We start from the raw sequence: 48,223 nt of genomic DNA, 5'->3' as shown, positions 1-48,223 counted from the left end.
CCCGGTTTCGCTCACGCTGGACCCCAAACTTTTCGGAGTCGACAGCATGAACTACATCGCAAAAGCAGACATTTCTACTTTGCCCAAACCGGACATTTCTACTTTGCCCTTACACACCCTACGATTCTCGGCTAATCAAGCGACACTCGCCTGCGCGGCGCTATTGCTTCCGTTTGCCAGTCCTAGAATGCGAAATTGATCCCCAGCGTCCAGGCATCCGCCTTGGCCCCAGTCTTCTTGTCCTTGCCATAGCGTTCGTACTCGGCGCTGATGGCCACGCCCGGCGCGATCGAATACTGCAGGCCAAAAGCGCCATAGATACCGGTGTCGCTGTCCTTGCCGACCACGCCCACATGACTCACCTTGCGCTGGCTGTGCGCCACGCCCAGCTTGCCGTAGGCCGAGAGCTTCTCGGTAAGCGGACGCATCAGCCGGGCAGCGACATACGACCCAAAACCGCCGAGGTCGATGGTGCGCGCTTCCGGTGCGGCAGTCGCCTTGCGCAGGTCGATATAGCCGCCTTCGACCGCCAGGCTGTCGCTGAAGGCGACACCGCCGAACACTTTCGGATTGACCTTGCTGGCTCCCCCGTTGTGGTCGGTTCCCGCCGCGGCAACGCCGGCGTACGCTTGCGGCGCGCCGGCCAGCGGCCCGGCAAGTGCCGAGCCTGCGACGCCAAGCGCCAGCACCAGGGCGGCCAACAATTGCGGCATTCCGTGTTTATCCATCTTCATGTGAAAGCTTTACAATTTTCAATTGCGAGTCGGCAAGTGAAGAAAGGATACACGGCTGCAACGCGGATGTTGTAACGAAATGCTAGAAGATGAGCTTCTAGACACATATGCATCTATCAGTTTAAGTAATACCTAAGGAAAAAGCCCCACGCGGGGGCTTTTCGGGAGGGGGTGCTCGCGGTCAGATCGCTTCGGCCTCGATCCTGCGTGCCAACTCGGGCCTGGTCGGGCGCAATGCCTCGGTCAGTTCCGTGATCGAGGAGCCGCAACCGAACACCAGCACGTCACCCGCTTGGCATAGCGACAGGCCGTGGCGGATCGCGGCGTGCACGTCCAGCTCCACGGTCAGCGCATCCGCGGCGATCGCCGGCTTCGCGCCGAGCACCAGCAGCGCGGCCGTCTCGCCTTCGGAGCGGCCGCGGTTCTCGGATTCGTAGATCACCAGGTCGTCGAAGCCGGCCGCGCAGGTGCGCCCGATGTCGACCAGGTCGGCGTCGCGGCGGTCGCCGGGCGCCGCCACCACGCCCACCAGCCGGCCCGCGCTCATGGCGCGCGCGCTGTCGGCCAGTGCCGCATAGGCGGCGCAGTTGTGGGCGTAATCCACGATCACGGTCACGCCTTCGACGTCGTACAGGTTCGAGCGCAGCGGGTTGCTCTTGCTGTCGGAGACGAAGCTGCGCAGGCCGTCCGCGATTTCGGCGTTGCCGAAGCCGTGCGCCGTCAAGGCAGCGGCAGCCGCCAGGGCGTTGGCGATGTTGTAGCGCGCGGCGCACCCCAGCGAGACCGGCATCTGGCGCGCGTCGAGCAGCGCTTCGTGGCGTGCGCCGTTGGCCAGCACCAGGGTGGAATCCTGCAGGTAGACGCCGCGGCCGCCGTTTTCCAGGTGGCGCAGCAGGGTCGGGTTGTCGGCGTCGAGCGAGAAGTACAGCACTTCGACGCCGTCGCGCAGGCCCTTGGCCATCGCCACGCAGTAGTCGTCTTCGGCATTGAGCACCACCGCACGCGAGGCGCGCTGCGCCACCACCGCCTTGACCCTGGCCAGGTCGTCGAGCGTCTCGACGCCGTCCAGGCCCAGGTGGTCGGCGGAGACGTTCAGCACCACCGACACGTCGCAGCGGTCGTAGGCCAGGCCGCGTTTCAGGATGCCGCCGCGGGCCGTTTCCAGGACCGCGAACTCGACACCCGGGTCCGACAGGATGCTGCGCGCCGAGCGGTAGCCGGTGCAGTCGCCCTTCATGGTGGGCTGGCCGTCGACGTACACGCCTTCGGTCGTGGTGACCCCCGTATGAAGGCCCGCCATGCGGGTGGTGTGCGCGATCAGCAGCGAAGTCGTGGTCTTGCCATTGGTGCCGGTGACGGCGACCGTCGGGATGCGGCCGTCGCAGTCGCCGAACAGTGCGTCGACGATCGCATCGCCCGCGTCGCGCGGGGTGCCGCGGCTCGGGTACTGGTGCATGCGGATGCCGGGCGCGGCGTTGACTTCGATGATGCCGCCTTTCTGCGCGCGCAGCGGCTGCGAGATGTCCTGGCAGACGATGTCGATCCCGGCCACGTCCAGGCCGATGGTGCGCGCCGCGCGGATGCAGATCTCGCGGGTTTCTTCAGGCAGCAGGTCGGTCACGTCTTCGGCGGTGCCGCCGGTGGACAGGTTGGCATTGCCGCGCAGGTCGGCGCTCACGCCAACGTCCAGCACGGTGTCGAAGCCGTAGCCCTGTTTGGCCAGGGTTTCCTCGGCCAGCGCGTCCATCGGGATCTTCGTCAAGATATTGGTATGGCCTTCGCCGCGTGCCGGGTTGCGGTTCTCGACTTCGACCAGCTCGCGGATGGTCGAATAGCCGTCGCCTGTGACGCCCGGCGGACGGCGCCACGAGGCGGCGGCGACCTTGCGGCCGGTGACCAGCACGCGGTAGTCGCGGCCCGCCAGGTGTTCTTCGACGATGATGCGGCGTCCATAGCGGCGCGCATGCTCGAACGCGCGCGCCACTTCTTCCGGCGTGGCGCAGTTGGTGGTCACTCCCTTGCCCTGGTTGCCGTCGAGCGGCTTGATGGTGACGGCGCAGCCGAGGCGGCGCGCGATACGCTGCGCTTCGACGATCGTGCTCACCGTCGCTCCGCCCGGCACCGGCACGCCGGCTGCTTCGAGCAGGGCCTTGGTCAGCTGCTTGTCGCTGGCGATGCCGACTGCAATCGAATTGGTGGCGCCGGTGATGGTGGCCTGCAGGCGCTTCTGGCGGCTGCCCCAGCCCAGCTGGAACAGGTTGGCTTCGTCGGTCAGGCGCAGCGCCGGGATGCCGCGGCGGATCGCGGCCTGCACCACGGCGCCGGTGCTGGTGCCGATGGCATAGTCCTGGGCGGTCGCGCGCAGGTGCTCGAGCGAAGGGCCGAGGTCGAATTCGCGCCCGGCGGCGACTGCGTCGATCAGGGCGAGCCCGGTGCGTAGAGCCTCTTCGGCGACTTGCTCGGTGGTGTAGCCGCACACCACGCGGCGCGCGCGCGCGGCGCCGGCAACGGCCAGGGTGGCGCCGAAACTGCCCGGCGCGCCGGCCAGGCGCTGGAGTTCCATCACGACCAGCTCGAGTGCTTCGACCAGCAGCGCATCGTCGGCCAGGCGCACGGCGGCATCCGGCGGTAGCGCCGGCAGCAGGGCGAACAGGCGGGCGGCAAAGCCGGGGGCTTTGGTGGCACCGTCGTCGATCACGGCCATCAGGCAAGGGCTGTCGGCGTACAGGTTGGGGCCGCGCAGCAGGCGTTTATTCTTGATTTTCATTGGAGAGGCGTCCGTTTGGTTACGATTTCTAAAATATCAATCAGGGGCAAAGGCAGGCGTTTTTCCGTCGCTATATCGCTGGTGGGCAGCTGGTACTTGCTGCCCGCAGGGAGCAGGTGCAGGCGTACGTCGATCAGCTCCGGCGTGTCGCGGTCCTTGATGTCGGCCACATTGGTGATCATGGTGCGGCCGTCCACCATCGTGACGGCGCCCTGGCCCAGTACTTCGATCCCGACCCCGCGCTCGATGACCAGCGCGGTGTCTTCATCGATGCCAATGCCCTGCAGGTAGGGGTTTTGCGCCACGACGGACAACAGGCGCGACAGGCGCTGGCGTTCGGAGAAATGCTGGTCGATCACCACACGGTGCAGGAAGCCCAGGCCCGCGCCCAGGCTGACCGAACCTTTTTCCGGGTGCAGCTCGACCCGGCCCTGGGCCAGCATATGCCCCGACATCGCCGAGGCCCCGGCACTGGTGCCGCCGATGGTGGCGCCGCGCGTCTTGAGCGCGATATGCATCTCGGCATCCAGTGCGGTGCCGCCGATCAGGGCCAGCAGGCGCTTCTGGTCGCCGCCGGTCATGAAAATCCCGTCGGCCTCGGCCACCTGGCGCACGAATTCGGCGCTGTTGGCATCCTGCCGGCTGGTTACCTCGAGGTGGCTGTGGCGGGTCACGCCAAGGGCGCCGAAGGCGTTGTCGTAGACCTGCCACATTTCGTCGGCGACCGTGCTGGCCGCGGTGATCACGACGATCCGGGCATCGGTGCCGCCGCACAATTCGACGAAGCGCGACAGGATGGCCATGTCGTGCTTGCGGTCTTCATGGCCGCCGATGATCACCAGGTGGCCGTTTTTTTGCTGCTGCTCGTTCATTGGCTCGCTCATCGTTGGGTCATCTTCGAATAAGGCATGCCCTGGTTGGAATGGGCATGGGCTTCGGTGCGGGTCAAGGCGATCAGGCCGACGCTGACTTCCTTGTCGAACAAAGCAATCCCGCGCGCCAGGGCTTGTTCGAGCGGGATGCCGTCTTCGATCCAGCCGTAGACAGTGCGCGCCAGCAGGTGGCGGATGATGTGTTCGCCGATGCCGGTGGCGGCGATGGCGCCATGCGGGCCGGCGTAGAAGCCGCTGCCGATGATCGGGCTGTCGCCTACGCGTCCCAGCAGGGACGGGGCCGAGCCGCCGGTGGAGCAGGCCACGGCGAAGTGGCCGTCCGCGCCGCGCACCACCGCGCCGACGGTGTCGCAGGCGGTCGATTTCGGCAGCTGCAGCGGGGTCTTGTAGTTCCAGAAGCGGTCGAACAGGCGGTTGTCGATGCCCGGCATCAGCGGCACCGAGCCGGCCAGCTCGGACATCAGCTTGCGGTGGTCGGCGCGCTGGCGCTCGGAAATCGGCGCGCTCTCGCGCATGCCTATGCTGCGCGCGAAGCGCTGGGCGCCTTCGCCGGCCAGCATTACGTGCGGGGTATCTGCAATGGCGCGCGCCAGCTTCACGGGATTCTTCACATCGCGCACGCAGGCGACGGCGCCGAGGCGCCCGCGCGTGTCCATGATCGAGGCATCCATCTCGATGGTGGCGCCGTCCAGGCACAGGGTCGCGCCGTTGCCCGCATTGAAGCGGCCGTCATCTTCCAGGGTGGTCACGGCTTCGATGGCGGCTTCCAGGGCGTCGCCCCTGGCTTCGAGCTGGGCCAGGGCGCGGCGCGCGGCCAGGACGCAGCCGTCTTCGTTGTCGAGGGATGCACCTGCGCCGCCATGCACCACGACGGCCCCGGCCTGTTGCTTGTTGCTCATCTAATTGCCAATCCTTGTCATTGTTCTTTACGCAAAAAATGTTGTCACGCAGTCAAGTCAGCATTATGGGCATTAGCATGCGCGCGCCCTATCGGTAGTGTTGCCGTGCTTATGTAAGAAGTTGCTTACAGGGAGCGAAGCGGACCGGACTAGGGGAGGGCGCCGCCGCGCAGGGCCAGCTGCAGGGCGCGTACCAGTTCCAGCCGCGCGGAAGGCGTCAGATAACGCCCAATCTCGACGCGCAGGCCGCGCGCCTCGATCACGACCAGGGTGCGCATGCGGGTGTCAACCAGGCTGACGCGGGCATGATGTGGGTCGAGGCGAACGACGCGACGGTGGCGGCCCTCGGCATGTTCGACCAGCAGCGCACCCCCTGCCAGCCGGACGCGCTCGTGGTCCAGCGCGTGGCGGCAGTAGTGGAGCAGGGCCGCGCCCACCGCCGCGCTCTCGATCAGGGCAAAGGCCAGCACCATCCAGGCCCCGCGCAGCGTAAAGATCAGTGCGATGCCCAGCGTGGCGCAGCACAGCAGGGCGTACACCAGCAGCGCCTGGCGGGGCGTCATCGAACAGTTGCGCTTCATGAGCCACTCCAGTGGCACGGCAGAAGCGCCGGGGTCGTGGTCCATGGTGGTCCCCGAGGGATGTCAATACGGATGTTTGTGAGTTTGCCACAGCCCCGAAAATTGGCTCGCCCGGACAGTCGATGCCGCTGGTTATCTGTTACCATACCGCCCCTTTAAAGACAAAGGTTCTTATGGCGCTCGCTTGCGGCCTTGACTTCGGCACCTCGAATTCCACAGTCGGCTGGCTGCCCGGCAGCAGCCTCCAGCCCGGGGCCCGATCCCTGCTGGTCCTGGAAGACGGCAAGGCCACGCTGCCCTCGGTCGTCTTCTTCAATGCCGATGACGAGCAGGTCAGCTATGGCCGCGCGGCGCTGGCCGACTACCTGGAAGGCTACGAAGGCCGCCTGATGCGCTCGCTCAAAAGCCTGCTGGGCACCAGCCTGATCGACGGCCAGACCGAAGTCGCCGGCCGCGCGCTGCCGTTCAAGGCGCTGCTGGGCCAGTTCATCGGCGAGGTGAAGCGCCGCGCGGAGCAGCAGGCGGGGCGCGAATTCACCAGCGCCGTGTTCGGCCGCCCGGTGTTCTTCATCGACGACGACCTCGAGGCCGACCGCCGCGCCCAGGACACGCTCGAGGAGGTCGCGAGATCAAGCGGCTTCCGCGAGATCTCGTTCCAGTACGAGCCGATCGCCGCGGCCTTCGACTACGAGTCGCAGATCGATCGCGAGGAACTGGTCCTGATCGCCGACATCGGCGGCGGCACCTCGGACTTTTCGCTGGTGCGCCTCGGCCCCCAGCGCGCCGGGCGCGTCGAGCGGCGCGACGACATCCTCGCCAATGGCGGCGTGCACATCGGCGGCACCGACTTCGACAAATACCTGAGCCTGGCGAGCGTGATGCCGCTGCTCGGCTATGGCAGCAGCATGCTGTCGGGTGCGGCCATCCCGTCCAGCTATTACTTCAACCTGGCCACCTGGCATACGATCAACCAGGCCTATACGCGCAAGAGCATCGCGCAGCTGGCCGACCTGGTGCGCGACGCCAAAGAGCCGGCGAAGTTGACTCGCCTGCAGAACCTCATCGACGAGCGTGCCGGCCACTGGCTGGCAATGCAGGTCGAAGCCGCCAAGATCGGCCTGTCCGCCAGCCCGTCCGTGACCCTGGAGCTGGAGCGCCTGACGCCGGCCGAATCGCTGCTGGTGGAGCGGGCTGGCTTCGAGGCCGCCATCGCGCAACTGGTGGACAGCGTCGGCGCCACCGTGCTGCGCTTGTTTTCCGAAGCGGGAGTGCAACCGGAAGACGTCGATACGGTATTCTTCACGGGTGGCTCGAGCGGCGTTTCGCTGCTGCGCGAGCGCATCGCGGCAACCGTGCCGGGCGCGCGCAAGGTCGAGGGCGATTTGTTCGGCAGCATCGGCGCCGGCCTGGCGCTCGACGCGCTGCGCAAATTCGGTTAAATAGTATTTATCTGTAGTACTCGCAAGCGACAAGGAATAAGCATGAGTGTGTTTGACCGCCCGATCGTGATGCTCGACTTCGAGACCACCGGCCTTTCGCCCGACATGGGTGACCGCATCACCGAAGTCGCCGCGCTGCGCATCGTCGGCGGCGAAATCCGCGAGCGCTATGTCTCGTTGGTGAACTGCGGCGTGCGCATCCCTTCGTTCATCACCCAGCTGACCGGCATCACCCAGTCGATGGTCGATTCGGCGCCGTCCGCCGGCCGCGTGGTGCCCGAGCTGCTGGACTTTATCGGCGGCGACATCCTGTCGGCCCACAATGCCAGCTTCGACGAAAAATTCCTGAAGGCCGAAGGCTGGCGTATCGGCCGGCCGACCGCGCATGCGGGCCTGGTGTGCTCGCTCAAACTGTCGCGCCGCCTGTTCCCGGGCCTGCCGAGCTACAAGCTGGGGAATCTCTCGAGCCAGCTCGGCATCGCCTTCCGCGGCACCGCCCACCGGGCCGAGGCCGATGCCGAAGTCGCTGCCGAAGTGCTGCTGCACGCGGCGCGCCACCTGGGCCGTACCCATGGCCTGGAACGGGTGGCGCCCGGCCTGCTGGTCTCGGTCAACAAGGTGGCCGCCGCCAAGGTGCCGGTCTTCCTCGATAAATACATCAAGCTCGAGCGGCAGCGGATGGAGGAGGCGCGCGCCGCCGCCTGAGGCGAAAAGTCTTACAAAGCTGACTTAATCGCATTAGAATGCGGGCATCATGATCCGCCGTTCCGTGTTCCGCGTGCTGTTGTCGCTTGTTCTGCTGCTGTCGCAGCAGATGGCGATGTCGCACGCGCTGAGCCACTGGACCAGCCAGATCGGCGGCCCCGTCGCCCAGCAAACGGCGGAAGACTCCGAGCTGTCCAGCGCCTTTGCGCATGACCGCAGCTGCGCCCAGTGCCTCGGCCTGGCGCAACTCGATGTTCCCCTCGTTAATTCCCCGCACCAGTTTGTCGCAACTGGCCTGGCCTCGAGCCACGCGCCGGATGCCGCCGCGCTTGCCTGGCGCGCCCAACAAGTCCGCGCCTACGATAGCCGCGCGCCCCCTGTTCTCGGATAGACCTGCCTTGCCCTGAGCCCGTCCCGGCAGCCTTGCCTCCGGACGCGTCTCGCCTATCCCGATCGAACAGGAATCCATCATGTTGAAGAAAACCGTATTGACCGCGGCGCTGGCCGCCGCATTTGCCGTCTCCATTTCCGCCCACGCTGCCGACGACAAGGACCTGGCCGCGATCCGCGCCGAGATCCAGGCCATGAAGGCGAGCTACGAAGCAAGGCTGGAAGCGCTCGAACAGCGCCTGCAGGACGCCCAAGCGGCTGTCGCCCAGGCGCAGAATGCGGCGGCTGCGGCGCCGCCACCGGCGGCCACCGCAGCCCCTGTCGTTGCCGCCGCTCCTACAGCCGCCGCCACTGGCGCCAACGCCTTCAACCCGGCGATCTCGATGGTCCTCGGCGGCACGTTGTCGAACCTCTCGAAAGACCCGGGCGAATTCCGCTTCCAGGGCTTCGTGCCGCCGGACGGCGAAATCGGCCCCGGTGCGCGCAGTTTCAACCTGGGCGAGTCAGAGCTGACCATCTCCAGCAACATCGACCCGAACTTCGCCGGCCAGGCGACCTTCGCCATTACCGGCGAGAACGAAATCGAGGTCGAAGAAGCCTATGTCCGCACCCGGGCGCTCGGCAATGGCCTGAACGTCAAGGCCGGCCGCTTCATGTCCGGCATCGGCTACCTGAACAGCCAGCACGCCCACACCTGGGACTTCGTGGACGCTCCCTTCGCCTACCAGGCCTTCTTCGGCGGCCAGTACAAGCCGGACGGCATCCAGGCGCGCTGGCTGGCCCCGCTGGACACCTTCCTGGAGTTCGGTCTTGAAGCAGCGAGCGGCCGCAATTTCCCCGGCAACGACCGCAACAAGAACGGCGTCGGGGCGTCGACCGTGTTCGCGCACATGGGTGGCGACATCGGCAACTCGTCGAGCTGGCGTGCCGGCCTGTCTTACCTGCGCACCCGCGCGGCGGAGCGCGAGTTCGATGAAGCCGGCATGCCGGCGGCCTTCAGCGGCCGCTCGCAAGTGCTGGTGGCGGATGCAGTCTGGAAGTGGGCGCCGAACGGCAACCCGACCCAACAGAACCTGAAACTGCAGGGCGAATGGCTGCAGCGCCGCGAGTCCGGCAGCTTGTCTGCGATGGACGAATCCGGCGGCTACCGCAGCCGCCAGTCCGGCTGGTACCTGCAAGGCGTCTACCAGTTCGCACCGAACTGGCGCACGGGCTTGCGCCACGACCGTTTGTCGGCCGGTAGCACCCGCATCGGGCTGGTGGACGAGGGCGTGCTGGGTGTCGAGGCGTTCCCGTCGCTGGCGGCCTACAACCCGCGCCGTTCCAGCGTGATGGTCGACTACAGCCCGACCGAGTTCTCGCGCCTGCGCCTGCAGTTCGCACGCGACCAGTCGCGTCCTGAAGCCACGGACAACCAGCTGTCCCTGCAGTACATCATGAGCCTCGGCGCCCACGCCGCGCACAACTTCTAAAGGAGCGCAGCATGAACCGACTTCACACCGCACTGGTCTCCGGCGCCATCGCCGGCCTGCTGGCCTGCAGCGGCGCGAACGCCGCCGTCAACATCCTGGCCTGCGAACCGGAATGGCAGGCCCTGGCCCAGGAACTCGGCGGCGACAAAGTCAGCGCCACCAGCGCGACTTCCGCGCTGCAGGACCCGCACCGCGTCGAAGCCCGGCCCGGCCTGATCGCGCGCACCCGCAAGGCCGACCTGCTGGTCTGCACCGGGCTCGACCTGGAGGCGGGCTGGCTGCCGCTGCTGGTCCAGCAGTCGGGCAACGACAAGATCGAACGTGGCCGGCCCGGTTATTTCGAGGCCGGCAGCGTCGTGCCGCGCCTGGACGTGCCGACCCGCCTGGACCGCGCCGAGGGCGACGTCCACGCCTACGGCAACCCGCACGTGCACCTCAACCCCCACAATATCGCGCTGGTGAGCGTGGCGCTGGCCAAGCGCCTGGGCGAAATCGATCCGGCCAACGCCGCCTTCTACGGGGCGCGCCAGGCTGACTTCGCGGCGCGCTGGAAAACCGCGATCCGCAAATGGGAGCAGCAGGCGGCGCCGCTCAGGGGCACGCCAGTGGTCGAACACCACAAGAACATGTCCTACCTGCTGAACTGGCTGGGCATGACATCCGTGGGCACCCTGGAAGCCAAGCCCGGCGTCGAGCCGAGTGCGGCCCACCTCGGCGGCCTGCTGGCGCAGCTGCAGGGTCGTCCGGCCAAGCTGGTGCTGCGCGCGGCCTACCAGGACCCGCGCGCCTCGCTCTGGCTCTCGCAGCGAGCAAAGATCCCGGCGGTCGTGGTGCCCTATACCGTCGGCGCCGACGAGGCATCAAGCAACCTGTTCGCGCTGTTCGATACCACCGTCAAGCGCCTCACCTCAGCTGCCGGGGCGGCCAAGTGAGCATGGCGGATTTCGACTTCATGATCGTGCTGCCGGCCTTCCTGGCCGGCCTGCTGGTGCTCGCCACCCACATCCCGCTCGGCGCCGAGGTGCTGCGCCGCGGCATCGTCTTCATCGACCTCGCCATTGCCCAGATCGCGGCCCTGGGCGTGATCGTTGCCGGCACGGCCGGGCTCGATCCGGCCGGCTGGACGGTGCAGCTGGCGGCCGGCGTCGCCGCCGTTCTCGGCGCCTTGCTGCTGACCTGGACCGAGAGGCGCTGGCCCGACGTGCAGGAAGCGCAGATCGGCGTGCTGTTCGTGCTGGCGGCCAGCGCCGGCCTGCTGCTGGTGGCGCACAATCCCCACGGCGGCGAGCATTTGCAGGACTTGCTGGCCGGACAGATCCTCTGGGTCAGCTATGCCCAGCTCGCCATGCCGGCGCTGGGTGCGCTGGTGATCCTGGCCCTGCTGGCAAGCTTCAAGGAAAGGCTCGGCCGGCTCGGCTTCTACCTGCTGTTTGCGCTGGCCGTGACCGCCTCGGTGCAGCTGGTCGGCGTCTACCTGGTGTTTGCCAGCCTGATCGTGCCGAGCCTGGCTGTGCGCCATTATCCGGACTCCCGCAAGCTCCCGTTTGCCTACCTGGTGGGGATCGGCGGCTACGGTATCGGGCTGGTGCTGTCGGTGGTGCTCGACCTGCCGTCCGGGGCGCTGATCGTCTGGTGCCTGGCCGCGCTCGCCATCCTTGCGTATTCGCTCGGTCCACGTCCCCAAACCATGCCTGTGTAAAGTCGATCCGTCGGCACGATTGTTCCTACGCAAACCCTGCGCGCGCAAGCCTCTTAAAATTTTAGCAACGACGGGAGCTTCTTTTCTTGCCATTTTTCCCGCGTTGCCGGAGCGCCGGCTCGCCGGCCGCCGAGTTGCCGAGCGTGCAGGAAGGGTGGAGGGGAAGGGATGAATCGCCAGAACGCGGCCCGCGAAGGGTACGAAGTCTTCCTGTGGTTCCATCCCGCTGCCGTGCGCGGCAATCCCTACGCGCAGTACAACCTCGGCCTGCTGTACAAGCAGGGCGAGGGCGTCGAACGTAACGAAACCCTGGCGCTCAAGTGGATGAAGCGTGCGGCCAGCCAGGGACTGGCGGCGGCGCAAAACCACCTCGGCGCCATGTACTGCAACGCGCGCGGCCCCCAGCGCAGCGACGAGCTGGCGGCCTGGTGGTTCGGGCGCGCTGCGGCGCAGGGCGATCCCTCCGCCCAGCAGAACCTGGGCCTGCTCTACCGTAAAGGCCGCGGCGTGACGCAATCGCACGACATGGCCTTCGGCTGGTTCTACCGCGCCGCCGAGCAGGGGCTGGCCAGTGCCCAGAACGTGCTGGGCGAATGCTACCTGCGCGGGCTCGGGGCGCCGGTCAGCCATCCGCTGGCCATGGCCTGGTTCCGCAAGGCCGCGCGCCAGGGCCATGCACCTGCCCAGCTCAACCTCGCACTCATGTACCGGCGCGGCGACGGCGTCGAAGCCGACGACGCCCAGGCGCTGTGCTGGTTCCGCCAGGCTGCTGCGCTGGGCGACCCGGTGGCCCAGCGCTATCTCGGCGTCGCCTACGCGCAAGGCCTGGGAGCGCAGCCCGATCCCGAACGCGCGGTCGCCTGGCTCGAACGCGCGGCGCTGAAGAACGATACCGAGGCCCAGTACGTGCTGGCCACCCTGCTGGCGGCAGGCCATGGCTCGGGCGACGACGAGCGCGCGCTGTGCTGGTTCGTGCGCGCGGCCGACCGCGGCCACGCCCAGGCCCAATACTGCGCCGGCGCCATGCTCGCAACCGGCCGCGGCGCCGCATGCGACCCGGCGCGCGCACTCGAATGGTATCTGCGCGCCGCCGAGCAGGGCGCAGCCAACGCCCAGTTCAGCCTCGGCGTCATGTACGCCAAGGGCGACGGCGTGCCGCGCGACGAGGCGCGCGCCGCCGAATGGTACCGGCGCGCCGCCCAGCAGGGCGATGCCAGCGCCCAGAACAACCTGGGCGTGCTGTACGCCAATGGCCAGGGCGTGCCGCACGACGACACCCTGGCCGCCTACTGGTACCGCCAGGCTGCCGAGCAGGGCCATGCGCTGGCCCAGTACAACCTGGGCGGCATGGTCAACAGCGGGCGCGGGGTCGAGCGCGACCCGCTGCGTGCCTATATGTGGATGCTGCTCGCCGCCGGGGCCGAACACGGCGCGCGCCGGCCGCGCGGCACCGGCCTGGGCAAGCCGGGGACCGGCGGCAGCGCCTGGGGCAGGGCGCTGGCAAGCCGGGTGCAGTCGGCCCGGCGCCAGCGGCGTCCCGGGGCCAGCCACTGAGGCCCAGGCGCATTCCCTCCTGCCTGCTGGGTAGTCGCCCGGCGCGCCCGTATTGACGGGCTTTCCCATGCATAGGCGAGCGTTGAATTTCGCGTTATGATGGCCTGCGGCACCAAGAGCGCCTGGCAAACATTGTCAGCTGCTCCAGGCCGACCCCATGAATAACTCGAACGAGAACCACATGACCTTGAGACACGCAACGCTCGTCACCCTGCTGGCTGCGGCCTTCGGCGCCAACGCGGCGCTGGCACAAAGCTGCCCGGCTAACGGAACTTCCCTGACCTATCCGGTTACGAAAAAGACCGCCCAGATTGATGACTACCACGGCACCACGGTGGCGGACCCTTACCGCTGGCTCGAGGACGCGAACAGCGCCGAGACCAAGGAATGGGTCACGGCCCAGAATCAGGTGACCCAGGCTTACCTGGCCCAGATCCCGCAGCGTGCGGCGATCCGCGAGCGCCTGACCAAGCTGTGGAACTACGAGCGCTTCAGCGTGCCGGGCAAGGAGGGCGGCCGCTATTTCTACACCCGCAATGACGGCCTGCAGAACCAGTCGGTCCTGTTCACCCAGAAGAGCCTGGGCGACTCCCCGCGCGTACTGCTCGACCCGAACAGCCTGGCTGCGGACGGCACCATCGCGCTGGCCGGCATCGAGGTCAGCCCGGACGGCAAGCTGCTGGCCTACAGCACCGCAGCCTCGGGCTCGGACTGGAACGAGATCAAGGTGCGCGACATCGAGACCGGCAAGGATCTCGAGGACCACGTCAAGTTCGTCAAGTTCTCGAACACCGCCTGGACCAAGGATGGCAAGGGCTTCTTCTACAGCCGCTACGACGAGCCGAAGGAAGCCACCAAGCTGGCCGACGTCAACTACTTCCAGAAGCTGTACTTCCACCGCATCGGCACGCCGCAAAGCGCCGATACTTTGGTCTACGACCGCGCGGACCAGAAGGAATGGGGCTTCGGTGGCCAGACCACCGACGACGGCCGCTACCTCATCATCACGACCACCAAGGGCACCGCGCCGAAATACCGCGTGTCGTACAAAGACCTGAGCAAACCCGATTCGAAAGTCATCGACCTGGTCGACAACTTCGACGCCGGCTACACCTTCATCGACAATGTCGGTTCGGTGTTCTATTTCAGCACCGACCGCAATGCGCCGAAGAAGCGCATTGTCGCGATCGACGTCAGCAAGCCTGCCGAATCGAACTGGAAGGAAGTCGTCGCAGAAAACGCCGACACCCTGGCCGGCGCCGACATCATCAACAACCAGCTCGTGCTGGAATACCTGAAGGATGCGCGCAGCGTCGTGCGCGTGCACGACCTCAAGGGCAAGGCTGTGCGCGAAATCGCATTGCCGGGCATCGGCTCGGTGGGCGGCCTGTCGGGCAAGCGCGGCGAATCGGAGACCTTCTATTCGTTCACCGGCTTCACCACCCCGACCACGATCTACCGCCTGAACCTCAAGACCGGCCAGAGCACCGTATTCCGCCAGCCGAAGGTCGATTTCAACCCGCTTGATTACGAGACCCGCCAGCAGTTCTATACGAGCCGCGACGGCACCAGGGTGCCGATGTTCATCGTGTCGAAGAAGGGCCTGAAGATGGACGGCTCGAACCCGACCTACCTGTACGGCTACGGCGGCTTCAACATCTCGATGACACCTAGCTTCTCGCCGGCCAACCTGGCCTGGATGGAAATGGGCGGCGTCTACGTGGTGGCCAACCTGCGCGGCGGCGGCGAATACGGCGAAGCCTGGCACCAGGCCGGCACCAAGCTGCAGAAGCAGAACGTGTTCGACGACTTCATCGGCGCGGCCGAATGGCTGGTCGCCAACAAGGTGACTTCGCCGAAGAAGCTGGCGATCGGCGGCGGCTCCAACGGCGGCCTGCTGGTGGGTGCGGCCATGACCCAGCGTCCGGAACTGTTCGGCGCGGCGATTCCGGCCGTCGGCGTGATGGACATGCTGCGCTTCCACAAGTTCACCATCGGCTGGGCCTGGACCTCGGACTACGGCTCGTCGGAGAACCCGGACGAGTTCAAGGCCCTGGTCAAGTACTCGCCGCTGCATAACCTAAAAGCCGGCACCTGCTACCCGGCGACCATGGTCACCACGGCCGACCACGACGACCGCGTGGTCCCGGCGCACAGCTTCAAGTACGCTGCTGCAGCCCAGGCAGCGCAAGGCGGCGCTGCACCGATCCTGATCCGTATCGATACCAAGGCGGGCCACGGCGCGGGCAAGCCGACCACCAAGCAGATCGAGGAAGTGGCCGATCGCTGGGGTTTCCTGGCGCGTGAGCTGAAGGTGGGTGAGGGCGAGAAGGCGGTGGGCGGTAGTAACTAATCTTCAAATGCTGTAAAGCTGACGTAAAAACGGCCGCGTAAGCAATTACGCGGCCGTTCGGTGTTGTAGGGTGGGCAGGTTTCCTGCCCACGCGGTCAAATTACGGTGATGCTGCCCGTACGGCTGTTCAAACCTTAACTATCACCGCGTGGGCGTTCGTAATTCCGGGCATTGCCCGAAATTACCCCGCCCACCCTACGAAATCTCGTCACCTCTGTACGACAACGAGAAGCGCCTTCGCCTCCGTCTTCCCCGCATTCCTGATCACATGGTCATGGTCCGCCGGATACCGCGCCGTTCCGCCATGCTTGATCTTGCGCTTCTCCGCGCCCACTTCCAGTTCGACCGCCCCGCTCAGCACCGTGAGGTGCTCGCTGGTCCCCGGATCGTGCGCCTGCGATTTCAGCTCACCCCCGGGCGCCAGGGTCAGCTCGTACCATTCGTACTTGCCCGCCAGGTCCATCGGGCCCAGAATGCGCAGTGAATAGCCGGCATGGGCGCCGGGCAAGGTAGGGGTCTCGTGGGCGTCGACCACCCGGATCAGGTCCACCGAACGTACCTCGGACGACAGCAGCTCGCCGATCTCCACGCCCAGGGCATTGGCCAGGCGCCAGGTGATGGCGATGGTCGGATTGGCCTTTTCGCGCTCGATCTGCGATAGCATCGACTTGGACACCCCCGCGATGCGCGACAGGTCTTCCAGCGTCAAACCACGGGCCAGTCGCATGCGCTGCAGCGTGGCGCCAACCTCCGGCGGGGCGTTATTTGTTATCGTTTTCGTCATTGCTGTAGGTGGTCACTGCGGTTGTCGCTACGGTTGTCACTGCGTCTGTCGCTGCGGCTTGCCAAGTACATTAGCTAGGGGTAATATTCAATATATTGAATTTTCGTTCGACATACAGAACTCGGTTCTTTCAATCGAACGGATCCAACGGTACAACACTGCCATCCGCCGGTCAAGCCGGCCCTGGCCAAACCAGACTATCAGGAGTGGGACACATGAGCGACGGAGCATTCTATAGCGGCCTTCAGCAGAAGCTTGAAACCCTGCGCAACGACGGCCTGTTCAAGCCGGAACGCGTGCTGGCATCGCGCCAGGGCGCCGAAGTGGTCGCCCAGGATGGCCGTACCCTGATCAACATGTGCGCCAATAACTACCTGGGCCTGTCGGGCGACCCGCAAACCCAGAAGGCGGCCGCCGCCGCGCTGGAAAAATACGGCTATGGACTGTCTTCGGTGCGCTTCATCTGCGGCACCCAGACCGTGCACAAGGAACTCGAGGCCAAGCTGTCGGAATTCCTCGGCACCGAAGACACCATCCTGTACGCGGCCGCCTTCGACGCCAACGGCGGCGTGTTCGAGCCGCTGTTCGACGAAAACGACGCGATCATCTCGGACGCCCTGAACCACGCCTCCATTATCGATGGCGTGCGCCTGTGCAAGGCGGCGCGCTACCGCTACGCCAACAACGACATGGCCGACCTGGAGAAGCAGCTGATCGCCGCCACCGAAGCCGGCAAGCGCCACAAGATCATCGTCACCGACGGCGTGTTCTCGATGGACGGCACCATCGCCCAACTGGACAAGATCGTCGCTCTGGCCGAGCAATACGGCGCCCTGACCATGATCGACGAATCGCACGCCTCCGGCTTCATGGGCGCGACCGGCCGCGGCACCCACGAGCATTGCGGAGTGATCGGCAAGATCGACATCATCACCGGCACCCTGGGCAAGGCCCTGGGCGGCGCAATGGGCGGCTTCACTTCCGGCCGCAAAGAGGTCATCGAGACCCTGCGCCAGAAATCGCGTCCCTACCTGTTCTCGAACACGCTGGCGCCGATGATCGCCGGCGCTAGTCTGGCGGTACTCGACCGCATCTCGAAGTCGACCGAACTGCGCGACCGCCTGCACGAGAACACCGCCTACTTCCGCAAGGAGATCGAGCGCATCGGCTTCACCATCAAGCCGGGCACCCACCCGGTGGTGCCGGTGATGCTGTTCGAAGCGCCGATCGCACAAAAGTTCGCCGCCCGCATGTTCGAACTGGGCGTGCTGCTGTCGGGCTTCTTCTATCCGGTGGTGCCGATGGGCCAGGCGCGCGTGCGCGTGCAGCTCTCCGCCGCCCACACCCGCGAGCAGCTCGACACCGTGCTGGCCGCCTTCGAGCAGGCCGGGCGCGAACTCGGCATCCTCAAGAATAATTAATCAATCACGCAGCACGCAACAGGACGGAATCTACATGGAACGCATCCTCATCATCGGCGCAAACGGCCAAATCGGCAGCGAACTGGTCACGGCACTGGCAGAGCAGCACGGCCAGGACAATGTGATCGCCTCGGACATCGGCAGCAACAACGTGTACGGCGCGGCGCGCTACATGCAGCTGGACGTGATGGACAAGGACCGGATGGCCAGCCTGATCGATGCCGAGGGCGTCACCCAGGTCTACCAGCTGGCGGCGCTGCTGTCGGCCACCGGCGAAAAGGCCCCGCTCAAGGCCTGGTCGCTGAACATGGACGGCCTGCTGAACATCCTGGAAGTGGCGCGCGAGCGTGGCGAGGCGGGCAAGCCGCTGAAAGTGTTCTGGCCTTCGTCGATCGCCGCCTTCGGCCCGAACACCCCGGCGGAGAACACCCCGCAATACACGGTGATGGACCCGACCACGATCTACGGCATCAGCAAGCTCGCCGGCGAGCGCCTGTGCGAGTACTACCACAGCAAGTACGGTGTGGATGTGCGCTCGATCCGCTACCCGGGCATCATCAGCTACAAGTCGCCTCCTGGCGGCGGCACTACCGACTACGCGATCGCCATCTTCCACGCGGCGCTCAAGGGCGAGACCTACGACTGCTTCCTGGGACCGGAAACGACCCTGCCGATGATCTACATGCCGGACGCGATCCGCGCTACCATCGAACTGATGGACGCAGCGCCGGAAAAAGTCCTGATCCGCTCCTCGTACAATGTGGCCGGCGTGTCATTCAACCCGCGCGAACTGGCTGCCGCCATCAAGAAGGCACAGCCGGAATTCGAGGTGGCGTACAAGCCGGACAGCCGCCAGGCGATTGCCGATTCCTGGCCGAAGAGCCTGGACGACAGCCGCGCGACGGCAGACTGGGGCTGGAAAGCCAGCATCGGCATCGAAGAGATGGTCGCCAGCATGCTGAAGAATATCGACGTCGGCATCACGGCTTGAGCTTCACCGTTCCGGCATCACCACACAACAATAAAAAACCAAAATAGTCGAGACAACTAGATGGACATGAGTGTATTTGATCTGTTCAAGATCGGGATCGGCCCATCGAGCTCCCATACGGTGGGCCCGATGGTGGCGGCGCGGCGCTTCCTGCTGGAGTGCGGTTCGCTCGAGAACGCGATCGGCGTCGAAGCCCACCTGTATGGTTCGCTCGCACTGACCGGCATCGGCCACGCGACCGACAAGGCGGTGATCCTCGGCCTGATGGGCGAGACGCCGCAGGACATCGATCCGGATTCGGTCGAGGACAGGCTGGCCGAAGCGGAGCTGGACGGCGTGATCAAGCTGCTCGGCACCAAAGAGGTGCCGTTCACCCAGAAGGCGAATTTAGTCTGGCACAAGGCCTCGACCCTGCCCGAGCACCCGAACGGCATGCGCTTCGTGCTGCAGCTGCGTGATGGCAGCCTGATCGAACGGGTCTACTATTCGGTTGGCGGCGGTTTCATTACCGCGGCGGGCGAGAGCCAGGCGCGTGCGGAACAGGCGCCGGCGGTGGACATCCCGTTCCCGTTTGCGACCATGCAGCAGCTGCTGGACCAGGGCCGCCAGCACGGCCTGTCGATCCCGCACATGCTGCGTGCGAACGAGCTGGCGCGCATGACCGAAGCCGAACTCGATGCGGGCCTGGACCGGATCTGGGCCGTGATGCGCGACTGTATCGCCCACGGCCTGGTCACCGATGGCCAGCTGCCCGGCGGCCTGAACGTCAAACGCCGCGCGGCCAAGCTGTGGAAAGCGGCGCACTGCGACCTTGGGAACCGCATCAACGAACTGCCGCACGACTCAACCCACCAGGTCACCTTGTACGCGATGGCGGTGAACGAGGAAAACGCGGCCGGCGGGCGGGTCGTCACGGCGCCGACCAATGGCGCGGCCGGCATCATCCCGGCCGTCGTGCGTTATTACGCGGAAGACTGCCGCCCGAGCGATGCGGTTGCCGGCATCCGCGTCTTCCTGCTGACCGCAGCGGCCATCGGCATGCTGTGCAAGAAGAACGCCTCGATCTCGGGCGCCGAAGTGGGCTGCCAGGGCGAAGTCGGCGTGGCCTGCGCCATGGCGGCGGCCGGCCTGGTGGCGGCGCTTGGTGGTTCCAACGAGCGCGTCGAGAACGCCGCCGAAATCGGCATCGAGCACCACCTGGGCATGACCTGCGACCCGATCGGCGGCCTGGTGCAGATTCCCTGCATCGAGCGCAACGGCATGGGCGCGATCAAGGCGATCACCGCCGCCTCGCTGGCACTCAAAGGCGACGGCACCCACTTCGTCAGTTTAGATAACGTCATCGAGACCATGCGCCAGACCGGGGCCGACATGCAGGTGAAGTACAAGGAAACATCGTTGGGCGGGCTGGCGGTCCACGTCATTACCGTCAACCACGCCGCCTGCTAAGGCTTAGCGCTGCTGCTTGACGAAGGCCGCGATCCGCGCCAGTGCTTCTGGCGCGATCGTTTCCTCGATCTTGTCATACTCGTTCGTATTGCCGGTCTTCGCGGTCTGGAACAGGTGGTTCAGCGAGGGCATGACTTTTGATTCGACCCGGCGATTGCCGCCTGCCTTGAGCGCGCGGGTGATCCCCGCCAGGTTTTCTTCGGCCGGCACCTGGTGATCCAGGCTCCCGTTCAAGGCGAGCACCGGCACCTTCACCTTGCGCCAGTCCATTTGCGGATTTTGCAGCAGCATGGTGCGCAGGTGCGGCTTTTCGGCCTCCGTCCGCGACAGCGATCCCACGTTCATCTCGTATTTTTCCACCAGGGCGCGGTCCTCCGCAGGTAGTCCTGCGTACAGCGCCTTGAGCGCCGCCATGCGCGGCTGCGGCTCGGCATGCGCGAGGATCGTCTCGTACCAGGCACGCACATAGCCCATCAGCCTTTCCACCTCAGCCGGGGCGGCGCCGTTGTCCTTGGCGACGAGGCGGTCCTGCAGCAGGATCAGTTCGTGGCCGGACAGTCCGACTCCCGCCAGCGACACGATGAAGTCGACCGTTCTAGGGGCGCGCGCCGCCACCGCGGCGGCAATGCCGGGCCCTTCGCTCAGGCCGACGATGCCGATCCGCCCGAACTCCTTGCGTCCGTCCATCCCCTTCATGATCGCACCGAGGTCGCCGACCAGCTGGCTCGTGGTCAGCTGCGCGTAGTCGCCGGTCGAGCGGCCATTGCCGCGCTTGTCGTAGCGCAGTACGGCGATCCCCTGGCGCGCCAGGTAGTCGGCCATGACCCGGAATTGCTGGTGCCCGGCCACGTCGCTGTCGCGGGTAGCAGGCCCGGTGCCGGTGACCAGGACCGCCAGGTTCGGACGGACCACGCCGCGGGGCGTCGTCAGGGTCGCGCTGAGCACGATGCCATCCGGGGCGGTGAAGTTCAGTTCCTGCTCCGAGTAGGGGAAGGGACCTTTCGGCGTCTGCGCTCTAGGCTTGCGCGGATATTCCGCGACGCGATGCAGCGGGAAGGAGAAGGAGCGGCCGCCCTGTGAAAACACGCCATCGAAGTGATCCTTCGCCCAGGTCAGTTTCAGGGTCGCGACGTTCAGGTCCAGCAGGACCGTGTCGCCGTCGTCCTCTACCTTCGACACCGGCTGGTCGTAGGCGCCCTGGTCAGGGCTGGCGATGCTTGCCCACAGCGAGCCATCGGCGCGGGTGTAGAACTCGGCGCCGATCTTGAGGATCGGGCCCTTGGGGATGACCATGTCGCCGAGCCAGCGGCCTTGATGGTCCTTGACAGGGCCGGCATTGGCGACGGAGGGGATGGCCAGCAGGAGGGCCAGGCTGACTGCGCTACGGAGTGATGGCATCGTTTTTATTCGGTCCAGTGAGGTTGAGGGTCATGCGACGGGCCCATCTTGCAGGCCGAATGTGGAGGAAAGATGGAGCACCGAAGGGCCTTCGCGGTAGGCGCTATAATAAGTTTCAACTTGTGCCATAACCGGATCGTCCAACGTATGCAATATGTGTCCACCCGCGCAACCAGCGCGTCCGCAGCACGCAATCCCCAGCACTTTTCCGACATCCTGCTTGCGGGCCTGGCCCCGGACGGCGGCCTCTACCTGCCCGAGGACTACCCGCAGGTCAGCAAAGCCGAGCTGGACGCGTGGCGCAGCCTGTCGTATGCCGAGCTGGCCTACGAAATCCTGCGCAAGTTCGCCACCGACATCCCCGACGCCGACCTGCGCGCCCTGACCGCCAAAACTTACACCCCCGAGGTCTACCGCAACGCCCGTCCCGGCGAACCGGCAAGCGAGATCACCCCGCTGCGCGTGTTAGAGGAAGGCCCGCACGGCAAGCTGGTGCTGCAGGCGCTGTCGAACGGCCCGACCCTGGCCTTCAAGGACATGGCCATGCAACTGCTCGGCAACCTGTTCGAATATGCGCTGGCAAAGAATAACGATGAACTGAACATCTTCGGCGCCACCTCGGGCGACACCGGCAGCGCCGCCGAATATGCGATGCGCGGCAAGCGCGGTGTGCGCGTGTTCATGCTGTCGCCGCACGGGAAGATGAGCGCTTTCCAGGCCGCCCAGATGTTCAGCCTGCAGGACCCGAACATCTTCAATATCGCGGTCGAAGGCGTGTTCGACGATTGCCAGGACCTGGTCAAGGCGGTATCCAACGACCTGTCCTTCAAGGCGCGCCAGAAGATCGGCACCGTCAACTCGATCAACTGGGCGCGCGTGGTGGCGCAGGTGGTTTACTACTTCCGCGGCTACCTTGCGGCCACCATCAGCAGCGACCAGAAGGTCTCGTTCACCGTCCCGTCGGGGAATTTCGGGAATATCTGCGCCGGCCACATTGCCCGCATGATGGGCCTGCCGATCGATAAACTCGTCGCCGCCACCAACGAGAACGACGTGCTCGACGAATTCTTCCGCACCGGCCGCTACCGGGTGCGTAAATCGTCCGAGACTTACCACACCAGCAGCCCGTCGATGGACATCTCGAAGGCCTCGAATTTCGAGCGCTTCGTGTACGAACTGGTAGGGCGCGATCCGGAACGAACGCACGCGCTGTTCCGCAAGGTCGACACCCATGGCGGCTTCGACCTGTCGGGTGGGGCCGGCAGCGATGGCGACGAATGGAAGCTGTGCGGCCAGTACGGTTTCGCCTCGGGCAAATCGACCCATGCCGACCGCCTGCAGACGATCCGCGACGCGGCCGACGACTATGGCATCACCATCGACACCCATACCGCCGACGGCATCAAGGTCGCGCGCGAACACATGCAGCCCGGCGTGCCGATGGTCGTCCTGGAAACCGCGCTGGCCGCGAAGTTCAACGAGACCATCCTCGACGCACTGGGCACCGATGCCGAGCGCCCGGCCGGCTTCGAGGACATCGAGTCGCTGCCGCAGCGCTTTGTCGTGATGCCGGCCGACGTGGACCGCATGAAGGCCTATATCGCCGAACATACGGGGCTGTGAGATGAAGCCGCCCATGCTTTCCGTGCGCGACGCACTGGCCCAGTTGCTCGGCGCCGCACGTCCTGTCAAGGGCACCGAGCTCGTGCCGACACTCGAGGCCAACGGCCGCGTCCTGGCCGAAGACCAGCGCTCGCTCCTCAACGTGCCCTCGGCCGACAACACCTCGATGGACGGCTATGCCGTGCGCGCCGCGGACTGCGCCAGCGGCAGCGCGACCCTGCGCGTAGCGCAGCGCATCCCTGCCGGCAGCGTTGGCCAGCCGCTCGAACCCGGCACCGCTGCGCGCATCTTCACCGGCGCCATGATCCCGCCCGGCGCGGACGCGGTGGTGATGCAGGAGCAGTGCGAAGCAATGGGCGACAGCGTCACGGTCCGCCATGCGCCGCGGGCGGGCGAATGGATCCGCCGCACTGGCGAGGATGTCTCGCAGGGAGCGGTCATCCTGCCCGCCGGCACGCGCCTGCGCAGCCAGGAACTGGGCCTGGCCGCCTCGGTCGGGCTGGCGCAGTTGCCGGTGCTGAGGCGGGTGCGTGTCGCCGTGTTCTTCACGGGCGATGAACTGGCCATGCCGGGCGAGGCGCTCAAGCCGGGCGCGATCTACAACTCCAATCGCTTCCTGCTGCGCGGCCTGCTGGAGAATTTCGGCTGCGGGATCAGCGACTTCGGCATCGTTCCGGATTCGCTGGACGCCACGCGCGCCACCTTGCGCAAGGCCGCACAAGAGCATGACCTGATTATCACCTCGGGTGGCGTGTCGGTCGGCGAGGAAGACCACATCAAGCCGGCGGTCGAGGCGGAAGGGCGGCTGGACATGTGGCAGATCGCTGTCAAGCCGGGCAAGCCGCTCGCCTTTGGCGAAGTGCCGCGCGCAGAAGGTTCGGCGTACTTCATGGGCCTGCCGGGTAACCCGGTGTCGAGCTTCATCACCTTCCTGTTGTTCGTGCGGCCCTTCCTGCTGCGCCTGCAGGGTGCGGGCGGGCCGGTGGAGCCGCGCGGCTACATGGTGCGCGCCGATTTCGCGCTGCCCAAGGCCGACCGCCGCAACGAATTCCTGCGCGTGCGCCTGAATGCGGCCGGGGGCCTGGACCTGTTCCACAACCAAAGCTCGGGCGTGCTGACCTCGACGGTCTGGGGCGACGGGCTGGTGGACAATCCGCCGGGCCAGGCGATAGCAAGAGGCGACCTGGTACGTTTCATCCCGTTCGCGGAACTACAGCATTAGGAAGAACATGAGAATCACATTACGGTATTTCGCCTCGGTGCGCGAAGCGGTGGGGATGGGGCAGGAAGCGTTTGAATTGGCTGGCGATGCGGCGACCGTCGGCGAGGTGCGCGAAGCCCTGGTTGCGCGTGGCGGGATTTGGGCCGAAGCGCTGGGCCCCGGGCGCGCGGTGCGCACGGCCCACAAGCAGGTGATGTGCGGACCAAGCCAGGAAGTCGAAGACGGCGCTGAAGTCGCATTTTTTCCGCCCGTCACGGGCGGGTAGGGCGGACGGCGAAGCCGTCCACCCTACGATTCAGATCATGGCAATGGATTGCTCGGCCAGTTCGAGCAGTTTCGCGCAATTCCCATTGCGCTCGCCGAACTCGCGCCAGGCATTGGCGCGGGCGATCGACTGCCACTTGCGCAGCGCTTCCGCATTCAGGTCCACGACGCGGGCGCCGGTCGCCTGGTAGACCGCGGCCACGGCCGCGTCGTCGGCGCGCGCCGCCCTCAAGGCAAAGGTTTCGAGATCCGCCCCCACGGCCATGACGGCCGCCTGCTGCTGCTTGCTGAGGCGGTCGAACACGGTGCGCGACATCATCAGCGGCTCGAACATGAACCAGTAGGCGCCCCCACGTGCGGTAGTGAGAGAACGCGAGGTGTCCTGCAGGCGGAAGGACATCAGCGAGGTCGAGGACGTCAATGCCGCATCGAGCGTCCCGGCGCGCATCGCGGCCTGGATCTCGTTGGACGGCATGTTGACCACGGTGGCGCCGGCATCAAGCAGCAGGCGGTCCATTTCATGCGAGCCGCCGCGTACCTTCAGGCCGGCCACGTCTTCCGGATGCAGGATCGGCTTGCCGCGCGAAGCGACCCCGCCGGCCTGCCAGATCCAGCTGACCACCACCAGCCCCTGTTCGTTGAGGATGCGGGTCAGCTCGCGGCCGACCGGGGCATTCTTCCACGCGTAACCCTGCTCGTACGAGGTCACCAGGCCGGGCATCAGGCCGATGTTCGCTTCCGGGGCGTCGGTGCCGGCATACGACAGCGGCACCAGCGCCATGTCCAGCGCGCCGCTGCGCAGCGCCGGGAACTGGGCGTTCGGGCCCATCAGGGTCGAGCCGGGATAGATCGAGAATTTCAGCCCGCCGCGGGTGCGGCGTTCGACGTCGGCCGCGAACATGCGGCACAAGCGGTCACGGAAATCGCCCTGGGCGATGCTGCCGCCTGGGAACTGGTGCGAGATTTTCAGATTGTTTGGCTGCGCCCATGCGGACTGCATCCATAGCGGCGTGGTCGCGATTGCGCCCAGCATCGCCCTGCGGGACATTGCTGCCCTGGTCATTACCGACATACACATCCTCCAAGATGGTGATACGAAACGCTATGGCGAATCGTGGCGGGCCTCGTGCATGTAAACTCGTTATGCGGGCGCCATCGTTCGTTGTAGCGGTTACAAGAATATTCCTGCCAGATATATTGTCAAGAAGTATCTTGCGGGTATGCGCACGGCATACCCCGGCCAGCCTGGAGGATGCCCGTCAGCGCTTGCCTGCCGGGGGCCGGCACTGCGCCGCGTCGGCGCCCTTCTTCGACTGGTAATAGCGCGAGCCGATGAAGATGGCCGCCGCCAGCACCGCCCAGGCCAGCGACTGGCGCGCGCCGGTCTCGAAGGCTTCGCCGCGCACCAGCACGTCGATCGCGACCAGCAGGGCGAACATCGAGCCGGCCGCCAGCAGGTATTGGCCACTCCAGTAAATAAAGCTACGCATCAGGTGCTCCTTCAGGACGGTAAGTTAAGAACAGTGAGTCAAGGACGGTTGATAAAGCGCCGCACTGCCTCGGCCAGCGCATCCGGCTGGTCGATCATGAGGAAATGGCGCGCATTTGGCACCGGCGCCATTTCCAGCTTCGCGGTGCCGGCCATCAGGCGGCGGTAGTGCTCGACCTTCAGGGCTGAGGTGACCTGGTCCTGGCTGGCGTCCGGTTCGAAATAGGGTACCAGCACCAGCACCGGCGCGGTGATCTTCGCCAGGCCGGGGCGCAGGTCGAGCGCGAACAGGTCGGCCATGTAGCTGCCGACGGCGCCGCGGTCGCTGCGCAGCGCCAGCACGGCCAGGTCGTCGGCCTTGCCCATGTCGACCACGCCCTGGGTGCGCATGTACTGGCGTTGCTGCTCGGCATAGGCTGCCTGCGGCGCCGCATCCATGCGGCTGCGGATACTGGCCGCAAATTGCGGGCGCTGGGCCAGCGGCAGGTCTTCGGTGCCCGGAAAGACCGGCAGGCCGTCGATCGAGATCACGCCGCCGACCGCGCCCGGCAGGTCCTGGGCCACGGCCAGCGCCAGCGTGCCGCCCATGCTGTGGCCGACCAGCACCGGCTTGTCGAGGCGGCGCGCCGTGATGAGTTCCTTGAGTGCGGCGCGTACCGACTCGAAGCTCGCGCCGCTCGCTGCCGGCCGGCCATCGAAGCCGGGCACGGTGACGACATACAGCGTGCGTTCGTCCTTGAAGCGGCGGATCAGGTCCTGCCACACCCACGGGCCGCTGGCCAGGCCCGGGATCAGCACCAGCGGCCGGCCGCGTTGGCCGTGACGTTCGACCAGCATGCCGCCCACCTCGAAACGCTCGGCCGGTGCGATGCTTGCAGCGAAGCGGTTGGGGACATTGGGCACGGCCGGTGCATCCTGGGCCATCGCGGGCGTGCCGGCGGCCAAGGCCAGGGCAAAGAGGACTGCTGCTTTCATGGAGTCTCCAGGTCGGGGGTGAAAATCGATTCTATGGGCTGGCCGAACAGGCGGGCAATGGCAAAGGCGAGCGGCAGGCTGGGGTCGTAGCGGCCGGTCTCGATCGCGTTCACGCTCTGGCGCGAGACCTGCAGCATTTCGGCCAGCTCGGCCTGGCTCCAGCCGCGTTCGGCGCGCAGCGCCCTGATGTGGTTGTTCATCGCTCCCTCAGCCGGCGCAGCACGCAGGCCACCATGGTGGAGATGCACAGCACGATCCAGACCGAGAACATCGACAGGCGCGGGAAGCCTGCGTTCTCGAGGAAGCCGTAGGTGAAGGTGAGGCCGGCCGTGATGCCCGCGCCCAGGCTGACCGATTCGAGTATCAGCCGGCGGATGTATTCATCCACGCGCCCGATGTGGCGGGCGATCGCCCAGAGCATGAGTCCGAAGCCGATCATGGGCGATACCAGCAGCAGGGTGCGCAGCGCGCCTTCCGCCATCGGTCGGCCGATGCGGATGGCAAGCACCAGCAAGGCGCCGTACAACAGGACCGCGCCGAGCATCTCGCGGAAGTAGGCATTCTTGATGCGTTTATCGTACATGGCCGCCTCGAAGTAAAGTATGCTTTACATCGTAGGCGCGAAATATGCTGGTGTCAAGCTCCCTTTACATTTTTAAGCGCGATCCATTTCGTCTACAATGCCGCTCCTTCCTGCTTCACGTTTCCACCATGACCGAGCCCTCCCAGCCTACCCAACGCGTTGCCGTGATCGGCGGCGGCCCCGCCGGCCTGATGGCCGCCGGAGTGCTGGCCGCGGGCGGGGTGCAGGTGGATGTGTATGACGCCATGCCCTCCGTCGGACGCAAATTCCTGCTGGCCGGAAAGGGCGGCATGAACATCACGCATTCGGAAACCCTGCCTGAATTTCGCCGCCGCTACGGCGCGCGCGAGCTTGAAGTGGCGCGCTGGCTGGAAGGCTTCGGGCCGCAGGCGGTGCGCGACTGGATCCATGCGCTCGGCGTCGATACTTTCGTCGGCACGTCTGGCCGCGTGTTCCCGACCGACATGAAGGCCGCGCCCCTGCTGCGCGCCTGGCTGCACCGCCTGCGCGAAGCCGGCGTGCGCTTCCACATGCGCCACCGCTGGCTGGGCTGGCAGGATGGCCGGCTGCGCATCGCGACGCTTGAGGGCGAAACCCTGGTCGATGCCGACGCCACCGTGCTGGCCCTGGGCGGCGCGAGCTGGGCGCGCCTCGGTTCGGACGGCGCCTGGGTGCCGCTGCTCCAGGAACGCGCGGTCGACGTCGCGCCGCTGGTGCCGGCCAATTGCGGCTTCGACGTCGACTGGAGCGAACATTTCAGCACGAAGCATGCGGGCGCGCCGCTGACTACCGTGGCCATCGCCTGGCGCGGCCGCGATGGTGCGCTCGAGCGGCGCCAGGGCCAGTTCGTGGTCACGCAATCCGGCATCGAGGGCAGCCTGGTGTATGCGATCTCGGCGCCGCTGCGCGACCAGGTTGCGCAGCACGGAACCACCACCATCTGGCTCGACCTGCTGCCCGACCTCGATTGCGCCCGCGTGGCGGCGGAAGCCGGGCGTCCGCGCGGTTCGCGTTCGATGTCCAGCCACCTGCAAAGCCGGCTCGGCATCAAGGGCGTGAAGGCGGGCCTGCTGCACGAATGCCTGTCGAAGGAAGACTATGCCGACCCCGCGCGGCTGGCGGCGGCGCTCAAGGCGCTGCCGGTAGTGCTGCGGCGCCCGCGTCCCATCGATGAAGCCATCAGCAGCGCCGGCGGCGTGCGTTTCGAGGCCTTAAAGGACGGCAGCGCGATGCTGCGGGCGCTGCCTGGAGTGTTCGTGGCGGGAGAAATGGTCGACTGGGAAGCGCCGACCGGCGGCTACCTGCTCACCGCCTGCTTCGGCAGCGGCCGCGCCGCGGGACGCGACGCGCTGGCCTGGCTTGATTCCCGGCTTACTCGGTAAATGTGACGCTGCCGGTCCCGGTGCGGCTCACGCTGCGCTCGGCCGGATTGCCGAGCACCTCGATGTCGCCGCTTCCGGAAATCGAGGCCGCCACGGTGCGGCGCGCCTGCACGGTCGAGCTGCCCGACCCGGTCTGGCCGACCTTGACGGTCTCCGCGCGCAGGTGGCGGGCGTCGAGTTCGCCCGAACCGCTGGCCGTGGCTTCGAGCTCGCGGGTGCTGCCGACCACGGTCAGCTGGCCGGACCCGGACAGCGCCGCATCCAGGCGTTCCACGCCCGCACCGGCATTCAGATCAAGTTCGCCGCTGCCGCTCAGGGCCGCATTCGCGTTGCGGAAGCGCCCGTTGAAGCGCAGGCTGCCCGGACCCTCCACCCGCACTTCGATGCGCTCGCCGGAAAATCCGTTGACGCTGCTCTCGCCGCTGCCGTCCACCGTCACGCCGGCCAGGCTCGGGAGCACCAGCTCGACTTCGAGCGGGCGGCGATGGCGCAATACCATGCCGCGAATGCCGATGTGCAGCACGGCACCTTCGGCATTCACGTCCACATTGCCCAGCAGGCGCGCTTCGCCACGCACCTTGAGCGAGGGTGTGGCGCCGTAGCGCAGGGTCAGGTCGATCGGGCCGTTCAGGTCTACCGCATTCACGCCGGGCGGCACTTCGCGGGTTTCGCTGGTCACCTGGCGGCCCTCGGAGGCAGCGGCGACGCCGTTCGCGCGCAGCATGCCATAGCTCAGGCCGATCAGGACGACGGCCAGCACCAGCAGGCTGAATCCGACTTTCAGGAGGCCGCGCATCTCAGGCTCCCCGCAACAGCGACAAATTCATGCGGATGTAGCGCTTCAAGCCGATGAAGGTGTATTTGGTGACCACCAGCGACAACAGGAACAGCAGGATCCCGCCGAACACCATGCCCAGGCCGACGATGGTCTGGGTGGTGCGCGACTCGCCGTCCATGTCGGTGCTGATCTGGATGCCGGCGTCGGCAACCTTCTCGGCGCGCCGGATCACCACTTCGGAGCGGGCGACATCGTCCGGATCTTCCATCGAGTCTGCCGGCTCCGGCTTGTCGTCGTAGATATTGATGCCTTGTTCGCTGATCGACACCCGGGTGCGCCGGTTTTCGTTGGTCTCGTGGCGCACGCCGTCTTCGCCGATCTCGACCCGGTGCAGCGGGTTGTTGAGCACCAGTTCATTGGCGCCGGCCAGGCCGCTGGCGGTGATGGCGATGCCCGATACATAAAAGCCCAGCGCGCAGGCATAGGCCGCGACCAGCAGGGCAGCATACACGGCGGCCGGAATCGCCATGAACAGGTTGAACACCACCAGGCCGGCGCCGGCGACCAGCATGCGCAGCGCATTGGCCGGGGACTTCTTTTCCTTGAAGGCGTCCATGTGGGCGCTGGCGCGCAGCGTGACCGCCACCTTGCGCGGATCGCCCAGTTCTTCCGCGATGCTCGCTTCGCTGCGGCCGGCCGCGATGCCGTCGACGAAACGCTGCTCGTACCAGGCCAGCGTCCTGGCCTGCGTTTCCGGCGCCAGGCCCGTCATGGCGCGCTTGAGCGCGTCGAGATATTCCAGTTTGCCCATGTGCTGCTTGACCTCTTGATTCAGTGATGGCCGACGACCGGGATCGTGCCGATCGCCAGCGCGGTGGCGGTCCTTGACCCGCCGATGAGCTCCGGTTGCACCAGCACCGCGGTGCTGGCCGCGACAAGCGCCAGCAAGGCCAGCGTGCGCACACCGAGTCGGATGTTCATGTCGTCCCTGCCGTAAAGAGTTGTTTCGATGTTGCTACCTTACGAAACTGTGCTCCTGGCCGCCACCGCCGTGCGACGGGCTGCGCTTTTCGCGGGGCAGGGTGCCGTAGGCGCGGATAAGCGCCGCAGCCTCGACGCCGCTGCGCACCGCCGTTTCCAGCGTCGCCGGGTAGTCGCTGGCGGTGTAGTCGCCGGCCAGCACCAGTCCCGGCAGTGTGGTCTTGTTGCCGGGACGGGCCAGGCCAGGGGTGCAGGAGAAGGTGGCGCGCTTCTCGGTGATCACCTTTGTCCACTGCGGCGTGGCGAGTTCCGGACGTCGTAAATCATGCGCCAGCTGGGCGGCGATGTGCGCTGCCAGCGCATCCTGGCCAAGCTGCGCGGCGTCGCCGGCGGCGCTGACCACGACGGCCAGCAGGCCGGGCTGGGCGGCATCGGGCTGGCCTCGGTCGAAAACGAACTGGCCCCAGCGGTCTTGTGCGGGGTCGTCCAGCAGCGCATAGAAGGGCAGCTCGAGGCGCAGGGAGGCATCGTATTGCAGGTAGCAGGTGGCGATCGGCTCATGGGCAAAGGCCGCCAGCTGCGCGCTGAGTTCCGCCGCTTCCGGGTGGGCGCCCAGCAGCGCGGCCGACTGGGTGGCCGGCGTGGCCAGCACCACTGCGTCGAAGTCCGTAACCCGGTCGCCCAAGGTCGCCTGCCAGCCCTCGCCGCTGCGCGCGACGCTGTTCACCTTGACGCCGGTGAGCAGGGCGCCGCCGTGCTCCAGGACATAGGCGGCTGCGGCTTGCGGGAACAAGGCGCCCATCTCCATGCGTGGCAGCAGCATGTCCGAGGCGGCGCGGCGCTTTGCCCCCAGGCTGTCGCGCAGCACCGCCAAAAAGACCTTGGCCGAGGCGCGCGCAGGCGGCGTATTCAGGGCCGCGATGCACAGCGGGTGCCACAGCAGCCGGTTCAGGCGCGGCGTCTGATTGAAGCGTTCCAGCAGTTCGTCGACGCTGCAGTCGTTGTAGAGCACCCAGCCCATCCACTTGGCGGCGCTATGGAAGCGCGCCAGCGCAAGCTTGTCCTCGCGCGCCAGGCCCTTGGCGCGCAGCAGCGCGCCTGCCAGGTGGAAGGGCGCGGGCCAGCGCGGCGCGACGAAATCCATGCCGCCGGAGCCTTCGGGATAACGCATCTGCACGGGCAGGCGCAGCAGGGCCTGGTCCGGGTCGATGCCGACCAGGCGCAACAGACGCAGCGTCTCGCCGTAAGCGCCGAGCAGGATGTGCTGGCCATTGTCGAGCACCCGGCCGTGCACCTCGACGCCGCGTGCGCGGCCGCCCAGGGTGCGCGAAGCTTCGGCCAGCGTGACCTGGGCGCCCGCGCGCGCCAGTTCCACGGCCGCGGCGCAGCCGGCCCACCCGCCACCGGCCACCAAAACCCGCTGGGCACCCTCAGGTGCGGACATAGGTCTTCCAGGCCAGCCACAGCTTGCGCAGCGGCGTCAGCGAGATGCGTTGGTTCAGCACGTGGAAGCCGTCGCGCTCGATCTCAATCAGCAGGGTGCGGTAGATCGCGGCCATCATCAGGCCGGGACGCTGGGCGCGACGGTCTTCCTTCGGCAGCAGGGCGAAGGCTTCGTCGTAGGTACGCTGGGCGCGTTCCGTCTGAAAACGCATCAGGGCCTCGAACTTCTCGCTGTGGCGGAAATTCAGCAGGTCGGCTGCGGTCACCCCGAACTGCTGCAACTCGTTCACCGGCAGGTAGATGCGGCCCTTGCGCGCGTCGTCGCCGACGTCGCGGATGATGTTCGTGAGCTGGAAGGCCAGGCCGAGCTTCTCGGCATAGGCCAGGGTCTGCGGGTTGGCATAGCCGAAGATGCTGGCCGACAGGATGCCGACCACGCCCGCCGCGCGCCAGCAGTATTTCTGCAGGCCGGGATAATCGAGGTAGCGGCTCTGGTCGAGGTCCATTTCCATGCCGTCGATGATGGCCTGCAGGTGCTGTTCTTCGAGTTTGTAGACGGCGATATGCGGCTGCAGCGCCTTGGTCACCGGGTGGGTCGCGCTGCCCTTGTACATGGTCGAGACTTCCGACCGCCACCATGCCAGCTTGATGCGCGCCACCGACGGGTCGGTCGCTTCGTCCACGGTATCGTCCACCTCGCGGCAGAAGGCGTACAGCGCGGTGATCGCGCGGCGGCGTTCCTGGGGCAGGAATAGGAAGCTGTAATAGAAGCTGGAGCCGCTCTGGACGGTTTTTTGCTGGCAGTATTCGTCGGGGGACATGTATTTAATGCTTGTTAGGTAAGCGATGCAAACCCGCTATTCTATAGCCGATGCGGGTGGCTGAGCAGTAGAACGCATGTGCTACATGCGCAGGGCACGCCAGCCGACCGCGAGCCAGTCGGCCGCCGCCAGCGTGGGCCGGCGCCGGAACACGTCGTAATCGGCGCGCTCGATGGCGTCCAGGATGCGCAGGCCGCCCTGGACCATCAGGCGCAGTTCCCAGCCGATGCGGCCGGGCAGGCGGCGCACCAGGGGCGCACCGCCCAGCATCAGCGCACGCGCGCGCTCGACCTCGAAACGCATCAGCGCGCGCCAGGCCGGGGTCGCCGGATGTCCCAGCAGGTCGGATTCGAGCACGCCATGGCGCTCCAGGTCTTCCAGCGGCAGGTAGATGCGGCCCTTGGCGAGGTCGATCGCGACGTCCTGCCAGAAATTAATCAACTGGAGGGCAGTACAGATCGCATCGGAATCGCGCAGGTTGCGCTCGTCCACGGCATCGTAGAGTTCCAGCATCAGGCGCCCGACCGGGTTGGCCGAACGCCGGCAATAGTCGAGCAGGGCGGTGTAATCGGGGTAGCGGGTCGTTACCACGTCCTGGCGGAAGGCCGACAGCAGGTCGTGCATCGGGGTCACCGGCAGCCGGAACCCGGCCACCACCCCGGCCAGCCGGGCAAACATCGGGTCAGGGGGGACTGAGCCGCGTTCAATGGCTTCCAATGCCTGGCCATAGGTTTCCAGCGCAGCCAGGCGTTCGGCCGCCGTAGCATCGCCTTCGTCGGCGATGTCATCGGCGCTGCGCGCGAAAGCGTAGATCGCCTCGACCGCCGGCGCCAGGCGGCGCGGCAGTAAAAACGATGCGACGGGAAAATTCTCGTAATGCTCGACGGGCATATTTGACGGTTGCCTCTAAAGCGGGGTTTCTTTGGTATTTCCAAGATTATAATTGCTCTATAACAAATGCCCTAGCTGGGTATGTATTCGACAAAGGGTCCACCGTGTTCCAGTCTTCCCGCTTTCCGCGTGCCGCACTCCTGGCGCCGCTTTTGATCGCCATGCTTGCCGCATGCGACAAACCCGCCCCCAAAACCGAAGACGTGCGCCCGGTGCGCGTCATCCAGCTCGCTGCCGGCAATGGCACCGAGCGTGTGGAATTTTCCGGCGACGTGCGCCCGCGCTACGAGTCGCGCCTGGGCTTCCGGGTTGGCGGCAAGATCGTCGAGCGCAAGGTGGACATCGGCACCAATGTGAAGGACGGCCAGGTGCTGATGCGGCTCGATCCGCAAGACCTGCGCCTGGCCGAATCGCAGGCCCGGGCCTCCCTGCGCGCCGCCGAAACCGGGCGCGACCTGGCGCAGGCCGACTACAAGCGCCACCAGGACCTGCGTACCCAGAATTTCGTCAGCCAGGCCGTGCTGGATGCCAAGCAGTCCGCGCTGCGCGCCGCCCAGGCGAACGTGGACGCGGCGCGCGCCGGCCTGCGCGGACAATCGAACCAGGCCGGCTATGCCAACCTGGAATCCGATGCCGACGGCGTGGTCACCGCGATCGATGCCGAAGTCGGGCAGGTGGTGGCGGCCGGCGTGCCGGTCGTGCGCGTGGCCCGTACGGACGAAAAGGAAGTCGTGATCGGGATCCCGGAAGACCGGGTCGGGCAGCTGCGCCGCGTGAATGGCGTGAGCGTGCGCCTGTGGGCCAACCGCGGCCAAAGCATTCCGGGCAAGATCCGCGAAATCTCGCCGGTTGCCGATCCTTCCACCCGCACCTATACGGTCAAGGTGTCGCTACCGCCGGGGACGGACGTGCGCCTCGGTATGACCGCCACCGTGGAGCTGGCGACGACGGCCACTGCAAATGGGACCGCACTGCGGGTCCCGCTCAGCGCCCTTGTGCAGGACAAGGGTGCGACCAGCGTCTGGGTAGTCGAGAAGGAGCGGTCCGGCGCGCCGGCTGTGCAGCTGCGCCGGGTGCAGGTGGCCGGCCAGTCCGGCAATGACCTGCTGCTTTCCGGCGGCGTGCAGCCCGGCCAGACCGTGGTGACGGCCGGCGTGCACCTGCTGAAACCCGGCCAGAAGGTCCGGATCCTGACCGCGGACGTCTCGCGCCGGGGCGATACCGAAGCGGCAGCGGTGGGCGGGGGAGCTCAATGAGGGGTTTCAACCTGTCGCGCTGGGCGCTGGAGCACATCCCGCTCACGCGCTACCTGATCGCCGCGCTGCTCATCGGCGGCATCCTGAGCTACCAGCAGCTGGGCCAGGACGAAGACCCGCCGTTCACCTTCCGGGCGATGGTCGTCAGCGCCGTGTGGCCGGGCGCCACCGCCGTGCAGATGGCGGAGCAGGTGACCGATCCGCTCGAGCGCAAGCTGCAGGAAACGCCGTATATCGACCGCATCCGCAGCTTTTCCAAGCCGGGCGAGACCACCATCATCATCGAGCTGCGCGAATCGACGCCGGCCCAGGACACCGCGCCGACCTGGTACCAGGTGCGCAAGAAGCTTGGCGACATGGCCGGCACCCTGCCGCAAGGCGTGATCGGCCCCTTCTTCAATGACGAATTCGGCGATACCTACGGCTCGATCTTCGCGCTCTCGGGCGATGGCTTCAACCAGGCCGAGATGAAGGATTACGCCGACTTCGTGCGCCAGCAGCTGCTGACCGTTCCGCTGGTCTCGAAAGTCGAGCAGTTCGGCGTGCAGGACGAAAAGGTCTACATCGAATTCTCGAGCAAGAAGTTCGCCCAGCTGGGCATCCCCTTCGAGCAGATCGTCAACCAGATCGCCACGCAAAACCAGGTCGAGGCCAGCGGCATGCTGGTGACGCCGACTGATTATCTGCAGGTGCGCGTGACCGGCGCCTTCAAGACCGTCGACCTGCTGGAAAACCTGCAGCTGCGCTCTGGGAACACCACCTTCCGCCTGGGCGATTTCGCGGTCGTGAAGCGCGGCTACCAGGATCCCCCAAAAGACAAGATGCGCTTCAACGGCAAGGAAGTGATCGGCCTGGGCGTGTCGATGGAGAAGGGCGGGAACATCATCCGGCTCGGCGAGGGCCTCGACGCCACCGTGGCCCGTATCCGCTCCCAGCTGCCGGTCGGGATCGAGCTCGAACGCGTGACCGACCAGCCGGCCGCGGTCACCGCCTCGGTGAACGAATTCGTCAAGGTGCTGATCGAGGCGGTGATCATCGTGCTGGCGGTCTCCTTTATCGCGCTCGGCCTGCATACCAAGCCGAAGCTGCGCATCGACGTGCGCCCCGGCCTGGTGGTGGCGCTGACGATTCCGCTGGTGCTGGCGATTACCTTCCTGTTCATGCGCCTGCTCGACATCTCGCTGCACAAGATCTCGCTCGGCGCGCTCATTATCGCGCTGGGACTGCTGGTGGACGACGCCATCATCGCGGTCGAAATGATGGTGCGAAAGATGGAAGAGGGCATGTCGCGCTTCGAGGCCGCCACCTTCGCCTACACCTCGACCGCGATGCCGATGCTCACCGGGACCCTGATCACGGCGGCCGGCTTCCTGCCGATCGGCCTGGCCAAGTCGGCGGCCGGCGAATACACCTTCACGATGTTCTCGGTGAATGCGCTGGCCCTCCTGATTTCCTGGGTGGCGGCGGTGGTGTTCACGCCGTATATCGGCTATGTACTGCTGCGGGTGAAACCGCACGGCCAGGGCGAATCCTCGCACGACGTCTTCGACAGCCCGGCCTACGAGCGTTTCCGGCGCCTCGTGAACCGGTGCGTGGAATGGCGCAAGACCACGATCGCGCTGAGCCTGGGCGTATTCGCGCTGGGGGTGTTCGGCTTCAATTTCATCGAGAAGCAGTTCTTCCCGGATTCCAGCCGCCCCGAGCTGATGGTGGAAATGTGGTTGCCCGAAGGCACCAGCTTTGCCGCCAACGAAGCAGTGGTGAAGCGCTTCGAAGGCTTCCTGAAACAGCAGAAGGGCGTGCAGAGCGTGACCAGCTATGTCGGCACCGGCAGCCCGCGCTTCTACCTGCCGCTCGACCAGATCTTCCCGCAGTCGAACGTGTCGCAGCTGGTCGTGCTGCCCGTCGACGCAAACGCGCGCGAAAGCCTGCGCCTGAAAATCGAAGACGCCTTCCGCAACGACTTCCCCGAGGTGCGCGGCCGCGTCAAGCTGCTGCCGAACGGCCCGCCGGTGGCCTATCCGGTGCAGTTCCAGGTGCTCGGCCCGGACATCGGCATCGTGCGCACCCTGGCCAACCAGGTAAAAGAGACCCTGCGCGCGAATCCGAGTACGGTCGGCGTGAACGACAACTGGAACGAGGCTGTCAAGGTACTGCGCCTGGACCTCGACCAGGACAAGCTGCGCGCGCTGGGCGTCACCTCGCAGGCGGTGCGCCGGGTCGTCAATACGACGCTCACCGGCACCCCAGTGGGCCAGTTCCGCGAAACCAACCGCCTGATCGACATCGTGGTGCGCCAGCCTTTGGAGGAACGTTCGACCATCACCCGTCTGTCGGAAGCGCTGGTGCCGACCACCGGCGGGCGCTTTGTCCCGATCGGGCAGGTGGCGCGGGTGCAGTTCGTGTGGGAGCCAGGCGTGGTCTGGCGCGAGGGCCGGGAGTGGGCCATCATGGTGCAGTCGGACGTGGTCGAAGGCATCCAGGGACCGACTGTCACCGCCCAGGTGGACGAGAAGCTGGCAGAACTGCGCAGCAAGCTGCCGGCCGGCTATCGCGTCACGGTCGAAGGCGCCGCGGCAGACAGTTCGGACGCGGAAGCCTCGATCATGGCCAACGTGCCGCTGGTGCTGTTCATCGTGTTCACGCTGCTGATGCTGCAGCTGCACAGCTTCTCGCGCTCGCTGCTGGTGTTCCTGACCGGGCCGCTGGGCATCGCGGGTGCGGCCATGGCCCTGCTGGTGTTCGATCGGCCGTTCGGCTTCGTGGCGAACCTGGGCGTGATTGCGCTGTTCGGCATGATCATTCGCAATTCTGTGATCCTGGTCGACCAGATCGAGCAGGACATCGCCGCCGGGGCCGAAGCCTGGGATGCGATCGTCGAAGCAGCCGTGCGGCGCTGCCGGCCGATCCTGCTGACCGCGGCCGCGGCGGCGCTGGCCATGATCCCGCTGTCGCGTTCGGTGTTCTGGGGGCCGATGGCGGTGGCGATCATGGGTGGGCTCCTGGTGGCGACGGCGCTGACCCTGTTGTTCCTGCCGGCGCTGTATGCGGCGTGGTTCAGGGTCAAGAAGCCGGTTGGGGCCAAGGTCGCGTGAATTCGGACGTGATTTGAACGCGTGGGCAGGTAGAACAGTTCAGTGGACTGTTCTACGCCCACCCTACGAGGAGCGGCAAATCGTAGGGTGGGCAAGTCCCTTGCCCACGCGTTCAACGCACACATGCATATGGCAGCGCGACCAACATTGCATACGGCAGAGTTCCATCATCTCTATATAGAAGAGCTCCATTCCCCGCACGCCAAGCAAAAAACGCCCAATAGTGACAGAAAATCCAGTAAAATAATTGGCTGAAGTTGTAGCCCATAAACAGAGGAGTGCAGGGCGGCCGGTTTCACTGTCGGGCGCCCTTTGTTTTTGTGGCAGAAAATGCAATCCTGCGCGAGGATGGCGAAATTGGTAGACGCACCAGGTTTAGGTCCTGACGCCAGCAATGGTGTGGGGGTTCGAGTCCCCCTCCTCGCACCACGAATAATTATTTTTTTGGACGATTTTTATAATGGCAACTGCAGTCGAAACCCTGGGTAAACTCGAGCGTCGCTTGACGATCTCTTTTCCGGTAGCTGACGTCCGTACGGAGGTCGAAAAGCGCCTCAAGCAGCAGGCCAAGTCGGCAAAAGCCCCTGGCTTCCGCCCGGGCAAAGTGCCGCTCAAGATGGTCGCTGCGCAATACGGTTACCAGATCGAATCGGACGTGCTGAACGACAAAGTCGGCCGCGCGTTCAATGAAGCAGCCAACGAGAACCAGCTGCGCGTTGCCGGTTTCCCGAAAATCGAGCCGAAGCAGGACGCGCCGGAAGGCATGCTCGAGTTCGACGCGACCTTTGAAGTCTACCCTGACGTCGTGCTGGCCGACCTGGCCACCATGGAAGTCGAAACCGTCGCTGCCGACGTCACCGACACCGAAATCGACAAGACCATCGACATCCTGCGCAAGCAGCGCGTGCACTACCACGCCAAGGGCGTGGCAGGCGAGCACGGCGACGGCGGCGAGCCGGTGGCTGCCAACGGCGACCGCGTGACCGTCGACTTCGTCGGCAAGATCGACGGCGTCGAGTTCGACGGCGGCAAGGCCGACAACTACGCCTTCGTGCTGGGCGAAGGCCGCATGCTGCCGGAATTCGAAGCGGCGACCATCGGCCTGAAAGTCGGCGAAAGCAAGACTTTCCCGTTGGCTTTCCCAGAGGACTACCACGGCAAGGACGTCGCCGGCAAAACCGCCGACTTCACCATCACCCTGAACAAGCTCGAGTGGGCGCACATGCCTGAAATCGACGCCGAGTTTGCCAAGTCGCTCGGTATCGAAGACGGCGCCGTCGAAAAGATGCGCGACGACATCAAGACCAACCTCGAGCGTGAAGTTACCGCCCGCGTCAAGGCCCGCAACAAGGAAGCCGTGATGGACGCCCTGGTCAAGGCCACCGACATGGAAGTGCCGAAGGCCATGATCCAGCAGGATTCGGAGCGCCTGGCCGACATGACCCGCCAGGACATGATGCAGCGCGGCATGGACGTCAAGGCGATGCCTTTCCCGGCCGAGATGTTCGCCGACAAGGCAGAGCGCCGCGTGCGCCTGGGCCTGATCCTGTCAGCTTTGGTTAGCGACAACAATCTGCAGGCAACACAGGAACAGGTCAAGGCCCAGATCGAAGACTTTTCGCAAAGTTACGAAGATCCAAAAGAAGTCCTCAAGTATTATTACAGCGACCGTCGCCGCCTGGGCGAAGTCGAAGCACTTGTTTTGGAAGAAAACGTCGTTAACTATGTCCTCGGTAAGGCGAAGGTCAGCACCAAGACCATCGCTTTCGATGAACTGATGGGTGGCAACGCTCAGGGTTAATAGAAACACCCGGCCCGCAAGGGTGCGATGTGCTTCCTCGTAGGGTGGGCAAGTTTCTTGCCCACGCGGTGATAGTTACAGGCAAGATCGTCGATATCGATATCGGAGCCCGCAACGATCCCCGCGTGGGCAGCGGAGCTGCCCACCCTACGTGTATAGTGGCCGGTGTTTTTGCAATCCACTTTTAACAAGGAACGAGACAGGTATGATTCATAATCCGGCATTGGATACCCAAGCCCTCGGCCTCGTGCCGATGGTGGTCGAACAAAGCGGTCGCGGCGAGCGCGCCTATGACATCTATTCGCGCCTCCTGAAGGAACGCGTGATCTTCCTGGTCGGTCCTGTCAACGACCAGATGGCCAACCTCATCGTGGCCCAGATGCTGTTCCTCGAGAGCGAAAATCCGGACAAGGACATTTCGCTGTACATCAACTCGCCGGGCGGTTCCGTCTCGGCGGGCCTGGCGATCTTCGACACGATGAACTTCATCAAGCCGGACGTCTCCACGCTGTGCACCGGCCTGGCGGCCTCGATGGGCGCCTTCCTGCTGGCCGCGGGCGCCAAGGGCAAGCGGTTCTCGCTGCCGAACTCGCGCGTCATGATCCACCAGCCCTCAGGTGGTTCGCAGGGCATGGCTTCGGACATCGAGATCCAGGCCAAGGAAATCCTGTACCTGCGCGAGCGCCTGGCCCGCATCATGGCCGACAACACCGGCCAGACGATCGAGCAGATCCACAAGGATACCGACCGCGACCGCTTCATGTCCGCGGAAGAATCGGTCGAGTACGGCCTGATTGACCGCGTTCTTACCAACCGCGCCTAAGCAGCGCGGTGCAACCCCGCAAGGGTGTTGCCAAAAAACGCCCGGACGCATGACGTTCGGGCGTTTCGTTTTTATTTCGGGTAGCATGTTCGTATGCGCACTTGTTGCGCGTCCGTATTAGCGTTATATTCAAGCAACTAAATAGATAACCTGCCCCATGTCTGACAAAAAATCCTCCAGCGGCGAAAAACTTCTGTATTGCTCGTTCTGCGGAAAGAGCCAGCACGAAGTCAAGAAGCTGATCGCGGGACCGTCGGTATTCATCTGCGATGAATGCATAGATCTGTGCAACGACATCATCCGCGACGAGACTTCGAATGTCGAGTCGGTGGCGGGCGCCAAGTCCGACCTGCCGACGCCACACGAAATCACCGAACTGCTCGACCAGTACGTGATCGGCCAGCAAACGGCCAAGCGCATCCTGTCGGTGGCGGTGTACAACCATTACAAGCGCCTCAAGCACCTCGGCAAGAAAGACGACATTGAACTTGCCAAGAGCAATATCCTGCTCGTGGGCCCGACCGGCTCCGGCAAGACCCTGCTGGCCCAGACCCTGGCGCGCATGCTCAACGTCCCCTTCGTGATCGCCGACGCGACCACGCTGACCGAAGCCGGCTATGTCGGCGAAGACGTCGAGAACATCATCCAGAAGCTGCTGCAAAGCTGCAATTACGAAGTCGACAAGGCCCAGCGCGGCATCGTCTACATCGACGAGATCGACAAGATCTCGCGCAAGTCCGATAACCCGTCGATCACGCGTGACGTGTCGGGCGAGGGTGTGCAGCAGGCATTGCTGAAACTGATCGAAGGCACCATGGCATCGGTGCCGCCACAAGGCGGCCGCAAGCACCCGAACCAGGACTTCGTCCAGATCGACACGACCAACATCATGTTCATCTGCGGCGGCGCCTTCGACGGCCTGGCCAAGATCGTGCAGAACCGGTCGGAAAAGGGCGGCATCGGCTTCGGCGCCACGGTCAAGAGCCAGAGCCAGCGCGCGGCCAGCGAGATCATGATGGAAGCCGAGCCGGAAGACCTGATCAAGTTCGGCCTCATCCCTGAACTGGTCGGCCGCCTGCCGGTGGTCGCCACGCTCAACGAGCTGACCGAAGAGGCACTGATCCAGATCCTGATCGAGCCGAAAAATGCTTTGATCAAACAGTACTCGAAGCTGCTTGAAATGGAAGGCGCCGAACTCGAAATACGTCCTGCGGCCTTGCACGCAATTGCCCGTAAAGCATTGGCGCGCAAGACCGGTGCCCGCGGCCTGCGTTCGATCCTGGAACACGCGCTGCTCGACGTAATGTATGAATTGCCAAGCCAGCAAAATGTCGTGAAAGTCGTTATTGATGAAAATACGATCACGAACGCAGCTAAACCTTTGCTTATTTACAGTGAATCGCCAAAAGCTTCCGGCGAAAACTGAAAAAAGGGCTGCGCGGTTGCAACAAAACTCTTGCCGTACGGATTCTTGAAGGTACAATTTACTTCAATAAAAGACGCAGGCTTCATTCGAAAAGCCACTCGCCGGGGTAAGCCCGGGCGGTGGCTTTTTCATTTGAAAACCGGATTTTATTGGAACGGCTATATTCTTCGTTAATTGATAAAGTTTTACTTGAAGAAAATATTTTCGCAGTGGCCTTGAGATTTACCCTGCGAGTGCCCAAGTTCAGCAACACGCTTTTATAAGGTACGCCATGACAACTCCGAAATTAACCGAGCAAACGACGCTGCCCCTTTTGCCGTTGCGCGACGTGGTCGTGTTCCCGCATATGGTGATACCTCTGTTCGTTGGCCGTCCTAAATCCATCAAGGCCCTCGAAGCCGCGATGGAGCAGGGCAAGAGCATCATGCTGGCCGCACAGAAAGCCGCCGCCAAGGACGAACCTTCTGCCGAAGACATCTACGAAATCGGCTGCGTGGCCAATATCCTGCAGATGCTCAAGCTTCCCGACGGTACCGTAAAGGTACTGGTCGAAGGCTCGCAACGCGCGCGCATCGATACCATCACCGATGGCGCTACCCACTTTACCGCCGAACTGACCCCGGTCGAATCGGAGGTCGGCGACGACTCCGAAGTCGAGGCCATGCGCCGCGCCATCGTCCAGCAGTTCGACCAGTACGTCAAACTCAATAAAAAAATCCCGCCGGAGATCCTGGCATCGCTGGCAGGCATCGACGACGCCGGCCGCCTGGCCGATACCGTTGCCGCCCACCTGCCGCTCAAGCTCGAGCAAAAGCAGGTCATCCTGGAGATCTTCAACGTCGCCAAGCGCCTGGAGCACCTGCTCGGCCAGCTCGAAGGCGAACTGGACATCCTGCAGGTCGAGAAGCGCATCCGTGGCCGCGTCAAGCGCCAGATGGAAAAGTCGCAGCGCGAGTATTACCTGAACGAACAGGTCAAGGCCATCCAGAAAGAGCTGGGTGAAGGCGAAGAGGGCGCTGACATCGAAGAGCTCGAGAAGAAGGTGATCGCCGCCAAGATGCCGAAAGAGGCACTGGAAAAAGCGCAGGCCGAAATCCGCAAGCTCAAGCTGATGTCGCCGATGTCGGCCGAAGCCACCGTCGTGCGCAACTACATCGACACCCTGGTCTCGCTGCCATGGCGCAAGAAGTCGAAAGTCACCATCGACCTCGAGAATGCCCAGAACGTGCTCGAAGCCGACCACTATGGGCTCGACAAAATTAAAGAACGTATCCTGGAATATCTTGCAGTCCAACAGCGCGTCGACAAGCTGAAGGCCCCGATCCTGTGCTTCGTGGGTCCTCCGGGCGTGGGTAAGACCTCGCTGGGCCAGTCCATTGCCCGTGCCACGAACCGCAAGTTCGTGCGCATGGCCCTGGGCGGCGTGCGCGACGAAGCCGAGATCCGCGGCCACCGCCGCACCTATATCGGCTCGATGCCGGGCAAGGTGCTGCAATCGCTGGCGAAAGTCGGCGTGCGCAACCCGCTGTTCCTGCTGGACGAGATCGACAAGATGGGCGCGGACTTCCGCGGCGACCCGTCGTCGGCCCTGTTAGAAGTGCTGGACCCGGAACAGAACCACACGTTCTCGGACCATTACCTCGAAGTGGACTTCGACCTGTCGGACGTGATGTTCGTGGCGACCTCGAACTCGTACAATATCCCGCCGGCGCTGCTGGACCGCATGGAAGTCATCCGCCTGTCGGGTTACACCGAAGACGAGAAGACCAGCATCGCCCAGCGCTACCTGTTGCCGAAGCAGCTGAAAGCCAACGGCTTGAAGGAAGAAGAGATCAAGGTCGAAGAGACCGCGGTGCGCGACATCATCCGCTACTACACCCGTGAAGCGGGCGTGCGTTCGCTGGACCGCGAGATCTCCAAGATCTGCCGCAAGGTCGTCAAGATGCTGCTGCTGAAGAAGACGGAAAAGCGCGTCATCGTCAACGGCAAGAACCTGGACAAGTTCCTGGGTGTGCGCCGCTACGATTTCGGCGTGGCCGAGAAGCAGAACCAGGTCGGCCAGGTGGTTGGTCTTGCCTGGACCGAAGTCGGCGGCGACCTGCTGACGATCGAAGCCGTCAACGTGCCGGGCAAGGGCGCGATCATCCGCACCGGTACCCTGGGCGACGTGATGAAGGAATCGATCGAGGCAGCCCGCACCGTGGTGCGCTCGCGCGCCCAGCGTTTCGGCATCAAGGCGGAAGCTTTTGAAAAGAACGACATCCACATCCACGTGCCGGAAGGCGCGACGCCGAAGGATGGCCCGTCTGCCGGTATCGGCATGACCACCGCCTTGGTCTCGGCCTTCACCGGCATCCCGGTCCGTGCGGACGTGGCGATGACGGGCGAGATCACGCTGCGCGGCGAAGTGCTGCCGATCGGCGGCCTGAAAGAGAAGCTGCTGGCGGCGCATCGCGGCGGCATCAAGACGGTCTTGATCCCCGAGCAGAACGTGAAGGACCTGGCCGAGATCCCGGACAACGTCAAGAACAAGCTCGAGATCGTGCCGGTGCGCTGGATCGAGAAGGTACTCGAGGTTGCCCTGGAACGCCTGCCGGAACCCATCGTCGACGCACCGGCAACGGTGGCCGTGGCGCCTGCCGCGGCTGCGGATGGGCAGACCGACGTGGTCAAGCACTGATCGTTGTTGTGATCTTCAAGACAGGCGCCTGCGGGCGCCTGTTTTTTTGGGTCAGCGTTTCGCGCGAATACTTGGGTTCCGGCCTGCGCCGGAACGACGTTGGTGGATGTTGTGAAGCTATTCGAGCAGCGGCTTCGTTTTTGCCGCCTGCGGTAAATCCGTCATCCCGGCGAAGGCCGGGATCCAGGTTCGTCCGCCAGCCAGCAGCACAATCGATATTCGTATCACATACAAATAGCGACATATGCACCTCAACACCTTCATGCGCCACGCATGTTGCTTGACAGAATAATGTTGCCCTTGTTTAATACGCGCTTGCACTTTTGCATGTAGGCGCATGAGCGTCGAACGAATAAACGAGGGTTAGAGTGAACAAGACAGAACTGATCGAAGAAATCGCGAAGTCCGCGGACATCACCAAGGCTTCGGCCACGCGCGCACTCGACGCGATGATCATCGCTGTGACGGAAAGCCTGAAGAAGAACGACAGCGTCACGCTGGTCGGCTTCGGCACCTTCACCGTGGGCGATCGCGCCGCGCGTACCGGCCGCGATCCTCGCACCAAGGAACCCATCAAGATCAAGGCTGCCAAGGTTCCAAAATTTAAGGCTGGTAAAGCTCTGAAAGATGCTGTAAACTAATGCCTTCTCTGCAGTGACATGCAGGGAGCACTACCCGAAAGGGTAATGCGATGACGTGTTTTTGTTGGAGCGGTAGTTCAGTTGGTTAGAATACCGGCCTGTCACGCCGGGGGTCGCGGGTTCGAGTCCCGTCCGCTCCGCCAACATCCACAACATTATTCTGGAGCGGTAGTTCAGTTGGTTAGAATACCGGCCTGTCACGCCGGGGGTCGCGGGTTCGAGTCCCGTCCGCTCCGCCAGAATTCAGTCGTACCCGGCAGCTTGAAAAAGCTGAATGGGAAACAAGAAGGGGCGAACGCGAGTTCGCCTTTTTTTTTAACATGTGCTGTTGAGAACCTATCAACGAGGTTCTAAAGCATTATCAACCTTGAATGGCTGACCATGTTTGAATTTGTCCGTAATAACAAGCGCGTGATGCAGGGGCTGCTACTCGTGATCATCGTGCCGTCCTTCGTGTTAGTCGGTGTCGACAGTTACCAGGACCGCGGCGACGCGGCGTCGAGCGTAGCGACCGTGGCCGGCCAAAAGGTCACCCAGCAGGAATGGGAAGAAGCCCAGCGCCGTCAGATCGACCAGGCGCGCCGCATGATGGGTGCCCAATTCGACCAGAAGATGTTCGAGACCGCGGAAGCCAAGCAGGCCATCCTGAACAACCTGGTGGCCGAGCGCGCCGTCGCCGCCGAGATCGCACGCGGCAACGTGACCGTCAGCGACGCAGCCTTGCAGAAGAGCATCCTGGCGATCGAGGCCTTCCGCAAACCTGACGGGACCTTCGACATGGAGCAGTACAAGTCCGCGCTGGCCGCGCAGGGCATGACGCCGGCGATGTTCGACCAGCGCCTGCGCCGCGACCTCGCCGTGCAGCAGATCTCCAGCTCGATCGAGGCGACCGCCTTCGCACCGCGCAGCGTGGCGACCCGCCTGTCGGACATCAACGACCAGGAACGCGAAGTCCAGGAACTGCTGTTCCCGGTCGCCGCCTACCTGCCGCAGGTGAAAATCACCGACGCGATGGTCAAGGCCTATTACGACAAGAACGCCCAGCTGTTCACGATTCCCGAACAGGTCAAGGCCGAATACGTCGTCTTCAACGCCGACGTCGTCGCCAGCCAGACCCAGGTGACCGACGCTGAAGTCGCCGACTACTACAACAAGAACGTCAAGAGCTATACGACGCCGGAACAGCGGACCGCCAGCCACATCCTGGTCAACCTGGCGCGCGATGCGAAGCCGGCGGATCAGGCGGCAGCCAAGGCGAAAGCCGAAGCCGTGCTGGCTGAAGTGCGCAAGAACCCGGCCAACTTCGCAGAGATCGCCAAGGCGCAATCGCAGGATCCGGGCTCGGCCCAGGCCGGCGGCGACCTCGGCGTGGTCGAGAAGGGCGCCTTCGTCAAGCCGGTCGAGGATGCGATCTACGCCCTGAAAGACGGCGAGACCAGCGGACTGGTGCAGTCGGAATTCGGCTATCACATCATCAAGGTCACCGCGGTCAAGCCGGCGGCGCAGAAGCCACTGGACAGCGCGAAAGAAGAAATCGCGGCCGACCTGAAAAAGCAGAAGATGTCGAAGAAGTATTCGGAGCTGGCCGAGGTCTTCACCAACATGGTGTACGAGCAGGCGGACAGCCTGAAGCCGGTCGCCGACAAGCTGGGCCTGAAGATCGAGACCGTCGATGCGCTGACTCGCACCCCGAGCCCGCAGATGGCCCAGGCGCCGTTCAACCATGCGAAATTCCTGGCCGCGATCTTCGGCACGGATGCGATCAAGAACAAGCGCAACACCGACGCCATCGAAGTGGCGCCGAGCGTGCTGATGTCGGGCCGCGTGGTCGAGTTCAAGCCGGCCACCAAGCGTCCGCTGGCAGAAGTCGATGCCGCCATCCGCCAGCGCGTGACGCTGGAAGAAGCGGCGCGCCTGGCACGCCAGGCCGGCGAAGCCAAGCTGGCTGCTGCAAAAGCCTCGGGCGACGCCACCGGTTTCGGCGAAGCGAAGCTGGTCTCGCGCACCAAGGAGCCAGGCATCAACACCACCGCGGCCATCGCCGTGCTGAAGGCTGACGTCACCAAGCTGCCGGCCTACGTGGGTGTCGAGCTGCCGGGCCAGGGTTATGGCGTCTACCGCATCGGCAGGATCGCGCAGCCGGCCCAGCCGGACGCCGCCCGCCGCAAGCAGGAAGCGCAGCAGATCTCCACCCTGGTGGGCCAGTCGGAGATGTACAACTACGTCGAAGCGCTCAAGACCAAGGCCAAGGCCAAGCTCAATGTGCAGCCGTCGCAGCTGGGTGTGAAGACCGACGCGCAGTAATTCCTGGCGCGTTAAAAAAGCCCGGCTGCGTGAGCAAGCCGGGCTTTTTGTTTATGCGACGGATCATCGTGTAGTTGAACGCGCGGGCAAGGGACTTGCCCACCCTGTAACAGCAAAGTAGAAATGTCCGCTTTTAGCAAAGTTAAAATGTCCGTTTTCCAAAAGTCACACTCGCTTTTGAGCGGATGCTTTCTTCGCTGCCGTGGTGCCCTGCGT

Annotated in this window: 43 protein-coding genes and 3 tRNA genes; 27 read left to right on the top strand and 19 right to left on the bottom strand. The window is 64.9% G+C overall.

The window, feature by feature from the left end:
* A partial coding sequence (locus HGB41_RS23290) for a hypothetical protein (protein ID WP_212761070.1) occupies nucleotides 1-199 on the top strand: 199 nt, incomplete at its 5' end.
* Here HGB41_RS23290 and HGB41_RS22655 read toward each other — a convergent pair.
* The 5 genes from HGB41_RS22655 to HGB41_RS22635 all read right to left on the bottom strand — a co-directional run bounded on the left by HGB41_RS22655 (nucleotide 183) and on the right by HGB41_RS22635 (nucleotide 5,874).
* Nucleotides 183-713: a porin family protein gene (locus HGB41_RS22655; RefSeq protein WP_171088575.1), complete on the bottom strand. Its 531-nt coding sequence runs from the start codon at nucleotides 711-713 to the stop codon at nucleotides 183-185. The two genes, HGB41_RS23290 and HGB41_RS22655, sit on opposite strands and share 17 nt — an antisense overlap.
* Before the next feature lie 202 nt (nucleotides 714-915).
* A complete protein-coding gene (gene cphA / locus HGB41_RS22650) occupies nucleotides 916-3,501 on the bottom strand; it encodes a cyanophycin synthetase (RefSeq protein WP_171088574.1) in 2,586 nt (861 codons plus the stop codon).
* Nucleotides 3,498-4,385 (bottom strand): cyanophycinase, encoded by an 888-nt coding sequence (locus tag HGB41_RS22645; RefSeq protein ID WP_229423185.1) that lies wholly within the window; start codon nucleotides 4,383-4,385, stop codon nucleotides 3,498-3,500. The genes cphA and HGB41_RS22645 overlap by 4 nt, the downstream gene beginning before the upstream one ends.
* Nucleotides 4,382-5,293 carry an isoaspartyl peptidase/L-asparaginase gene (locus HGB41_RS22640; protein ID WP_171088573.1) on the bottom strand — a complete coding sequence of 304 codons (912 nt, stop codon included), beginning with the start codon at nucleotides 5,291-5,293 and terminating at the stop codon, nucleotides 4,382-4,384. Before HGB41_RS22640 ends, HGB41_RS22645 begins: the two co-directional genes overlap by 4 nt.
* Before the next feature lie 149 nt (nucleotides 5,294-5,442).
* Nucleotides 5,443-5,874 carry a DUF2244 domain-containing protein gene (locus tag HGB41_RS22635; RefSeq protein ID WP_171088572.1) on the bottom strand — a complete coding sequence of 144 codons (432 nt, stop codon included), beginning with the start codon at nucleotides 5,872-5,874 and terminating at the stop codon, nucleotides 5,443-5,445.
* Between the two features lie 173 nt (nucleotides 5,875-6,047).
* Between HGB41_RS22635 and HGB41_RS22630 the strand changes: the two genes are divergently transcribed.
* From HGB41_RS22630 to HGB41_RS22595, 8 genes are all read left to right on the top strand, one after another.
* On the top strand, nucleotides 6,048-7,313 hold the full coding sequence (locus tag HGB41_RS22630; RefSeq protein WP_171088571.1) for an Hsp70 family protein: 1,266 nt from the start codon (nucleotides 6,048-6,050) through the stop codon (nucleotides 7,311-7,313).
* A gap of 42 nt (nucleotides 7,314-7,355) precedes the next feature.
* A complete protein-coding gene (locus HGB41_RS22625; RefSeq protein ID WP_171088570.1) occupies nucleotides 7,356-8,018 on the top strand; it encodes a 3'-5' exonuclease in 663 nt (220 codons plus the stop codon).
* A 49-nt stretch (nucleotides 8,019-8,067) separates the two neighbouring features.
* On the top strand, nucleotides 8,068-8,409 hold the full coding sequence (locus HGB41_RS22620; protein ID WP_171088569.1) for a hypothetical protein: 342 nt from the start codon (nucleotides 8,068-8,070) through the stop codon (nucleotides 8,407-8,409).
* 79 nt (nucleotides 8,410-8,488) lie between these two features.
* Nucleotides 8,489-9,880: a porin family protein gene (locus HGB41_RS22615; RefSeq protein WP_171088568.1), complete on the top strand. Its 1,392-nt coding sequence runs from the start codon at nucleotides 8,489-8,491 to the stop codon at nucleotides 9,878-9,880.
* Between the two features lie 11 nt (nucleotides 9,881-9,891).
* Nucleotides 9,892-10,812, top strand: a complete 921-nt coding sequence (locus tag HGB41_RS22610; protein ID WP_171088567.1) for a metal ABC transporter substrate-binding protein — start codon at nucleotides 9,892-9,894, stop codon at nucleotides 10,810-10,812.
* 2 nt (nucleotides 10,813-10,814) lie between these two features.
* Nucleotides 10,815-11,579: a metal ABC transporter permease gene (locus HGB41_RS22605; RefSeq protein WP_171088566.1), complete on the top strand. Its 765-nt coding sequence runs from the start codon at nucleotides 10,815-10,817 to the stop codon at nucleotides 11,577-11,579.
* A gap of 168 nt (nucleotides 11,580-11,747) precedes the next feature.
* Nucleotides 11,748-13,133 (top strand): tetratricopeptide repeat protein, encoded by a 1,386-nt coding sequence (locus tag HGB41_RS22600; RefSeq protein ID WP_171088565.1) that lies wholly within the window; start codon nucleotides 11,748-11,750, stop codon nucleotides 13,131-13,133.
* Nucleotides 13,134-13,314: 181 nt separating this feature from the next.
* A complete protein-coding gene (locus HGB41_RS22595) occupies nucleotides 13,315-15,486 on the top strand; it encodes a prolyl oligopeptidase family serine peptidase (RefSeq protein WP_171088564.1) in 2,172 nt (723 codons plus the stop codon).
* A 208-nt stretch (nucleotides 15,487-15,694) separates the two neighbouring features.
* Here the strand turns inward: HGB41_RS22595 and HGB41_RS22590 are convergent, their stop codons facing one another.
* A complete protein-coding gene (locus tag HGB41_RS22590; protein WP_171088563.1) occupies nucleotides 15,695-16,270 on the bottom strand; it encodes a helix-turn-helix domain-containing protein in 576 nt (191 codons plus the stop codon).
* Nucleotides 16,271-16,485: 215 nt separating this feature from the next.
* Between HGB41_RS22590 and HGB41_RS22585 the strand changes: the two genes are divergently transcribed.
* Genes HGB41_RS22585 through HGB41_RS22575 form a run of 3 tightly spaced genes read left to right on the top strand, consistent with a single transcriptional unit; the run spans nucleotide 16,486 to nucleotide 20,131 of the window.
* A complete protein-coding gene (locus HGB41_RS22585; protein ID WP_171088562.1) occupies nucleotides 16,486-17,691 on the top strand; it encodes a glycine C-acetyltransferase in 1,206 nt (401 codons plus the stop codon).
* Nucleotides 17,692-17,725: 34 nt separating this feature from the next.
* On the top strand, nucleotides 17,726-18,682 hold the full coding sequence (locus HGB41_RS22580) for an NAD-dependent epimerase/dehydratase family protein (RefSeq protein ID WP_171088561.1): 957 nt from the start codon (nucleotides 17,726-17,728) through the stop codon (nucleotides 18,680-18,682).
* A 60-nt stretch (nucleotides 18,683-18,742) separates the two neighbouring features.
* The gene (locus HGB41_RS22575; protein WP_171088560.1) at nucleotides 18,743-20,131 is read left to right on the top strand and encodes an L-serine ammonia-lyase; all 1,389 of its coding nucleotides are present in this window, start codon (nucleotides 18,743-18,745) and stop codon (nucleotides 20,129-20,131) included.
* A 3-nt stretch (nucleotides 20,132-20,134) separates the two neighbouring features.
* Here the strand turns inward: HGB41_RS22575 and HGB41_RS22570 are convergent, their stop codons facing one another.
* Nucleotides 20,135-21,529 carry an alpha/beta hydrolase family protein gene (locus HGB41_RS22570; RefSeq protein WP_171088559.1) on the bottom strand — a complete coding sequence of 465 codons (1,395 nt, stop codon included), beginning with the start codon at nucleotides 21,527-21,529 and terminating at the stop codon, nucleotides 20,135-20,137.
* Nucleotides 21,530-21,676: 147 nt separating this feature from the next.
* On the opposite strand from HGB41_RS22570, the gene thrC reads away from it, so the two are divergent.
* The 3 genes from thrC to HGB41_RS22555 are packed head-to-tail and all read left to right on the top strand — an operon-like array spanning nucleotide 21,677 to nucleotide 24,639.
* Nucleotides 21,677-23,152, top strand: coding sequence for a threonine synthase (gene thrC, locus HGB41_RS22565; protein ID WP_171088558.1), 1,476 nt, complete (start codon nucleotides 21,677-21,679; stop codon nucleotides 23,150-23,152).
* Between the two features lie 13 nt (nucleotides 23,153-23,165).
* A complete protein-coding gene (locus HGB41_RS22560; protein WP_171088557.1) occupies nucleotides 23,166-24,374 on the top strand; it encodes a molybdopterin molybdotransferase MoeA in 1,209 nt (402 codons plus the stop codon).
* A 7-nt stretch (nucleotides 24,375-24,381) separates the two neighbouring features.
* The gene (locus tag HGB41_RS22555) at nucleotides 24,382-24,639 is read left to right on the top strand and encodes a MoaD/ThiS family protein (RefSeq protein WP_171088556.1); all 258 of its coding nucleotides are present in this window, start codon (nucleotides 24,382-24,384) and stop codon (nucleotides 24,637-24,639) included.
* Between the two features lie 30 nt (nucleotides 24,640-24,669).
* Here HGB41_RS22555 and dctP read toward each other — a convergent pair whose 3' ends face one another.
* The 5 genes from dctP to HGB41_RS22530 form a co-directional block, all read right to left on the bottom strand.
* Nucleotides 24,670-25,710, bottom strand: a complete 1,041-nt coding sequence (gene dctP / locus HGB41_RS22550) for a TRAP transporter substrate-binding protein DctP (protein ID WP_171088555.1) — start codon at nucleotides 25,708-25,710, stop codon at nucleotides 24,670-24,672.
* Between the two features lie 187 nt (nucleotides 25,711-25,897).
* Complete coding sequence (locus tag HGB41_RS22545) at nucleotides 25,898-26,128, bottom strand: hypothetical protein (RefSeq protein ID WP_171088554.1); 231 nt, start codon at nucleotides 26,126-26,128, stop codon at nucleotides 25,898-25,900.
* A 38-nt stretch (nucleotides 26,129-26,166) separates the two neighbouring features.
* Complete coding sequence (locus HGB41_RS22540) at nucleotides 26,167-27,102, bottom strand: alpha/beta fold hydrolase (protein WP_171088553.1); 936 nt, start codon at nucleotides 27,100-27,102, stop codon at nucleotides 26,167-26,169.
* Nucleotides 27,099-27,302, bottom strand: coding sequence for a helix-turn-helix transcriptional regulator (locus HGB41_RS22535; protein WP_171088552.1), 204 nt, complete (start codon nucleotides 27,300-27,302; stop codon nucleotides 27,099-27,101). Before HGB41_RS22535 ends, HGB41_RS22540 begins: the two co-directional genes overlap by 4 nt.
* Nucleotides 27,299-27,685 (bottom strand): hypothetical protein, encoded by a 387-nt coding sequence (locus HGB41_RS22530; RefSeq protein WP_171088551.1) that lies wholly within the window; start codon nucleotides 27,683-27,685, stop codon nucleotides 27,299-27,301. Before HGB41_RS22530 ends, HGB41_RS22535 begins: the two co-directional genes overlap by 4 nt.
* Nucleotides 27,686-27,813: 128 nt before the next feature.
* Here HGB41_RS22530 and HGB41_RS22525 point away from each other — a divergent pair, with 128 nt between their 5' ends.
* On the top strand, nucleotides 27,814-29,067 hold the full coding sequence (locus HGB41_RS22525; RefSeq protein ID WP_171088550.1) for a TIGR03862 family flavoprotein: 1,254 nt from the start codon (nucleotides 27,814-27,816) through the stop codon (nucleotides 29,065-29,067).
* On the opposite strand, the gene HGB41_RS22520 is transcribed toward HGB41_RS22525, so the two are convergent.
* The 6 genes from HGB41_RS22520 to hpnC form a co-directional block, all read right to left on the bottom strand.
* Nucleotides 29,057-29,863 (bottom strand): GIN domain-containing protein, encoded by an 807-nt coding sequence (locus HGB41_RS22520; RefSeq protein ID WP_171088549.1) that lies wholly within the window; start codon nucleotides 29,861-29,863, stop codon nucleotides 29,057-29,059. The genes HGB41_RS22525 and HGB41_RS22520 overlap by 11 nt on opposite strands.
* A gap of 1 nt (nucleotide 29,864) precedes the next feature.
* Nucleotides 29,865-30,656, bottom strand: a complete 792-nt coding sequence (locus HGB41_RS22515; protein ID WP_171088548.1) for a DUF1700 domain-containing protein — start codon at nucleotides 30,654-30,656, stop codon at nucleotides 29,865-29,867.
* A gap of 20 nt (nucleotides 30,657-30,676) precedes the next feature.
* Nucleotides 30,677-30,826 carry a hypothetical protein gene (locus HGB41_RS22510; protein WP_171088547.1) on the bottom strand — a complete coding sequence of 50 codons (150 nt, stop codon included), beginning with the start codon at nucleotides 30,824-30,826 and terminating at the stop codon, nucleotides 30,677-30,679.
* A gap of 34 nt (nucleotides 30,827-30,860) precedes the next feature.
* Nucleotides 30,861-32,270, bottom strand: coding sequence for a hydroxysqualene dehydroxylase HpnE (gene hpnE, locus HGB41_RS22505; RefSeq protein ID WP_171088546.1), 1,410 nt, complete (start codon nucleotides 32,268-32,270; stop codon nucleotides 30,861-30,863).
* Nucleotides 32,257-33,090, bottom strand: coding sequence for a presqualene diphosphate synthase HpnD (hpnD, locus tag HGB41_RS22500; protein WP_171088545.1), 834 nt, complete (start codon nucleotides 33,088-33,090; stop codon nucleotides 32,257-32,259). Before hpnD ends, hpnE begins: the two co-directional genes overlap by 14 nt.
* 81 nt (nucleotides 33,091-33,171) lie before the next feature.
* Nucleotides 33,172-33,981, bottom strand: a complete 810-nt coding sequence (hpnC, locus tag HGB41_RS22495; protein WP_171088544.1) for a squalene synthase HpnC — start codon at nucleotides 33,979-33,981, stop codon at nucleotides 33,172-33,174.
* Between the two features lie 104 nt (nucleotides 33,982-34,085).
* On the opposite strand from hpnC, the gene HGB41_RS22490 reads away from it, so the two are divergent.
* From HGB41_RS22490 to HGB41_RS22440, 11 genes are all read left to right on the top strand, one after another.
* Nucleotides 34,086-35,237 (top strand): efflux RND transporter periplasmic adaptor subunit, encoded by a 1,152-nt coding sequence (locus tag HGB41_RS22490; RefSeq protein WP_371868574.1) that lies wholly within the window; start codon nucleotides 34,086-34,088, stop codon nucleotides 35,235-35,237.
* Entirely contained in the window at nucleotides 35,234-38,332 is a 3,099-nt protein-coding gene (locus HGB41_RS22485; RefSeq protein WP_171088543.1) for an efflux RND transporter permease subunit, read from the top strand. The genes HGB41_RS22490 and HGB41_RS22485 overlap by 4 nt, the downstream gene beginning before the upstream one ends.
* Nucleotides 38,333-38,674: 342 nt before the next feature.
* Nucleotides 38,675-38,761: transfer RNA gene (locus HGB41_RS22480), tRNA-Leu, on the top strand.
* A gap of 31 nt (nucleotides 38,762-38,792) precedes the next feature.
* On the top strand, nucleotides 38,793-40,133 hold the full coding sequence (tig, locus tag HGB41_RS22475; RefSeq protein WP_171088542.1) for a trigger factor: 1,341 nt from the start codon (nucleotides 38,793-38,795) through the stop codon (nucleotides 40,131-40,133).
* Between the two features lie 205 nt (nucleotides 40,134-40,338).
* The gene (gene clpP / locus HGB41_RS22470; RefSeq protein ID WP_091875986.1) at nucleotides 40,339-40,956 is read left to right on the top strand and encodes an ATP-dependent Clp endopeptidase proteolytic subunit ClpP; all 618 of its coding nucleotides are present in this window, start codon (nucleotides 40,339-40,341) and stop codon (nucleotides 40,954-40,956) included.
* Between the two features lie 157 nt (nucleotides 40,957-41,113).
* Nucleotides 41,114-42,382 carry an ATP-dependent Clp protease ATP-binding subunit ClpX gene (gene clpX / locus HGB41_RS22465; protein ID WP_171088541.1) on the top strand — a complete coding sequence of 423 codons (1,269 nt, stop codon included), beginning with the start codon at nucleotides 41,114-41,116 and terminating at the stop codon, nucleotides 42,380-42,382.
* A 271-nt stretch (nucleotides 42,383-42,653) separates the two neighbouring features.
* Nucleotides 42,654-45,062: an endopeptidase La gene (gene lon / locus HGB41_RS22460; protein WP_171088540.1), complete on the top strand. Its 2,409-nt coding sequence runs from the start codon at nucleotides 42,654-42,656 to the stop codon at nucleotides 45,060-45,062.
* Nucleotides 45,063-45,430: 368 nt separating this feature from the next.
* Nucleotides 45,431-45,703, top strand: a complete 273-nt coding sequence (locus HGB41_RS22455) for an HU family DNA-binding protein (protein ID WP_091875983.1) — start codon at nucleotides 45,431-45,433, stop codon at nucleotides 45,701-45,703.
* A 66-nt stretch (nucleotides 45,704-45,769) separates the two neighbouring features.
* Nucleotides 45,770-45,846, top strand: a tRNA-Asp gene (locus tag HGB41_RS22450).
* 19 nt (nucleotides 45,847-45,865) lie between these two features.
* A tRNA-Asp gene (locus tag HGB41_RS22445) sits at nucleotides 45,866-45,942 on the top strand.
* A gap of 142 nt (nucleotides 45,943-46,084) precedes the next feature.
* On the top strand, nucleotides 46,085-48,007 hold the full coding sequence (locus HGB41_RS22440) for a SurA N-terminal domain-containing protein (RefSeq protein ID WP_171088539.1): 1,923 nt from the start codon (nucleotides 46,085-46,087) through the stop codon (nucleotides 48,005-48,007).
* Between the two features lie 11 nt (nucleotides 48,008-48,018).
* On the opposite strand, the gene HGB41_RS23285 is transcribed toward HGB41_RS22440, so the two are convergent.
* Nucleotides 48,019-48,223: hypothetical protein (locus HGB41_RS23285; RefSeq protein WP_212761069.1), on the bottom strand; the 205-nt coding region annotated here is incomplete at its 5' end.

Origin of the sequence: Telluria aromaticivorans, assembly GCF_013003915.1 — a bacterium.
Classification (GTDB): domain Bacteria; phylum Pseudomonadota; class Gammaproteobacteria; order Burkholderiales; family Burkholderiaceae_D; genus Telluria; species Telluria aromaticivorans.
Note: the sequence above shows the minus strand (reverse complement) of the source record. Positions and strands in the feature narration are given on the sequence as shown.

Bases quoted from the DNA above. Each gene is read 5' to 3' on its own strand.
- HGB41_RS22655 (WP_171088575.1), bottom strand. From the start codon at position 713: ATGCCGCAATTGTTGGCCGCCCTGGTGCTGGCGCTTGGCGTCGCAGGC.
- cphA (WP_171088574.1), bottom strand. From the start codon at position 3,501: ATGAAAATCAAGAATAAACGCCTGCTGCGCGGCCCCAACCTGTACGCC.
- HGB41_RS22645 (WP_229423185.1), bottom strand. From the start codon at position 4,385: ATGAGCGAGCCAATGAACGAGCAGCAGCAAAAAAACGGCCACCTGGTG.
- HGB41_RS22640 (WP_171088573.1), bottom strand. From the start codon at position 5,293: ATGAGCAACAAGCAACAGGCCGGGGCCGTCGTGGTGCATGGCGGCGCA.
- HGB41_RS22635 (WP_171088572.1), bottom strand. From the start codon at position 5,874: ATGAAGCGCAACTGTTCGATGACGCCCCGCCAGGCGCTGCTGGTGTAC.
- HGB41_RS22630 (WP_171088571.1), top strand. From the start codon at position 6,048: ATGGCGCTCGCTTGCGGCCTTGACTTCGGCACCTCGAATTCCACAGTC.
- HGB41_RS22625 (WP_171088570.1), top strand. From the start codon at position 7,356: ATGAGTGTGTTTGACCGCCCGATCGTGATGCTCGACTTCGAGACCACC.
- HGB41_RS22620 (WP_171088569.1), top strand. From the start codon at position 8,068: ATGATCCGCCGTTCCGTGTTCCGCGTGCTGTTGTCGCTTGTTCTGCTG.
- HGB41_RS22615 (WP_171088568.1), top strand. From the start codon at position 8,489: ATGTTGAAGAAAACCGTATTGACCGCGGCGCTGGCCGCCGCATTTGCC.
- HGB41_RS22610 (WP_171088567.1), top strand. From the start codon at position 9,892: ATGAACCGACTTCACACCGCACTGGTCTCCGGCGCCATCGCCGGCCTG.
- HGB41_RS22605 (WP_171088566.1), top strand. From the start codon at position 10,815: ATGGCGGATTTCGACTTCATGATCGTGCTGCCGGCCTTCCTGGCCGGC.
- HGB41_RS22600 (WP_171088565.1), top strand. From the start codon at position 11,748: ATGAATCGCCAGAACGCGGCCCGCGAAGGGTACGAAGTCTTCCTGTGG.
- HGB41_RS22595 (WP_171088564.1), top strand. From the start codon at position 13,315: ATGACCTTGAGACACGCAACGCTCGTCACCCTGCTGGCTGCGGCCTTC.
- HGB41_RS22590 (WP_171088563.1), bottom strand. From the start codon at position 16,270: ATGACGAAAACGATAACAAATAACGCCCCGCCGGAGGTTGGCGCCACG.
- HGB41_RS22585 (WP_171088562.1), top strand. From the start codon at position 16,486: ATGAGCGACGGAGCATTCTATAGCGGCCTTCAGCAGAAGCTTGAAACC.
- HGB41_RS22580 (WP_171088561.1), top strand. From the start codon at position 17,726: ATGGAACGCATCCTCATCATCGGCGCAAACGGCCAAATCGGCAGCGAA.
- HGB41_RS22575 (WP_171088560.1), top strand. From the start codon at position 18,743: ATGGACATGAGTGTATTTGATCTGTTCAAGATCGGGATCGGCCCATCG.
- HGB41_RS22570 (WP_171088559.1), bottom strand. From the start codon at position 21,529: ATGCCATCACTCCGTAGCGCAGTCAGCCTGGCCCTCCTGCTGGCCATC.
- thrC (WP_171088558.1), top strand. From the start codon at position 21,677: ATGCAATATGTGTCCACCCGCGCAACCAGCGCGTCCGCAGCACGCAAT.
- HGB41_RS22560 (WP_171088557.1), top strand. From the start codon at position 23,166: ATGCTTTCCGTGCGCGACGCACTGGCCCAGTTGCTCGGCGCCGCACGT.
- HGB41_RS22555 (WP_171088556.1), top strand. From the start codon at position 24,382: ATGAGAATCACATTACGGTATTTCGCCTCGGTGCGCGAAGCGGTGGGG.
- dctP (WP_171088555.1), bottom strand. From the start codon at position 25,710: ATGTCGGTAATGACCAGGGCAGCAATGTCCCGCAGGGCGATGCTGGGC.
- HGB41_RS22545 (WP_171088554.1), bottom strand. From the start codon at position 26,128: ATGCGTAGCTTTATTTACTGGAGTGGCCAATACCTGCTGGCGGCCGGC.
- HGB41_RS22540 (WP_171088553.1), bottom strand. From the start codon at position 27,102: ATGAAAGCAGCAGTCCTCTTTGCCCTGGCCTTGGCCGCCGGCACGCCC.
- HGB41_RS22535 (WP_171088552.1), bottom strand. From the start codon at position 27,302: ATGAACAACCACATCAGGGCGCTGCGCGCCGAACGCGGCTGGAGCCAG.
- HGB41_RS22530 (WP_171088551.1), bottom strand. From the start codon at position 27,685: ATGTACGATAAACGCATCAAGAATGCCTACTTCCGCGAGATGCTCGGC.
- HGB41_RS22525 (WP_171088550.1), top strand. From the start codon at position 27,814: ATGACCGAGCCCTCCCAGCCTACCCAACGCGTTGCCGTGATCGGCGGC.
- HGB41_RS22520 (WP_171088549.1), bottom strand. From the start codon at position 29,863: ATGCGCGGCCTCCTGAAAGTCGGATTCAGCCTGCTGGTGCTGGCCGTC.
- HGB41_RS22515 (WP_171088548.1), bottom strand. From the start codon at position 30,656: ATGGGCAAACTGGAATATCTCGACGCGCTCAAGCGCGCCATGACGGGC.
- HGB41_RS22510 (WP_171088547.1), bottom strand. From the start codon at position 30,826: ATGAACATCCGACTCGGTGTGCGCACGCTGGCCTTGCTGGCGCTTGTC.
- hpnE (WP_171088546.1), bottom strand. From the start codon at position 32,270: ATGTCCGCACCTGAGGGTGCCCAGCGGGTTTTGGTGGCCGGTGGCGGG.
- hpnD (WP_171088545.1), bottom strand. From the start codon at position 33,090: ATGTCCCCCGACGAATACTGCCAGCAAAAAACCGTCCAGAGCGGCTCC.
- hpnC (WP_171088544.1), bottom strand. From the start codon at position 33,981: ATGCCCGTCGAGCATTACGAGAATTTTCCCGTCGCATCGTTTTTACTG.
- HGB41_RS22485 (WP_171088543.1), top strand. From the start codon at position 35,234: ATGAGGGGTTTCAACCTGTCGCGCTGGGCGCTGGAGCACATCCCGCTC.
- tig (WP_171088542.1), top strand. From the start codon at position 38,793: ATGGCAACTGCAGTCGAAACCCTGGGTAAACTCGAGCGTCGCTTGACG.
- clpP (WP_091875986.1), top strand. From the start codon at position 40,339: ATGATTCATAATCCGGCATTGGATACCCAAGCCCTCGGCCTCGTGCCG.
- clpX (WP_171088541.1), top strand. From the start codon at position 41,114: ATGTCTGACAAAAAATCCTCCAGCGGCGAAAAACTTCTGTATTGCTCG.
- lon (WP_171088540.1), top strand. From the start codon at position 42,654: ATGACAACTCCGAAATTAACCGAGCAAACGACGCTGCCCCTTTTGCCG.
- HGB41_RS22440 (WP_171088539.1), top strand. From the start codon at position 46,085: ATGTTTGAATTTGTCCGTAATAACAAGCGCGTGATGCAGGGGCTGCTA.